Here is a 57,671-nt window from a genome sequence, read left to right on the forward strand (position 1 = left end):
ATTTGTTCGGCTATCAAGTCGAGGCCTGTAATCATCTCGGTGACGGGATGTTCTACTTGGATGCGGGTGTTCATTTCCATGAAGTAGAACTTGCCCGATTTGTCAAGCAGAAATTCGACAGTGCCGGCACCTGTGTAGTTGATGGATTTGGCGGCGGCAATGGCGGCGTGACCCATTTGATCTCGCAGTTTCTGGCTGAGGGCTGGGCTGGGGGCTTCTTCGAGGAGTTTCTGATGTCGGCGCTGAATCGAACAATCTCTCTCGCCGAGGTGGATGACGTTACCGTAGTTGTCGGCGAGGATTTGGATTTCGATATGCCGGGGTTTTTCGATGAATTTTTCCAGGTAAAGTCCGGGGTTGCCGAAGGCTGCATCGGCTTCGCCTTGGGCTGCTGAGAATAGTTTGGGGAGTTCCGAGGGTTCTCTAACTAGCCTCATCCCGCGGCCTCCACCGCCGGCGGTGGCTTTGATCATCACAGGATAGCCGATGTCGCGGGCGATCGACAAAGCTTCGCGATCGTCTGCCAGCAATCCCTCGCTACCGGGAACTGTGGGGACTTTCACCCGCTGCATAGTTTCTTTGGCGGTAGATTTGTCGCCCATCGCCCGCATCGCGGCAGCAGAAGGGCCGATGAAGGTAATTTGATGGTCGGCGCAGATTTCGGCAAATCGGGCATTTTCCGAGAGGAAGCCGTAGCCTGGGTGAATGGCTGCGGCGTTGCGCGTCAGGGCGGCCGCGATGATGTTGGGGATGTTTAAATAGCTTTTGCTGCTGGTGGGGGGGCCGATGCAAACGGCTTCGTCTGCCAACTGGACGTGCAGGGCGTGTTTATCTACGGTGGAGTGAACGGCGACCGTGGCAATCCCCATTTCCTCGCAGGTGCGCAGTATGCGGAGAGCTATTTCTCCCCGATTAGCGATTAAAATTTTCGAGAACCCCATCTTCGCTGCTTAATTCACTCAATATTCTGTACAATAATGCCTTTCGGTATGTTCTGGATAATCGTTTTCCAGAAATTGTTCACAAAAATTTATTTTACATTTGGCTGGTAGTGGTGCTATGATTGTAAATCGGCGGTGCAAAAGGGCAAGTCACAAGTTAAATGTCAGGAACCTCAACCTGTGAATCTTTAACTCGTAACGCAAAAATCCCGGAGATTGCCAGAAAGAGCGGATGTGGCGGAATTGGTATACGCGCACGCTTGAGGTGCGTGTGGCATTATGTCCTTGCGAGTTCGAGTCTCGCCATCCGCATTGAATATATAAAACAACTGTTGACAGTTTTGGCTGTTGGCAGTTGTTTTGTATTGAGTGGTTTTTCTAGAAAGTCGATCGAGTTTTAGATGGGATTCTCGAAAACTCGATCGAACTAAGCATTCTTTAACTGTCGATCGACAATTGTGTTTGAATTAAAAACATAGATACTTATCGTTTGTCAAGTAGAATGGGGTTAGTTAGGTTCCGCATCCGAGAGTTTGCTGACGAAAAAGGATGGACACTAAAGGATGTTGCCGATCGATCGGAGGTTCCGTACAGCACAGTCAGGCACTATGCTAGTTAGGAAGGATTAGCAACGGTTGATATCACATCAATTCAAAAGATAGCTCGCACCCTCAATGTTTTTATTGAAGAGTTGATGGATGTTGTCAAAGAGTAAACAGATTGATCGGTAAGTCGCGAGAATATGACTGCGAAAATGTAATTAACAAAGAAAGCAGAGGGCGATTACACATCCCGAGAGGGGAGTTGATTTTGGGGACTAGGTAAACTTGTCTGCTGAGGTGAGGATTTAGCCTTGAGGTGGCGTTTAGTGAAAAACCAAGCCAACCATCCCAAGCCTCCACCGCCTAAACAACTAAGTACAACGGCAATAATGAAGGGATGCGGGGGTAGCAGAGGATGTTGGGGAGAAGGGAAATCCCAAGGTTTTTCGATTAAGGGGTAGCCGGCTGCTAAGATTCCGGCAAAGCCGACTCCGACACCGATGCCGGTACCGACTGCTTGAATCGTGTTTTGTAAATTGCGCTCTTTTTCTTTTTCTTTTTCCTCATTATCCTGTAAAGTTTGTTGCCGTTGGCGATCGCACTTGGCTTGTTCTATTTCCACCAAACCCCGCAATGTATTGATAAATTCGCCGATCAAGTCTTTACCCGGCTGGATATAACTGAGGTAGGTTTCTATTTGGTCGAGATAGCGCTTGCAGGTATTTTCGCCAAACTCTCGCCAACTGGGAATATCGCCCGGTTGCCAGAATTTTTGTAAGTAAGTTTGATAGTTGAGCTGATTGGTTTTGATTGTGGTATAATGCCCTTGCAGATTTCGCAGTTGCCGTTGATACTGCATTGATAGTTCTGGCATTGATTCCAGAAGTTTTTGCAGTTCTTCTAATGGCTTATTTTGCGTGAATTCTTTAATCTTTGCTTCTATGTCACTATATGCTTTTCTGGCTTTACTGTAACTTTCTTGCGCTTGTTGGTAAACATATTCAATTTTGTGGCGAGTCAAGAGTGAGTTAAATAAATCGTCATAAACAGAGTTTACATCTGGAGATATCCCTTGATTGTCGATCCAAACTAAAATCCGATAGAGTTTTTTGGGTGGATTGGCTTGGCTAATTTCATATTCAAATAAGGGAACTTTGAGCAAGTTACCTTTATCGACTAATCCAAATGTAAAGTTAGTGTTTTTTAGCAGATTTCTCACTAATTCATCAGCTACGCCTTGACATTCTGTATCAGGTATTTCTGTTTCTCCGTAAAGCCAGATGGTTTCACCGAGAGTGTTTTCCGAACATTCTAAGAAAAGGCTGCTAGGTTCAAATAAATCGATTTCTGCTGCTGCGACATCTCGGTCATCATCGGCGGGAGATAAAGTTAGATCGAAAGCGTAGGTATCGTGCCATAGAAAGGGTTGCAGATTCCCGCTAATCGCTAATTGATTTTGGTGAATCGCAGTAAGTGCGATCGGCAGTTGTTCTTTGGTTAGCCATTGATTGATTAAATTTAAGCTTTTTGTCTGATGTTTGAAAGCCTGGGATTCTTCATCAAATTCGTAGCAAACTAATTTAGATTTTAAATGTTTGAGTTCAGTGAAAGGCAGTTTTTCACTTACTTTAATCAGATTTTTCCAAATAAAATCGGCTGTAGGTGAAACTCGATTTGGAGGTTCAGCTAAAGTCTGATTGAGATGGAAATAACAAACACTGATACTAAAATTTTTCATGGAGAAGACGGCGTATCTTGATTTGCTTCAGGAGGTTTTTCCGCAGCTATCGTCAGATTTTCTAGGGTTTCTTTCAAACTTTGACTTTGCTGTCCCGGTTTAGTGGGTGATTGCCCTTTATTGGGTAATTTAACTTCCTCTGATTTCATCACGTTAGCCTTGTATTCAAACTTAATTGCTGGCTTATCTTGCAGCCAATTTTCAATAAGTTCGACATTTTTGTCATCATTGTCTGTTAATTCAGCTTTGAGAGCAGCTAGGGCATATCTCAAGTTAAAATATAAATCTGATTGAATTAATTGCTGGAAAATTTCTATTTTGTTGCTGCTATTAGTCATGTTTTGATCTCCTTTGCCAGCCGCACAGAAGCCGGCCCAATGAAAGGGGTTTTGATAGATTTTAGCACAGACTCCTTGAGTTGCTTTGTCCTTTTCCAGGAGGCATTGTAAGGTTCCTCGCCAGTCAGTGTCTAGGAGGTGACATTGGTTTGTCCAGTCGAGGAACCCTTGGATGTCGGTGTTTCGCATCCAGATTTGGGCTTGGCTTAATGCTAGGGCGAATTTACCGGGTTGGTGGTAGAGGTTTTCGTAGGTTTTGATCAGTAAAATTGCTGTCGAAAGGGGGTGTACTGACCACAGGCTGACGTATAAACTGGGACTTCCAGCTAGTAGGAAACCGCTGGTGAGGCTGATGTATTCGTCGGTGTTGTCGAGTTGGACTTGTCCGGTTTCGCAGGCGGAAAGGGTGACGAGGCTGCATTCACTGAGGTTGAAATAGCGGATGATTTCTTCTAGGGTGAGAGTACCATCATATAGCTGTAAACCAGATTTTAGCGGTGCGTTGGGGTCGAAGAAACCGTGACAGGAAAAGAACAGATGATGGCTGTCGGCGACTTTTTCGGCTATTTCTAATTTTGACTCTGATTTTTCGCCTTTTTTGGCATCTTGTTTAGCAAAAATTTCTGGGCTGGGGAAAATGTTTTTGATGCTTTGTACTTCCATCTCCGCAGCCGTTAAGTCATTTGTGGGGTTTTGAATGGCGAATAACTTATCGAAGTTACGGCGTTTGTATTTTTGGACGTGGTGCAATAGCTGACAACTGGGGGCGTAGGAAACTCCATTATCGAAGCAGTCAACGAGACAGGGATTCAGGGGGCACTTTTGGTTGTTTGGGTGAAAGCGCTGCCAATTTTCCCTACTCACCGGAAGGGCGTGGAGAGGGAACAGGTGCAAGTAGCGGTGGGGAATCAGGATTAGTTTATCGCAGGTTGCGGGGATGTTTTTAACTATTTCATTAATGTGGAGAATTTGGGCTAGGTTTGCTAGTTTGGTTTCTAGGCTATTTTGCCATTCTTGACGGTTAATGTAATAATTTTCTAAATATTCAATTCCCCAATCAATTAGTTTTTCTAAATCTTGCGGTGATGATTGCCAAAATCCGATCCCCCCTGCCCCCGTTAATAAGGGGGGTTCTGAATTTCGATCGGGTTCGCTGTGAGATAACTGTGTAACTTCTAATTGATTCTCTCCCATTTTCAAGGGGGATTCCCATCTCTCTTCCTCCCCCCTTATTAAGGGGGGCTGGGCGGGATCGTTCGCGATGATGAAAGCACAAAAACTCTGGCGCAAAATGTACCATTCTACAAGGGCTGTTTTTTCATCGGCTAACTTCTGAATTTCACCAAATTTGAGAGGTGTATAGGGATATTTTGCAGCTAAATCTTGGCGCAGTTGGTTGATGAAGTCATAATTTTTTTCTTCAGATTGTTTTAACCGTTGATTTTCTTCGGCAATTCTCAGTCTTAACTGTTGCAACTCTTGGCGCACTTGGGGGGGGATTTCTCCTTTGGGATACAAATCTTTCACTGACAGCAACTCGATTAAGTTTTGCCCCTTGGAACGTTCGGCATATTCCACAGCTTCGGTGTAGCGTTGCAGTTCGATGCAAACTTCTACCATGCCCAGATATATTTGGTTGTATTCTTCGGCTAATTTCTGTTTGCTTTCATCCCCAGATTGAATCTCGCCCCGTAAAAAGTCTACTGTTTCAATCGCTGAGACATATTTATCATAAGCGAGTTGCCATTGCTGGTTACTTTGGTAAAGATTACCTAAATTAGATAAAATATCTGTATGTTCTTGTGGGAAAGCCTCGCGAGTTCTAATAGTTAAAGCATTGTGGAAACACTTTTTCGCCAGTTCGATATTCTCTGCTTTCTCTCCCCTGATTCTGTCACAGTAGGCAGAAGCCAGATTATTTTGCGTCTGGGCCCAATATTCGGGAAAAGCTTCGCGGGTGTGGAGGGACTATGCAGCAGTGTAAGATGCGATCGCCAGTTCGATATTCTCTGCTTTCTCTCCCCTAATTCTGTCACTGTAGGCTGCTGCCAGATTATGTTGGGTCTGGGCCCAATTTTCGGGAAAGGCATCGCGGGTGTAGACGGTTAATGCAGCAGTGCAAGATGCGATCGCCAGTTCGATATTCTGAGCTTTCTCTCCCCTGATTCTGTTACGGTAGGCTTCTCCCAGATTATTTTGCGTCGCTGCCCAATTTTCGGGAAAGGCATCGCGGGTGTAGACGGTTAATGCAGCAGTGTAAAATGCGATCGCCAGTTCGATATTCTGAGCTGTCTCTCCCCTGATTCTGTAAGTGTAGGCTGCTGCCAAATTATTTTGCGTCCTTGCCCAATATTCGGGAAAGGCATCGCGGGTGTAGACGGTTAATGCAGCAGTGCAAGATGCGATCGCCAGTTCGATATTCTGTGCTTTCTCTCCCCTGATTCTGTAAGTGTAGGCTGCTGCCAGATTATTTTGCGTCAGAGCCCAATTTTCGGGAAAGGCATCGCGGGTGTAGACGGTTAATGCAGCAGTGTAAGATGCGATCGCCATTTCGATATTCTCTGCTTTCTCTCCCCTAATTCTGTCACTGTAGGCAATTCCCAGATTATTTTGCGTCTGGGCCCAATCTTGGGGAAAGGCATCGCGGGTGCGAACGGACAATGCAGCAGTGTAAGATGCGAGCGCAACTTCGATATTCTCTGCTTTCTCTCCCCTAATTCTTTCACAGTAGGCAGAAGCCAGATTATTTTGCGTCCTTGCCCAATATTCGGGAAAAGCTTCCCGGGTGTAGACGGTTAATGCAGCAGTGTAAGATGCGATCGCACTTTCGATATTCTCTGCTTTATCTCCCCTGATTCTGCCCCTGTAGGCAGAAGCCAGATTATTTTGCGTCCTTGCCCAATCTTGGGGAAAGGCATCGCGGGTGTAGACGGTTAATGCAGCAGTGTAAGATGCGATCGCCAGTTCGATATTCTGTGCTTTCTCTCCCCTGATTCTGTAAGTGTAGGCTGCTGCCAGATTATTTTGCGTCAGAGCCCATTTTTCGGGAAAGGCTTCGCGGGTGCGGACGGACAATGCAGCAGTGTAAGATGCGATCGCCCGTTCGATATTCTGAGCTTTCTCTCCCCTGATTCTGTTACTGTAGGCATTTGCCAGATTATTTTGCGTCCTTGCCCAATTTTCGCTTCCCGGTTCCGAATTCTTTAAAAGTATTTGATAACCAGTAATTGCAATTTCAAGATTATTCGCTCTTTTCCCCAGCGGAAAGTCACTGATATGAATACTCAAGTTTCCCATGTCGCCGAGAATAGATTCAATTGCTTCGGGATGTTCGGCAATAAAATTCGGGACCACTAGCTGTAAAATCTCGGCAAAACGGTCATTGAGGAGATGTTGCCTCCCGGCCAGCATGGGGTAAATTATTTTAATATCGCCCTTGCTATCTTTTTCTGCTTGCAATAAGTCTCCGATAAACTTTGCATACTCTTGGGGATTTTTACCTTCAGAGTTATCGCTATCTCCCTCATCATTCATCCCCAAGAATTGCCCTAGCTGACTGGCCAATTTCCGTAAAAAATTCGCGTCATTTTCCTGTCCTTCCTCTGCCAGGTTTTCTGCTACTACCTTGCAAACTTGCAGAAACCCCGAATCTACCAATTCTAAGTTATCCTGTAAAATCTGCGGTTCCTCACCGTTGGGGCAATTCAGGAGTGTCTCAATCAATTGCTGATAAGCTTGGGCGCGGGTTTCTTCCATTGTGGGGAGTTGTCAGTAACACCGATGTTTATTTTACCATGATTCGATGAGTGGCCAGAAACCGGGTTTTTTCGAGAATATTTGGTTACAGGCGAAGAGATGGGAAAAAACCCGGTTTCTAAAGATTGTGAACCGCAGATGTCGGCGGATATACGCTGATGGACGCAGATGAATTTAGTCGATAGGGGCGGGTTTATGAGTTTGTTAGTTTTCGGCAATTATTGCGAGTAAAAACCGCCCCTACAGGAGAAATGGTAAAAAACCGGGTTTCTTCTAATTTTGCGCTAATTCTGGCGGCCGGCCCATTAAACCGGTCATCAAGCGCAAGGCTAAAAACCTCACAGGGGGAATTGTCCGCAAACACCACAATCCAAAGCGGCGAAATGCTACAATTGGCAGCCAAGTATTAGAAAATAATCTGTCTAGAAAATCAGTAAATCCTAACACGATTAAATTCTCTTTTTTGCGCCAGTTGTGATACCGTTTCAATACTCGCAAGTCGCCGATGTCTTCGCCTTTTTGGTGCGCTTGCTGCAAGATTTGGGCGATCGCCCCAGCGTCTCGAATGCCCATATTCAATCCCTGGCCGCCGACGGGATGGCAGCAGTGGGCGGCATCGCCAATTAGTGCTAATCTGGGCAAAACGTAGCGATCGCTCTGCATTAACTGCACCGGAAACAAAAAGCGATCGCTCTCCAATTCCAAACGCCCCAAAAGCCCGCCCGTGCGCTGTTCCAACAAAGTCAAAAACTCTGTTTCATCCATTTGTTGCAAAGCTTTTGCTTCCGCGTGGGGTGCTGTCCAAACTACTTGACAGCGGTTCCCAGGTAATGGTAAAACTCCCATCGGGCCGCTCGGCCAAAAGCGCTCAAAAGCGATATCGTTGTGCGGTTTTTCTGCTTTAATAGTGATGGCAACGCAGGATTGCCAGTATTTCCAGCCGCGAGTGCTGATGTTGGCTTCGGTGCGGATGCGCGATCGCGAACCGTCGGCGGCGACTAATAATTTGCTGCGAATTGTCCGAGTTTCGCCGTGTTGTTTGACTTCTATTTCGGCGCAATGAGTTAAATATTTTACCTCGACTACTTCCGCCGGACAAACCCAACTAAAATTCGGGTTTTTTGCCAAACATTCCTGCAAAGCTGACAGCATTACTCGGTGCTCGCCAACGTAACCTAAAGCTGCTTTTGGTACGGGCAATTTGCCAGTATTTCCCAAATCCGGGCGGTGGAATTCGACGACGCCCGGATAGTCGCCGTCGCAGAGGCTAATTTGCTCGAAGGTGGTGATTTGCGGCAAGATTTGTTGCCACACGCCGATACCTTCTAAGATCATTCCTGATAGCAGGGTGATTGCATAGGCTTGTTTTTTGGCTGCGGCGGCTGCGGGGAGTTGGGTTTCAATTATTGCTATTTTTAAGCCGGAATCTTTTAAGGCGCTGGCTAAGGTGGCCCCGACTATGCCACCTCCGACGATGGCTATGTCAAAGTCGAGTGTCTGTGTTTGGAGGGGGGCCGCTGTTGAAGAAAGTTGGTTTACAGGCATTTTCAAGGGATTTTGTCAAAGTTAATTGGATTGTTACTTTGTTATTGTAAAGAATTATTTCGATTTAGGGCGATCGAGCGATGGAGACGGGAGATGGGAGACGGGGAGACGTTGAGAAATTTATGATTAATGACAACCATCAACGATCAACTGCCCACTATCCACTGCCAACAGCCAACAGTCAACAGTCAACTGTCAACTGTCAACTGTCTAATGACTAATGACCATTTCCTTTGTGTTTTCGGTAGCCAGCGCTGATACTTCCTGGCAAATGGGAATCTCGATGACAAACTCTGCACCTTCCCCGGACGTGGAAATACACTGCAATTTGCCTCGGTGTTTTTCAACTATAATCTGATAGCTGATTGAGAGTCCCAAGCCTGTGCCTTTGCCGACGGGTTTAGTAGTAAAAAATGGGTCGAACAACTTGCCAATAACTTCTTGATTGATTCCCATTCCGTTATCTGCAATGCGAATTGTTACTGTGTCTGAATTGGCACTGGTGCTAATCCGAATTCTGTTGTGGCGAGAATATATTTCTTGTGAAGAATGAGTGCTGTTGTAGTCTTCGAGGGCGTCGATCGCATTTCCTAAAAGATTCATAAATACTTGATTGAGCTGACCTACATAGCACTCGACTTTTGGAAAATTGCCGTATTCTTTGATAATCTCAATAGCGGGACGAAGTACATTAGCTTTGATCCGGTGCTGCAAAATTAGCAAAGTGCTTTCGATTCCTTCATGAATGTCTACTCGCTTCATCTGCGATTCGTCGAGTCTGGAAAAGTTGCGTAAGGATACAACTAAGTCGCGGATGCGATCGGCTCCTACTTTCATTGATTCCAAAATCTTCGTAAAGTCTTCCATTAAGTAATCAACTTCAATATCTTCGGCTGCCTCTACAATTTCTGGGACGGGATTTGGGTATTTTTCCTGGTAAAGATGGAGCAAACCGAGCAAGTCTGTGGCGTATTGGCTGGCGTGCGTGATGTTGCCGTAGATGAAGTTAATCGGATTGTTAATTTCGTGGGCGACGCCGGCGACTAGCTGCCCGAGAGAAGAGATTTTTTCGGTTTGGATGAGTTGAGTTTGTGCTTGGTGCAACTCGTGGACAGCTTTTTCGAGCTCGGCTGCTTGCGATCGATACTGTCCCTCCGACTGCTTGAGTGCTTCCAAAACTTGGACTCGATCGCTAATGTCGGTGTGAGTTCCCACCCACTCGCGAACGCTACCGTCGGTTGCCAAAAGAGGGACACCCCGCACCCAGAAGTGTCTGTAGCTGCCGTCTGCGGCTCGCAAGCGGTGCTCGACTTCGTAGAGACTTTTTGTTTCTATTGCCCGCATCCAAGCTTGTATTGTGCGATCGCGGTCTTCTGGGTGTACTGCTTGTATCCAGTTGTCCTTCTTTTCAAAGCTGATGCCCGTATAAGCTATCCAGTCAGGCTGAGGCCTGTCGAAGATTCCGTTAGCGTCTGTCATCCAAACCATCTGTGCGGTTGCCATTGCCAGCGATCGATATCTTTCCTCACTCAGGCGCACAAATTCTTCGGCTTGCCGGCTGGCTGTCACGTCGCGCAAAATAGCTGTGAATATGATTTCGCCTGCCACATGGAGTTTGGAAATAGAAGCTTCGGCGGGAAATTCCGTACCGTCTCGGCGGCGGGCGAAAATTTCTTTCCGGTTGCTCATGTTTCGGGCTTGTTTAACGCCGCCGCCGAAATTACTGACGAGGACACTGTGAGGGGCAGCAAAAGCTTCGGGCAACAGCAGACTCAGGGATTGCCCGATCGCCTCAGCCGCCGTCCACCCAAAAATCCTTTCTGCACCTTGGTTGAACAAGATAATTTTTTGCTCAGCATCCACGGAAATAATCGCGTCGTCGGCAATTTCTACAATGCCGGCGAAACGAGCTTGAGACAGTTGCAGGGCTTTTTCAGCGTGTTTGCGATCGCTAATGTCGCGGGCGATCGTCGAAATGTATGTGAGTTTGTCGTCCGGTGCGGAGTGGGAGATGAGGACTTGGCTGACGGGAATTTCGAGTCCCGATGTTGACAGGAAGGTGGTTTCTCCGCTCCAAAAGCCTTCGGAAACAGCGGTGGCGATCGCTTGTTTCAAAGTGCTGTAGTCTGACGCTGCCGTGAATTCTAGAACTTGTCGCTTGGATATATCTTCGTTTTCGCCTATACCCACCATTTTTCTGCCGGCTTTGTTAATGTAAATGGCGCGTCCTTCGAGGTTGTAAGTACCTACAAAATCAGGGGTTGCTTCCAGAATTGCTGCCAGACTTCTGTTGGCGATTTCGGCTTTTTTGCTTTCAGTAATATCCCGCGCGATGGTAACTATACCGCTAATATTTCCTAGTCCGTCCCGGTAAGCACTTTTTGTAGAAAGAAATATCCTCAAATTTCCTTTTACTGGCAGCTCTTCTTCAATTACTTGCGTTGTGCCGGCTGCCATAATTGGGCGATCGGTTTTTCTAATTTTGCCTGCAATTTCCGGGTGAAACAACTCGCTGTCATCTCTGCCGATAATGTGGTCTACAGACTTGCCAATTATACTTGCTCCCGCAGCATTGAGCATCAGGTAACGGCCCTGAATATCTTTGACAAATAGGGCTGCTGGCGTACTATTGATGACGGCAAGCAACAGGTTGTAGTTTTTTTGAAGTTCCTGCTTAGTTGTTTTAGTGTCGAAAATTTGCTCCTGCAATTGGTCATTAGCGAGTTGCAGTTGGAGAGTCCGTTTCTCAACTTGAGTTTCTAATTCTGATTTAGCTTTCCTCAGTCCCAGTTCCGCGCGATAGCGCTTCCGGTCTGCGCTGCAAAGAGTTTTGGCGTTCTGCCAAATCAGAACTGTAAAAATAATCACGTTCAATACGCTTAACAGCGATATCCCTACCTCCGGTGTATAGGCTTGTAACCGCTCTCCCGATATGATGAAATAACCGACTAAAGGCGGGATAATGATTGCCCGTGGTAATAAGCGCCGCGCCATGATACCGCCCGCGCGATCGCTCGTCATTACCGCGATCAATCCTCGCTCTGGACTGGCAAATAAAATGCCGAAGCTCAGCAACATAAATCCTGCGGAAGTGTGCAAAGCCATTCCTGTATTATTGCCAATTTGGTAAAATAAAGCTTTGTCGTAGAGGTAGCCTATCAAACCCATATATGCAATTAAAAACACAGAACAGCCTAAGATTTGAATCCGCAGGTATTTAGGCCGACGTTCTGACCGCAGCAGCAGCGCTGTTCCCAGCAATAAAAAAGCACCAGCAGTATTCGGTGCCATGCGTCCTGGTGTTCCGGTGATTGTCAAGGTGTAACTTTCTTTAAATAACAGTTGGTCGATGCCTAAATCTAAATTAAAGCTATATTGAACTAGGGTTAATAGGCTAATTAATATAATTAAGAATGAGGAAATAAAAATTAATTTTTTGTATTTATTTTGACCCTTTCTTGCTGTTAATTTGGGGCGCCGGATCTGTTGGATGAATAGAGAAAAGCCACCCAAAATAAAGCAGACAGCAGTATTGGCTTTCATGGTAACGAGTCCGGGCAGAATGCTTTTTAACATTTGCAGATCGAATATCCAACCCAAAAGGACTGTACAGCCGATCGCCATTACTGCAATACTCGCTTTTTTGGAAAAAGACTGGACGGCAGCCATTCGGGTTGAGGGCGTTTGCCGTTGTTGTGCTCGTTCAAAAACTTCCAATTTCTCGATCCCTCAAATTATTTGGGTTTCTACGTATATAAGGTAACAATAAACACTCTAATGAGATTGTTGCCCGCTATACAAAGCTGCTTAAGATTTTCTCAAAGCTGCTTAAGCATAAAATATGAATTATTTTATCTAACTTTAGAGAGATAGTCAAATAAAGGTTGAAGGCTCTTATGTAGAAGGCATACGGCAGAATTAAATAATTTTTATTGGTGGTAAATTTAAAAAAAAATTCCTTGTTCCTTGTTCGCTGTCCCTTAGATCTTGGAAATTGACCCCCGATTCATCGGCCAGACAGAGTGTTTTTACTCAGTACATCGAGGAATAATGGTAGCGGATGAATCACTCTGCAACAAGATCGCTCACATTGTAAACCGGCTGTTGTGGCTGTGGGAAATGCGATCGGCAGAACATATAAGACTCGGCGGTTGAAACCGCTACTACAAAAACAAAGTCCCAGCAGAGAGGGACTAAAGAGGGGATATTAAAGTCGGATTTGGTAACTGTCAATTGTTAACAGTCAACAGTCAACTGACTCCCAAGTTTTGAAGTGCTTCCAAAGCTTCGGTTGCTGATGGGTAACGCTGGGGGAAAGCGTACAACACCATCTGGTCTAAAACGCGAGCCAACTTCGGGGTGACAGTTGCATTTTTCTGCCAGATGAGATTGCCTAAATTATCAACTCTGAGTTGTTTTGGGCGCATCCCTGTCAAGGCCTGAATCCCGATGAGCCCGACAGCATAGATATCGCTGCACAGTTTCGGGGAACCGATGGCTTGTTCGGGGGGAATGTAGTCTTGCTGAGTACCGCCGCGCGATTTCGTTTGACCGATGCTGTTTTGTGAAGTGTTGATTTCTTTAACTGCCCCAAAGTCGATTAATACAATCTTGCCATCTGATGTCCGCCTGATTAAGTTTTGAGGGTGAACGTCGCGGTGAATTACATCTAGTTTGTGAACGAATACAAGCACTTCCAAGATATCTTTCAATAAAGCAATAACCTGATGTTCTTCCCAGGGTTGACCTTCAATTAGTTCTTGATACAAGGGTTGCCCTTCGATGAATTGATAGACTAAATAAAAATATCCATCTTCTTCAAAGCGAGCTAACAATTCTGGTATCCGATCGTGTTGGCCCAATCGATATAAAAGCCGCGTTTCTCGATCGAATAGGTGGCAGGTTCTCTCACACTGGCTTTTCAGGCGCTTGACGAGGCACAAAGGTCGATCGGGCAAATTTTCATCTTCAGCCAGATAGGTATCGCTGTACTCGGTGCTGACCAAATGTTCTCTGATTCGGTAACGCATCCGCAGCAGCTTTTGCAACATGGGATCGAAAGAATTAGCTGGTTGTGTGCCTTTTTGTACAGCTCTCATGATGCAGTCCCAAAGATTTGCTCCGACGACTCTTTCTTCTTGTCCAATAATTTCTGCTTGCTTCAATACCTTGGTGAGATCTTTCCACAAGTTGTAACCGACATACCGCCCTAGGTAGCCCACTGTGTACCCGCGGGCGATCTGATCGTTTTGCTGAATTTCTTGATAGGTCAAACCCCCTACAACGCCTCGAATTATCGACTGTTGCAACCGACTTAGGTGTTTTTCTGTTTGTTCGTATACCAAATTGTCCAAAAACAATATTGCTTCTTCTACTGTCATAGTTTCATGTGTTATGTTACTTGTACACGCTCTGCACATCTTTTTTATAAAATAGCAACTTCCCAGGGATCAGCTACAGCTTTCCATTCACCAATTACCCAGTACCCATGGCATTGCGATCGGGCAAATGAAAACTGCTGTATTTAGCTTATATATGATTTAACTTTACTTTAATAGCTTGTCTACTTATTGAAATATAATTTTACAAATATGACTTTTATGACTTGAAGTTCTGAATTTTATGAATAGACATTATAAGGAGCTTGGGGTATTATTCTAATTAAGTTTTTAAGGGAAGTAGTTTTATGATGCTTTTTAAAATATACCCGTTATAATCGCCCCGCTGAATGGGTGATAATACCTTAGAAAGCGTTCCTGAGTCGATCGCCAATCCAACACCATGAATTCCAACGCTATCTGAAGGCTTGGTGAAAGATATAACGGCGGCTCAACTTCCAAAATGCAGGATACCCGATCAGAAATTTTCATTATTTTTGAGAGGTTTGTAGTGAGGGCGCAGAGTCTTCTTCAATAGAGATTAAGGGCTAAATTCATTACTACAAACAACGTCACATTTCAGAAAAATTACCAATTTTTTAACTTATGTTAGACATCTACACAAATCCTACCGATCGCCCTTTTGTCATTCAACAGCCAAACAGGATCGCCACATCAGCATTTCCGCTTAACAACGACTTGCCCAAGCTAGCGATCGATCCATTCAAGGTTTCTAGTTATAGTGCTGAATCTAGCTTTCCTAATGTCGCAGCATTCAGCACCGACCCACAGACACAAACTACGGATGTTATTGTACCTAATGCCAGCGCTGACTTCAGTTACTCTGTGAGCGATGCTCAACTCAAACCGCAGTCACAGTCAGCGAGCCCAAACAAAGATCCCCTAACGGGAACGAGATTTGCTTCTCAGTTGAATTTTTCCGATCCAGGTAACTCTTTTTTGACAGCTCATAATGTTGTTGGCGTTCAGAACGGTAGCATCAGTTTAACTGAGTTCGTGGGGACAGTGGATATCGACGATTTCTACCGATTCGATACCAACACTAATAGCAATTTTAGCCTGCGTCTCGACGGTTTGACGGCGGATGCTGACGTAGACCTAATTCAAGATAGAAACAGCAACGGTGTTTTTGATTTGGGTGAAAGTATTGGCTCCTCTTTTGAGAGTGGCACCACCCCGGATGTGATTAATTTATCCAATCTGGCTCCAGGGACATACTATGTCCAAGTCTCTAGCTACTCAGGCAACTTTACCACTTACAATCTGACTATTTCTGCAACACCTGTTCCTGTATTGCCAGATATTCTTACACCTAACGGTGTTTTTAATGGCAATTACGGCTACGGTTTAGTGAATGCAAATGCAGCAGTTACCCGCACCCTGAACCGCTCAACTCTCTTCCCTGATGTTCCTAATGTGAGCGAGAATAATTGGGGGCTAGACGCGATAAATGCGCCCGAAGTGTGGGTTCAGAACATTACAGGAAATGGGATTGTTGTAGCTGTCATCGATAGTGGTGTTGACTTCAACCATCCTGACTTGGATAATAATATTTGGCAGAACCCTGATGAAATTGCGGAAAATGGGATTGATGACGATCGCAACGGATTTATTGATGATATTCGGGGTTGGGATTTTGTGTATAACGACAACTACCCAATGGATTTGGATGTCTACGGTCACGGGACTCACGTAGCAGGTTTGATCGCGGCGGAACGAAATGATTTTGGTATCACAGGAGTTGCGCCCAATGCTAAGATTATGCCTATCAGAGTGATAGACAGCTTTCGTGACGCCTATAGGAATGATATTGCTGCTGGAATCCGCTATGCTGCTGATAATGGAGCCAATGTAATTAACCTCAGCTTGGGAAATGAGTTTTACCCTTCCAACGAGGAGAATAAGGCAATTGAGTATGCAAATAACAAAGGCTCTGTTGTGGTGATAGCAGCGGGAAATTCTGGTTTTAGCCAACCAGATTATCCAGCTCGTAATGCCGATCGCTGGGGAATTGCCGTGGGCAGTATTGATATAAACGGCAGGATGGCTGACACCTCGAACCGTGCGGGTTCCACAGCTTTGAATTACCTAGTCGCTCCAGGAGTAGACATCTATTCTACAACTCCCTATAGCACCTATGACACCCTAACTGGTACATCTATGGCAACGCCACACGTAGCGGGTGTAGCGGCTTTAGTTTTGAATGCCAATCCGACTTTAACTCCGGCTCAAGTTGAGTACATTTTGACGGCAACAGCTAATCGGAATGGGTTGACTGTATAGCATCTATCGGGTCAATGAGACAGGGGTGTAAACCCCTGCCACGGGATTACTACATTTTTGAAAAAATAAATCACCCCTGCTTAATTTTTAATCTTATTCACATAGCCCCACAAACTGTAATCGCGACTCAGCCAACCTCGGAAAAATGCCATCTGACTCGGATCTTCTTGCACCCTTTTGTAGCGGTAAATAATTCGTTCGTTAATCATTTGCAGCGCGGTATTTCTATTATTTGCCCCTTTCAGCGCTTCCTTGGTGCGCGAGTCAAAAACTCCCGTTTGCGGCAATCCTAATGCTTGCTGGAGAAAGGTAATAGAGTTATTAATACCGAAATTAACGGCGGTGTCAAACATGACGATCGCCAAAGTCGGCTGCATCGTGCCGGAGAGGCTCGAATCCCAGTAATATTGATAAATTTCTAGGAGCTCTGCTTCCGACATCTGCGTCACGTCGAGGGGCGGAAGCCCACGACTGTAGCGGTAGGCGTTGTATTCCGTTTGCAAGACACCCCGATAAGTTCTGCCGCCCTTATCGGCTGGATGATTACTAAATCCGCCCTCAAAATAGAGGGTGAAATAAAGAGCTGTTTGAAATAATTTCTGCCGAAAGCTGGCTGTCTGCTGCTGCTGTGCGAAAGTCTTTTGGGCAAAGGGTAAGGGAATTGCTAAGGTTAACAAGAGTATCCCCAGCAGGAGGTTTGGTTTCCACTTGATGTGATGTTGGCGCTGTGTCGCTTGCTTCTCGCTCATAAATTCTCTGTGACGATCGCCCGTAATTCCGTTAAAACTGCTACTCTTCAAAATAATATAGATTCAACCTTTAACTTGATAGCACAGATAGGCCGCCAAATGAAGTCCGATTTTCCCAACCAATCCGAAACACCCCAATTAGAAGATGCTGCATCGCTGACAGTCGTTGCAGAAACCTATTACTCTCAAGGCAATTTAGCAGCAGCCGTCGCTGCTTGCCGCCGAGCTCTGGAATTGCAACCGGATTGGGCGGCGGCTTACGTGACAATGGGCAATGTGCAGCAAGCAAGCGGCCAAATTGATGAAGCGATGCGGTTTTATTCCGAGGCGATCGCTCTGAATCCGGATTTTGCTGAGGCTTATGCTAATTTGGGGAGTATGCTCTACAAACAAGGGCATTTGGTAGAGGCTATTGTCAATTACGAAAAGGCGATCGAACTTAAACCGAATTTGGCTGCTGCTTACTGGAATTTGGCAGGGGCACTGAAGCAGCAGGGGCAGCAGGATGCAGCGGTAGCATACGAGCAAAAAGCTCTCGAACTCAATCCCCATCTTGCTCAGGTAGATTTTCACTTAAATTTAGGAGATAAATTAGCGCGGCAAGGGAAGTTAGATGAGGCGGTGGCTGCATGGCAACAGGCGATCGCATTCAAACCCGATTTAGCCGAAGCATACTGTCAAATTGGCCGAGTTTTGCGCCACCAGGGTCAATTTAAAGAGGCAATACCCAACCTTCAAAAAGCCCTAGAAATTAAACCAGATTTTATTTCTGCCCACCAACATTTGTGCGGCATCCTCAGAGATACTAGCAATTTAGCTGCCGCGCGGCAAGCCGTGCACCAATACAGCCAAATGTGCGCCGAAACCGATCCAATTATGACCGCGATTTACTTCATCAGCACCTATCAAGTGTCGGGATTAAATCAAATTGCAGGCGATCGATTTTTAGAACTAGAGTCGTACTTGCAGCAAAAATTAGAAACCGCTAGCCCGGTGGAAATTAAATCGCTTTATGCAAATTTGTTATTCAGCACGCCCTATTTGCGAGATGACTTGGCGGCCAACTCAAAACTTTACAGATTAATTAGCCAAAAGTATATCGACCAATGTATTAAACCTAATTTTTCTCAACCTGCAAATTACAGTTCCAAACCAAGTGTTCTATCCAGCAAGTTAAAAATCGGCTTTTTGTCCAATCACTTTAGCCGCCATTCTGTAGGTTGGTGCAGCGCTGACATCATTCGCGAATTGTCTGACATCACACCCCATGTGTATTTGTACGCTTCCGAAAGAATTGTTCCTGACGATCGCACTCAGCAATTTGAAAGTTGGGGCAAACTGACTTTTCCGACAACCTACCCGAACGGACTTGCCAATTCCGCAGAAATTATCGACAAAATTCAGCAAGATGAATTGGACGTTTTAGTTGATTTAGATTCTCTCAGCGTACCAGTTCACGCTGACATTCTCTACCAAAAACCCGCACCAGTTTGTGTTTCTTGGCTGGGATTTGACGCCCCTTACCTATCGCCGGAAAATTACTTTCTTACAGACTGGCACTCGCACCCTGCCGGGCGGGAAAAATATTATGACGAGCAGCTAATTAGGATGCCAGATTCCTTTGTAGCGGTCTCCGGTTTTCAGAGATATGGAGTCGATCCAGTTGCATTGAGAAGGTCAAATCGGATCGGTTTGGATCAGATAGTTTACCTGTGCGTCGCACCCGGCAGAAAATTTAATCACGAGTTGGTACAAGCCCAAGTTGCGATTCTCAAACAAGTGCCCAACAGTATTTTAATTCACAAAGCTTTAGGCGATGCTGCTGTGTTTGAGGCTGCATATCACCAAGCTTGCGAAGCTGAGAAAGTGAGCAAGCACCGAATTAAGTTTTTGCCAAGGTTTGCTACTGAGGAAGAACACAGAACTATCTATTTGCTGGCCGATGTTTTGTTAGATTCTTATCCTTACAACGGAGGAACTCACACTTTAGAAGCTTTGTGGTTTAATTTGCCAGTGGTGACTCGCACAGGAGAGCAATTTTTGTCGAGAATGGGTTATTCGTTTTTGCAGGCTTTGGGAATTGAAACTGGTGTGGCTTGGTCTTGGTCGGAATATGTGGAAGTTGGTGTAAAATTGGGTAAAGAACGTGAATTGAGAAATGCAATTAAAGGACTCTTGGTGAAATCTAAAGATCCAGCTAATTTGTCCCCGCTGTGGAATCCGAAAAAGTTTGCTGGTGATATGTATGCGGTGTTTGAAAAATTAGGTAAAATAGGATAAATGCTGACTGATGACTAATGACTTCAACACTGCCAACTATTAAGTTTTTAAAACAGCCGACTTCGGAAGCTTGGGTAGAACAGGCGATCGCCCATTTGGATCTAATCTTATTAGACCATTCTCACTGCGAACGGAAAGCGGCGGGAGTAGCGTTAAATTTAATGTTTCGCTACCCAGCAAGGAAAAAATTGGTGAGGATGCTAACGGCGATCGCCCGCGAAGAATTAGAGCATTTCGAGCAAGTCAACCAGCGGTTAGAGAAGCGCAGCATTGCTTTAGGCCCTTTGGCTGCACCTCCCTACGGGGCTGGTTTGTCCGCCCAAATTCGCAAGCAGGAACCCGAAAGACTTTTGGATTCTTTGTTGGTTTCTGGTTTGATAGAAGCGCGCAGTCACGAACGGTTGGGGCTGCTGGGCGATCGCTGTCCCGACGCAGAATTAGCTAAATTTTACCGCAGTTTGATGGCTTCGGAAGCGCGTCATTACGGTGTATATTGGATTTTGGCAACAACTTATTTCGAGCGGCATATTGTGATGCAGAGGTTGGAGGAATTATCATTAGTAGAGAGCGATTTGCTGGCAAGTCTTCATCCCGAACCGAGAATTCACAGTTAAAAATTAGGTGCATTTAAAGACGGTAAAATACAAAAAATAACTAATTTTACATTGGCTCAAGTCAAAAAATAAATATACGTTGCAACCACCCATGAAAACCCAACATCTGGATTTTTTAATTCGTTCCTGGGAAACGCGCGATCGCGCTGAGGCGTTCTATTTAATTAGGGATGTTCTAGCAGAGTACGGTTTAAAATGCGAACCTCACGGGGCAGATCGAGATGTCTATGATGTAGAACTACATTATCACAATCAAGGCGGCGAATTTTGGGTAGTTGAACGCCAGGATAAAATAGTCGGTACGGCGGCTTACTATCCGATTGACCGCGGTAAGAATGCTGTGGAAATTCGCAAAATGTATATTTTGCCAGCAGCAAGGGGACAGGGTTTGGGGAAATTTTTACTGCAAGAATTGGAAAGTAAAATTATCGCTCGCGGTTTTGATGAAATCTGGATAGAAACTGCTAGCATTCTCAAAGAAGCTGTGAAAATGTACGAAAGTAGCGGATATCTACCGACAACAGGTGTGGAGACGCCAAGGTGCGATCGGGTTTACGTAAAATCTGTCGGTATAAAAAAACTATGATTCCTAAAAATTACACCCTAAGTTTAATTTTTTTTCTGCCACAAAGGAATCTCAATTACAAATTCCGAACCTTCTCCTAATACAGAATGGCAAGAAAGGTTGCCGCCGTGTTTTTCTACTATAATAGAGTGCGAAATCGCCAATCCTAAGCCAGTGCCTTTGCCAATGGGTTTAGTAGTGAAAAACGGGTCAAACAAGCGCTTTTGCACATCTTCGCTCATCCCGGAGCCGCTGTCAGCTATCGATATGGCAACGCTGTTATTGTCGGTTACTTGGGTGCGAATCGTAATTGCGAGATTTTTGGCGGTTCTATTGGATGTCTTCATCTCCATTTCCAATGCGTCTAGCGCATTGCTCAACAAATTCATAAATACTTGATTTAACTGACCGGGATAACATTCAACTAAAGGCAAGTTACCGTATTCTTTAATCACATTAATTGTCGGGTGATCGGCTTTATGTTTCAGGCGGTTTTGCAAAATCAGCAGCGTGCTTTCGATGCCTTCGTGAATGTCAACTTGTTTCTTTTCGGCTTCGTCAAGTCTTGAGAAAGTCCGCAGGCTCAAAACTATGTCGCGGATGCGATCGGCTCCGACTTTCATAGATGCTAAAATTTTCGGTAAATCTTCAGTAAGATAATCAATTTCAAAATCTTCCCTTGCATCTACAATTCTTGTGCTAGGCTGTGGGTATTCCTTCTGGTAAAGTTTCAACATTTTTAGCAAGTTTTGAGTGTATTCGCTGGTGTAGCTGAGATTTCCGTAGATAAAATTAACCGGGTTGTTAATTTCGTGGGCGACACCTGCTACTAACTGGCCTAAACTAGACATTTTTTCACTTTGAATTAATTGAGTTTGGGTGCGTTGGAGTTCGTGTAAAGTTTGTTCTAGCTGTTGAGTTTGAGCTTGAGCTAATCGGGCCGCTGTGCGGGTTTGGGTGTAGAGTTCGGCGTGGTCGATCGCGATCGCAATTTGAGCGACCACCGCTTGCATCAGTTCGACTTCCGAGTCGCTCCAATTTCGCATTGACAAAACCTGATAGCAAGTAATCACCCCAATATCGCCGGAAGCAGTATGAATTGGCAACGACAGCACTGAGTTAAATTTTGAAGCCTGGAAAAGTGTGGGCAATTCTAGATCTTCAAAAGTGCTGACATCATCAATTCGCAGAATTTCTCGCCGCAAAATCTGTCGCACTGCGAGACTAGATTTGTCGTCTACAGGATAAGTACCGAGTATACTCGGCAAATCTGCATTCTTCGCTTCGTAAGTTATGTCCCAAACCGGAGGATTGCTGTTGGGGCGATACCAAGTGAAAATGCACCAATCTAGGTGCATCAAATTGCGAATTTCTTGAACGGCGGTTTCTACAATGGTGTCTAAATCTAAAGAAGTGCGGATTTGGTTGGCAATTTGATTGAGCAGTAGTTCTCGCTGAGCTTGCTGTCTGAGCGCTTGTTCCGATCGCACTAAAGTTTCTTCTGCAAGTTTGCGATCCGTTAAATCTTGGAGCACTGCTTGGATGATTTTTTCATTTCCAACCTCGATGATTGTCAGCACGACTTCTGCAGGAAAATCAGTACCGTCTAAGCGCTGATGAACCCAATCAAAACGGTGCTTTCCCCGCTCAAAAGCGATCGCTATCATTTCGTTAACCAAGCTCAAAGAATCTCTGCCGTTGGGTTGGAAAAGAGGCGAGAGTTTGCCGGGGTTTTGGCCGTACAACTGTTGCGGGGTAGTACAGCCGAATAGTTTTAGGGTGGCTGTGTTGGCATCGGTGATGGCATTGTCACGTAACATAAAAACGGGCAAACTGGTTAATTCGTAGAGCGATCGAAATTTCGCTTCCGACTGCTGCAAGGCTGCTTCTGTTTGCTTGCGATCGGTAATGTCGGCAACCATTGCCAAAGCGCCCACATAGCGTCCCTGTTTGTCTGCCAATGAATTAGTAGAAACCATCGCCCACAAGTCGCTGCCGTCTCGGCGACGGAACTTAAAATCGAGTTGTTCGCGAATTCCTTCACGGCGGCGTTCGAGACTGACTTGTGCGAGCGCCATGCCTTCTGTATCCATGAAAGCAAATAGCGACTCCCCGATCATTTCCTCTGGAGTGCAGCCGAGCATATCGGCCATTTTTTGGTTGACAAAAGTAGTTTTACCCTCCGTATCTATCATCCAAATTCCTTCGTCTGCTGTCTCGACAATGCACCTATATTTTTCCTCGCTTTCCCTGAGCGCTTCTTCTGCTAATTGGCGAGCAGTAATGTTTTGAGTCATTAGCAATCCGCCGATAATTTCTTGCCGTTCGTTTCTGACTGGCAAAGCATAACCGAGGTAAACGCGATCGCTATAAATAATTTCTGTAACAACTGTTTGTCCTGCCAGTGCCGCCCGATAAGTTGGCTCGATATCAGCGCAAACATCTGGCTCGAATACTTGCCAGATTGTCTTGCCTTCCATCAATTCTTTGGAAAGCCCCACTGCTGCTAATTCTGTACCTTCTACCAGGGTGTAGCGCATTTCTGGATCGAACAACATCACCGCACCGTTAGGAAAGTTGCTTGCCATAGTGCGGTAAAGCTCTTCGTTTTTTTGCAGCGCAGCTTCTGCTTGTTTGCGATCGCTAATGTCAATTATGACTGCACCGATGCCGAGAGCCTCGCCATCTTTGTCTAGCAAGGGAAAATAAGAGCCTGTCAGGTGTCGGACAAACCCAGGCTTTCTGGGATTGTCACCACTCATCTCGATATTAATTAAGGGTTGTTGCGTCCTCAAAATTTGTTCGTACAAAGGCTCTACAAGAGGAGCGATATTCGGCAATATTTCCCGTACAGTCTTGCCTATGTGTTCTTCAGGACTCAGGCAGTTTATTTCTGCTAGAAATTGATTGATTTGCACGTACCGCAGTTGGGAGTCAAAAATGCAAAGTCCTGCCGGTGCTTCCTTCAAAAAGGCATCAAATAATGCTTGTCTCTGTGCTAATTCTTGTTCTAAAGCTTTGCAAATACTGAGATCTGTTAAAGAGCAAATCATGCCCACAACTTCTCCCGTTTGGTCTTTCAATAGCGAAAGCATCAGGTGCGAGGAAAATTTTTCTCCTGATTTACGGCGTGTTATAACTTCTATTTCATGCTCGCCTTTTTCTTGTAGCGGTTTGATGACTTCCTCTAATAAAAATTCGTGCTCTTCTGGCGGGTAAATTAGAGAAATGTGCTGTCCGATAGCCTCAGTTTTTTCATAGCCGTATAACTTTTGGCAGGCTTGATTCCACATGGTGATCCAGCCGTCCATATCCGTAGAAATTACCGCTTCGTGAATTTGGTCGATAATTTGACTTTGGAGACGCAATTTTTCTTGAGCCTGTTCCAGTTCGGAAATTTTTTCTTCGAGTAGTTTCTGAGTTTTTTCCAGTTCCGCAGTCTGCTTGGTCAGCAATTTTTCTAGATGTGAATTGCTCTGCGGCGGCGCTGATTCCAGCGGTTCGCTATTTTCATGCTGAGAACTAAAAATTTCTTCAGCGCTTAGCCAAATCGCGCACTCTCCCCCTGTTTCAATTGCCCGCTCGGAAACTCGCACGGGTACGAGATGGTTATTTTTATGTTTGTATGCTGCTTCGCACAGGTGCGTATGGCTATTTTTTACTTGACATTCTAGATATTTTTCTGGGGGCGCGCACTGTGTTTGCTGAATTTCCCAGTAGTTGAGGTGGAGAGTTTCTGCAACTGTGCGGCCGATAATATTTGCAAAAGCTGGATTTACGTCGAGAAAAGTCCCGTCTGTCCGGCACAAGGCTAGCCCGATCGGGCTGAGTTGTAACAATTTGCGGTGGGAGCGATCGCGCTTGGCTTTTCCTAACTGGCTTTGCATCTGACCTAGCTGGACTTGATTTATTTAATTATATCTTTTTACGTTGTTTATTGCTGTGATTTTTATCCTTCATTAAGCAAGAGAGAAGAAGGAATTTCGGCAACGGATTGTATAACGGATGTAACGGATGGATGCTGAGGTTCGAGGGAAGAAGGAAGAGGTTGGATGTTGGAGGTTCGAGGGAAGTTCGGCAACTAGCCCTGTACTGGATTTAACGGATGGATGTTGAGGAAAAAGACAGGATGGGGAAACAAAAATGAGTAAGAATCAACGGGGAGGAGGAAAGAGGGAATGAGAAGAAACCAGAAAAATCACAAAAGAAGAAGTACAAAACTGGTACAAAGACCATTAATTTATACATGGTATCTGCCCTTCTTCCTTCTTCCTTCTTCCTTCTTCCTTCTTCCTTCTTCCTTCTTCCTTCTTCCTTCTTCCTTCTTCTTTCTATTAATCGCGGGCAATACCTTCGGATCTGGCGGCCAACTGCACTGCACCGGCGACAGCAATGGCAACTCTTTCATCAAAAACAGACGGTATAATGTGCTCTTTGTCAAGCTGGGAAGGACTGACTAAAGAGGCGATCGCGTAAGCTGCTTCCAAATACATACTGGGCGTAATCGTGGTTGCTTTGCAGTCCAAAGCACCTCGAAATATCCCCGGAAATGCCAAAACATTGTTAATTTGATTTGGGTAATCGCTGCGTCCGGTTGCGATAATTGCCGCATCTTCCATAATTAATTCGGGCTGAATTTCGGGAATGGGATTTGCCATGGCAAAAACAATGGGATTCTCGGCCATGGAACGCACCATGGATCGGGTGACTACGCCTGGGGCGCTGACGCCTAAAAATACATCGGCACCGGCGATCGCATCTTCCAAAGTACCGCTCGAAGCGACGGCAAATTCTAGTTTTTCTGGGTTCATATCCGTGCGGTCTTCGGAGAGAACGCCTTTAGAGTCGCACATGATGATGTTTTGGGCCCCTGCTTTACGCAGCAAGCGGGCGATCGCGACTCCGGCCGCACCGGCTCCGTTAATCACGATACACACTTCTGCGATTGTTTTTTTGACGAGTTTCAAGGCATTAATTAATGCTGCCAAACTGACAATTGCAGTGCCGTGCTGATCGTCATGAAAAATGGGAATATCTAAGCTTTCTCGCAATCTTGCTTCGATTTCAAAGCAGCGGGGAGAAGAAATATCTTCGAGGTTAACGCCACCAAAAACCGGGGCGATATTCTGCACTGTGCGAATAATTTCCTCGGTATCTTGGGTGTTCAAACAGATAGGAAAGGCGTCAATACCTGCAAATTCTTTAAATAGCATGGCTTTGCCTTCCATGACTGGCAGTGCGGCGGCAGCGCCGAGGTTTCCCAGTCCCAAAACTGCGCTACCGTCGGTAACAATGGCAACAGTATTTTGTTTGATTGTGAGGTTATAAACTTGTTGCGGGTCATTGGCGATCGCCGTGCAGATGCGGCCGACTCCAGGGGTGTATGCCATTGCCAAATCTGATTGGCGTTTGAGGGAAATTTTGCTAACTACGCTGATTTTTCCGCCGCGGTGCAAGTTGAAAGTGCGATCGTACACGTCGATCACTCTGATATCTGGCAGTCCTTTCACTGCTTGCACTATTTCTTCATTGTGCTCGATGCTGGAGGCATCGACTGTTATATCACGAATGGTAGTGGCGCGGGTTTGCTCGATCAAGTCGATTTGGCCGAAGTTGCCGCCGACAGATGCGATCGCGCTGGTGACTCTTGCCAGCATTCCCGGCTGGTTCGGCAGAGCAACCCGAATTGTTAAACTAAAGCTGGGGTTCGGTGTCAGTTTTACCATGATGCCTTGATTTCAGATTTAAGAATTTCAATCTTAGATTTTATCCCCAATGTTAGGCATAAAATTTAATAATTCAAATTTTCAACTGAAATTTTTAACAAATTCTATGAGGCTGTGATACGATCGCTCTGCACTGCCAGGGTTTTCGCTGGAAAACAGCTCTTTTTTTGAGTACAGCTTTGCTCTGTTTCTAGCTAATGACTCTCCCACAAACAGCCTATTTTCTGTCAATTTCCCAGGGAAGCGCGAATATGAACCACGGGGGTAGAAACCGGGTTTCTGAGGTCAATCTGCGGAACTCTTATCTATTTTTGAGAATATTTCTGCTTATTCTGAACATCAGCAGATATTTAGCAAAAATCTATTTTCCAGCGATACCGCCTAATTCCTGCTGCTGTCTTTTGAAGGGAGACACCCAGGAGAATTGATGCGACTTTTTGGTTGCCTTTATTGGGAATGTAAAAAGTAGATGCACGGCTGTTTGAGCCGGCAGGTAAAAATCTGAGCGACTGACAAGCGGGCCTTTGATATATATTTTGTCTGCTTGTTTAACACTTGCCAAAGGATTGCGAGTGCAACCTTGCAAAGGCTCTAAATTACCTGCACGCTTTGCCAGATAATTCCAGGGACTGTAACTAACAGACAATCTACCCCGCGCCACCACGGGCACAGGTTCAGTCGAACCTTGTGGAGTTGCTGGTTGTTAACTGTCAATTTTACCGATCGGCCGCAGCATCGGCCCATATAATTGTAAAGAATTTGCAAGCCAGACAATCTGGGGGAACTTTTTCTAAGTCTTGCAGATCTATCGGTTGCTCTGCTTCGCTGCCGGGGGGAACTATGCACAGAGCAACTTGTCCGACTCCAGCCATGAGTTCGGCAACTCGCTCCAAAATACTGTCCATTTTTTCCATTAGTTGCTCTGCTGCATCCAGACTCGGCGCAATGATGAAAAAGGTTTTGACTCCATCGGGACAGGGGGCGAAGCCGAGGGTACACTCTCGTAATAGTGCTTGGGTGGAGAGACTGAAACCGTCGTAGAAGCGAGCGATTACTGCTTGATAAAAGGCGATTGTCAGAGAGCGATCGCCAAAAATAGGTTCAGATAACATAACTACTTCCTTTCGTAGGATTTTTGGGTGCATTGAAAAAATTTTAACATACCTTAATGTAAGCGATTTAACTAAATGATCTAGCGATCGAGATCATTGACTAGATGTGATAATTTTTAATTTGTGTAGCGATCGCAACTGTGATAAAATGTACTCTGTGCTATTACGGTCAGCGATTTTGATCGCATCACCAGCTCAAAGCTAAGTACAAAATTTCCTAGTAAGTAACGAGAGGGCTAAAGGGGCAGAGGAAGAGAACCAGAGGGAAATTACTTAAGTAGTAAGAGTATTATTGGCAAAAAGTGCTTAATCTAGAGTTTAAAATAAACATCCAATCAAAATATTCAAGATGAACTCGATCGCCCAACAGTTAAAAGCAAAATTTGAAAAAGCATTCACCGCTGCATTCGGCGAAAGTTATGCAGGCGCAGATCCGATGCTAGCCGCCGCCAGCAATCCCAACTTTGGGGACTTTCAGTGCAACGCGGCGATGAGTTTGGGGAAAAAGTTGGGAAAGCCCCCACGGGCGATCGCCTCGACAATTATCGAAAACCTAGATATTACTGACATCTGCGAAACCCCAGAAATCGCCGGGCCCGGTTTTATCAATTTGAAGCTGAAACCGGCTTATTTGGAAGGGCAAATTAGTGCGATCGCCGGCGACTCGCGTTTGGGGATTGAACCGGCGAAAACGCCTCAGACAATCGCGATCGACTTTTCCAGTCCGAATATAGCCAAAGAAATGCACGTCGGACATTTGCGATCGACAATCATCGGAGATGCGATCGCCCGCATCCTCGAATTTCAAGGCCACGACGTACTCAGAATCAACCACATCGGCGACTGGGGCACCCAATTCGGAATGCTGATCGCATACTTGCGCGAAGTTCACCCCGAAGCCCTCACAACCGCTGACGCCCTAGACTTAGGCGATTTAGTCGCATTTTACCGCCAAGCAAAACAGCGCTTTGACACAGACGAAACCTTCAAAGAAACCGCCCGTCAAGAAGTAGTAAAACTGCAAGCAGGCGCCGAAGACACCCGCCGCGCTTGGAAATTGCTGTGCGATCAATCGCGCCGCGAATTTCAAGTAATATACGATTTGCTCGATATCAAATTAACCGAACGCGGCGAATCGTTTTACAATCCATTATTGCCCGCTGTAGTCGAAGATTTAAGCAACTTAGGTTTGCTAGTAGAAAGTGACGGCGCGAAATGCGTTTTTGTAGACGGTTTCACAAATAAAGAAGGCGAACCACTCCCGCTAATCGTGCAGAAAACCGACGGCGGCTACAACTACGCCACAACAGATTTAGCAGCAGTGCGCTACCGCATCCACAAAGACAATGCAAAGCGCTTAATTTACGTCACCGATTCGGGACAAGCAAACCATTTTGCCCAAGTATTTGCAGTAGCGAGAAAAGCAGGTTGGATTCCTGAAGATGTCGAAATTGTCCACATTCCCTTCGGTTTGGTATTGGGAGAAGACGGCAAAAAACTCAAAACTCGTTCTGGCGAAACAGTGCGGTTGCAAGATTTGTTAGATGAGGCGATCGTCCGCACGCGCCAAGATTTGGAAGAGAGATTAAAAGCCGAGGAAAGACAGGAAACAGAGGAATTCATTGCTAACGTATCTCGAACAATTGGTTTGAGTGCGGTTAAGTATGCCGATTTAAGTCAAAATCGCGCCAGCAACTATGTATTTAGTTACGACAAAATGCTCGCATTGCAAGGAAATACCGCTCCTTATATGCTGTATGCTTACGTGCGCGTGCAGGGAATTCGCCGCAAAGGTGAGATTAATTTTGATAACTTAGATGCTGGTGCGAAAGTGATTTTGCAGTCTGATGCCGAGTTGGTATTGGCAAAGCATTTATTGCAGTTGAATGAAGTTGTGAATGCTGTGGGTGGCGATTTGTTGCCGAATCGAATTTGTCAGTATTTGTTTGAATTGAGTCAAAAGTTCAATCAATTTTTTGAGCAATGTCCGGTTTTGAAAGCTGAGGAACCGTTGCGGACTTCGCGGTTGATTTTGTGCGATTTGACGGCGAGGACTTTGAAGTTGGGTTTGGAGTTATTGGGGATTAAAGTCTTGGAGAGGATGTGATATAAAGTTTGTAGCTGTAGGGTGCGTGAGAGCAATAAATATTTGAATCTAGATGATAAGACTGTTTGCACTCACTCACCTCCGCAAGATTTTCCTCTACTTCTAACACTTGTGTTGTAATTTTTTAGAGGGAATTGTGACTAAGTTTATTTTAGCGTGTGAAGAAGTGCGATCGCCCCTTCCTGCGTCAAATTTCAGGCTAATGGGAGTATTTTCGATGTTGCTAAAGAGAGTATGTTATACTTTTGGGTGGAAAGTATTGAAATTGATACTAGATAGCCCTAATGCCTGAAAACATTAAGCCGATTCAAAAGATTCTCTTTGGTAGTCCAGGGACGGGAAAAAGCTACCAGATTCGGGAAATTGCTAGAGATAAATTAGGAATCCCTTTCGATGACACTAACCACACTGTTAAGACAGTGTTTCATCCAGAGTACACCTATGCTGATTTTATGGGGAAATTGTTGCCCCTCACCCAAGGCAACTCGATTATTTATAAATTTTATCCAGGGCATTTTATCCGCATCTTGGGAATGGCCTACCAAGGTTTAATTGAGGGGAATAACGATCATTACCTGCTGGTAATTGATGAATTAAATCGAGGCAATGCTGCTGCTATTTTTGGAACAGTATTTCAGTTACTAGATCGCGAAAGTGATGGCTGGTCGAGTTATGAAGTCGATATTTCTGACATGGAGTTAGTTGGCTTACTGGAAGCAATGAATCAGGAGCCAAGCATTGACAATAATGGAGTAATTTATGTCAAAGATGGAACTGCTAAAAAACCGTATAAGTATTTTTTTGAAGAAAAAAAACAGAAGTGGGAAGTATATACATCATCTGATGGCAGCAAAGTATGTAGCCTTCTACAGCAACGTCGAATTAATATTCCACCTAACTTGTCTATTCTCGCGACAATTAACACTTCGGATGAATCCATTTACTACCTGGACAGCGCCTTTAAGCGGCGGTGGGGCTGGGAATACGTTAAGGCCCCAGTAGGAAAATTTAACCAAGAATCTATTCCAGAAGAATTGCGAGATGTGAAGTTAGTCAGGGATGGTAAAGAAATAGGATGGTGGTCAGACTATTCATACTATATTGTTGGAATAAACGAATTGATTAAATCTAATTATCAGGTGATTCGGCGGATTGAAGATAAACAAATTGGTTGGTGGTTCATAAAACCAGAAAACGGTCAAGTGGAGCTTAGTGAAGTAAAAGATAAATTGATGTTTTATCTTTGGGATAGTGTATTTGCAAGAGATAAACGGCCATTAGAACAGTTTTTATCGACTCCAAATAAGCAGGTAAAATTAACAGCCTATTCAGATTTTCTAGGTTTGGTGGAAGAATTTACCCAAAAAGTATGTGAACTAGGTTTCAGCTCTTATGTCAGCATGCCCTCTGAATTTTGATATCAGCTATTTACTCAAATTTCAGCACAGTAAGTACGGAAGAACAAAAGAGTATTGTTAGGATTTGCCAATTATGATTAACTTCAATTCCTTAAAGTTAATAGTACCCGATAATTACTCGTTTGTTGGCATTCAAAAGCAAGATGACGAACTGTACTTTTATCTACCTAAAGGATTTGATGATAGACTCTCTGAGCTTGACACATTTGTAGGTAAACGAGATTTGTTTTTCCTACTCTATAAAATTTTCGGCACTTTTAAAGAAATCTGTATTCAGAAAGGTTATATAGATGATATTGGTGAGTTGGGCACCCAGGATCGTGATGGTGTAATTAACAGTCATCGGGGTTCTGAAATTCAAGATGAGGAAGACGATTCAGAAAATATATTTTACTCGAAGCTGGACATTATTACTCACTTTTTGAAGGCTTATGAGGAACCCAAAATTTTAGCCCTTGTTTATCGATTGGGCAAAAGTAACAAGTTTGATGTCAGCCAGATTCATAAATACTTACACCAAGCTGTGTATTTACCTAATCATGCAGCTTATGTCGATGAAATGCTACTCCCACGACGAGTAATGCAGTTTGAATCTACTGATATTGTCACGATGTATTGCTATCTATTTTGCGAGATTAAGCAGCACCTTGGAGAGGTAGTAAATGCTGAAATTACAGCATTAGCTGAGCGATTTCGTCAGCACCATCTCGGAACTCAAGACAGTCTTTTTGATGAACATAGTTATGAGCAGGTTTTAGATATACTCAAGGATGCCTTAGAAACAATTGACCATAACACACCCATAAAAGATGCTGATTGTTGGCAGTATTACGAAGCAATCAAGTTATTTCTTTATGGCAATTGGCATCAAGCAGAAAATGGTGAAATTTGGGGAATTAAAAATTTTCATAGTGTTTGGGAGTCGATGTGTTTGACCTATATAGTACAAAGAACTGATCCCTCATTGCTACTTTACTTGGATGAGCGCTATCTAAGTTCTCGAACAGTGGAAAGAGCCAAATCATCGGCTAAGCTCATTAACTTATCAAACGCTTTCAATATCAATGGTTCTTCAATGATTCCAGATGCGATTGTCTTTGAATCGATTACCCATAAAATTAAGGATAAGAAGAATTATAAAGTGTCTGCTAATTATTGGGATGATTATGGCTATAAAACGAGCATTGATGGTATTTATATTAATCGCCATGTGAGAGTTGGTTATATTAATCAAACAACTGATAATCATACTCTCAACAAGTTACGTGAATTATATAATATTGATAAAAACTCAGGAGATGTGATTATTAATGCTCCGTTACCCCAAAATTTTTACTCATTTTGGGAAATCGATTTTCCGCTTGATTCAGAATCTCTCCATAAGATGTATTACTTCAATCATTTCTTTTATTTGTCCATAAATAAACAGATTATGGACTGGGATAGATTTAATAAAGAAATTCTTCAACCTTTGGGTATATTTTCTCGTCTTTCCTATCAAGGTACCAGAGCACAGCTTTTCCATGATTCACTTTTTCGGAATAAAGATGTTGAGTGGATGAGAGAAAAGTTTAATGATTTCATTCGACAATTTTTAAATCAATATGAATGTTTTTGGGAAATAATCGACATCAAATACTTAGACACTAAATACTTCCGAAATCCCAACAAAATTGAAGAAATTAAACGTAGAAGTATCCGTAAACAGTTTGTCTATGAGCATTTGCTTCAAAAGACTTTAGAGAAGAGAAAGGATCAATACAGTAATTTGAGTATTCGGAGTAGCTTTTGGCTCCCTAGCTACCTACCTGATGATTCAGAATTGTTACAAGATGACTCGACTTTCATGGATGGCTACATTAAATTAAAAAATGTGAATTTTAAGTTATTGGCTGAAACCTATTTCGCTTAAAGCCTTTCAGCTAAAATACAGCTTACACCACATTCATCTAAATATGATCGAGTACATTCAAATCGAGCATTTACGGCTTTTTGTTAACAACCAAGGTATCCAAGATGCCTTTAAACATTGTTACCACAATTTGGCGATCGTTATCTCTCACAAATATATCGTAATTGGGACTTGAGTTAATTTCAATTAACCAATATGCTCCGTTTTTATCTAGTGCTATGTCAAGCCCCGCATAATTAATCGCAATTTCTGCAAAAACAGGTTTAACAAAATCTTCAATCTCAGACATGAGATAGGGGTTAATTATATGTTGGGCTTTTGCACCTTCCCAGTGCAGCGGGCTTAAATTGCCCGCAAATTTAGCCTGAGATTTGTCTTTCTCGTACAGCAAAACTAGCTTTTCTTTGCAGAATACAGCCCGATATTCGTGGGCAATTTCGATATATTCTTGAGCTAGCGCCACATAGTCATAATCTTTGCTGTTGACGTTAAATATAATTTCTAGCGCTTCTTTAATTTGCTCTCGAGTTTTACACAAAAAAACATTGTTGCCACCAGCACCGCGATTTCTTTTGAGAATCACCGGAAAAGCGAATTTTTTGTTTACTTCTAAAACTATTGATTCAATATCGGGGAAACCCAAATACTTTTTATACTTCTCCTCGCAGTGAGGCGAGACAAAACCGAGAGTTCTGGGAGTATTTATTTTGCCGTTTAATAGTTGATAGGTATATTCTTTATCTTTAAAAATCTCTGCTACTGACGCGCTGTTAAATGGCGTCATGTAATTGACAAAATAATATTCTTCGCCGCCCTGTTTGATTCTAATCAAGTTTTGGGAAGGATGCAGGATTTCGTAAGGGATCTTTAATTCCTCACAAGCTGCCAGCAGGATTTCAATATTGGTTAGCATAAAATGTAACTTAATTAGAAAGTAATTTTAAAGATTTGAGATTAGAGAATCGCTTCCCAATCTCAAATCTCAAATTCGTTAGCGCAGCCCTCGAAGAGGATCGCACTTTTACCCGAACAACCGCTGCTGCCCGTTTGCGGCATCTTTCCCGGCATAAATCTCGCGCGTTCCCTTGGGAATGTAAATCCAATCGAATTCTTGCAAGCGGTTTGTCAAATTGGAAATGCTCACTCCCAACTCATCTCTCATTTTGTATAAATGCGACCACTTTGTTAAATCGCGTCCCTGTCTTTTTTCCTCCAAAATACACCGAGGCATCAACAGACAGCTTGCAAAATATTGCGCTTGCCATTCGATCGACAAAACCTTATTATCCGCACTCGCACCCCGACAAACAAACGGTTCCTCGACATCCTGGGCGGTTTTTTCTTGATTGCCCAAGTTTAATTCCAACTGTTCCACAGTGCCGTCTGCTTCGTCTTGATTGACGTGTAGCACCCAGTGGCCGATTTCGTGGGCGATCGTCGATTCGATGAAACCCGGCGGTTTTTCGAGAATCTGTTCGTTGATTTCGATTAACCGCTGCTGCGGCAAAATCCTCGCCGCGATCGCACCTTCTTCATCCGGCTCAATGCACTCCCAAACTACGCCTAAATCCAGAAAATCAGCAACCGTTGTCGCATCAAAAGGCCATCTCGGAGCAAAATTTTGCGTTTTCTGCATCTGCATCAAGATGTCATTTGCCAAACGCTCGATCGTTTCTTTGGGATAGAAGCAATACGGCTTAAAAATACTCACTATGAGGGGCCTCTCTTACGCTTCAAAAGACTGTTTGAGCCAATCTGGATTTTCTTGCATCCGGCGGAAAAGAGCCTGCATTTCCTTCGGATTCTGCTTCAGCAGCGCTTCGTACTGCTGCGGCAGTCTCCCCGCCAGGAAAATCAATTCCTCTTCGTTTATGTCTAGATTCCGCGCTAATGCTCGGATTACGTCCTCTTTTGGCGCATAATCCGCTCGATCGTTCTCCAACTTCGACAAATAAGTAAAATCCACACTTAGCATAGCAGCTAGCTCACGTTGTGAGTAAGCTTTGTCCTTGCGAGCTTGACGGATCAGTCTTCCAAATGTTTGTTCCACGGTTTTTCGCCTCCTGACAAGCATTCTAGCCTGTTTTGATGAAAAGTTCAACAAAATACTTGACGGGAAAATCAACCCGCGCTACCATGAGGTTAGTTGACGGTTTAATCAACTCCATAAGCCTGACTGGTAGGGTTAAGGGTGCAAATTAGCCTGGCTCACACGCTACATATAGCGTCATCAACTTTAGAGGAGTGAGAAGCGCTGGGCGTCAAAACGCTTGTACGCAGCAAATAAGGAGGAGCAGATAGCAAATGCTGAGAACCTGGACAGACACGCATTACAAGCTCGAAGACGATGACTGGCTATACATCGCCACCCACGAAGAACAAAGCTCAGCCTCACTGGTTTGTCCCGGCTACGCGCGGGATGGCGAAGGCTTCAGCATCCACTTCACCCCAGCGCACCTAGAAACGTTAGAGCATTTGCTCGCTGCGCTGCGGATTATCAAAGCTCAACAAGAGGCGGTGCTTGAGTATACCTATCCCGAACCAAAAGCGACAACACATCTCATTAGGTAATGGAAGGAAGAAGGAAGAGGGAAGAGGGAAGAGGGAAGAAAAATAACTCCATTTTTGTGAGTTCCAATTCCCAATTACCGATTCCTAATTGTCAGAACATAAATCAATAACTAAGGAAAAACGAACAATGACTACTAAAACACAAGAAAGACCTACATTTTCAGTATTTGGTGCCAAACCGAGTAATGCTTTGCTAGTACCCGAAATTCCGATCGCAGTGCGTAACAATTGCCAAAGTGGCCAATGGGCGATCGGCGACAGCGACTACGGTTCCAAGTGCTCCATGACAATCCTCAAATTCTCCAAATTCTTTGGTTCCCTCGGCCAAACTTCCCACACACTGTGGGGTCAACTCTGGTTCGTCGCAGAAAGTGGCGAACTGCCGCAAGGAGTTGTCATGGTGACATACATCAAAAACCGCAGTTTGAACGATTTTAACCGTTTGGTAGCATCAGTTCAATCTCGCGGCGTAGAGCCAGCAACCGGAATTTTTGTTCCCGAATTTGTCAAGCATTCCGGCCAGAAACCAGACGACAGCGGAGTAGTAAAACCGATTAACTACTACAGCTTGAAATGGTCTTGGATGGAGCGTAAAGACTGGGGAGTAATCGACCAAGCCGCAGCAGTTTTGTCAGATTCTAGCAATCAATCGCGGATGATTGACTTAGAAGGAACAAGGGCTATGGTGTGTTTAGATAACCTGCCGGCGCAGCAAGTTGCCTGCTTGATGGCCGCTCACGCTAGCGGTGAAAGCGATGCTATTGCTTTGAATTCCAACGGTAGTATGTCGCTACCGCCAGCGGAAGACAAATCTACTGCTGACTTGTTCTAATTTTGTTGTAAAGGCGCGATTAAATCGCGCCTTTACCATAACTGTTACAACGCATAGTGAAATGAAGAAATTAACGAATCTAAAAACCCAACCAAACCTCCAAGAAAGCCGTTTGAAAGAGAATCTTGAGCTGCTAGACCAAATTCGGGCAGACGCAGTTAATGACATCGAAAGTCTCACCGAAGACTTCCAACACATGACTTTAGTTGCCGAATCTGTCCAGCGGAATTACCGAGCTTTGTTAGCCGAAAATCAATTGCTAAAAGGCACACTCTTAAGTATAATTGATGAGTGCGGCTGCAGGCAAGGAAATCGGTGCGATCGCTGCTGGAAAATTCTCAAAATTCTAGGTATTGCCAATCCCGAAGAAAAACCCGACGCAGTTAGAAAGTACCGTTCCATTCTCAGCCAACTCCGCAACTTAGAATAACTGAGAAAGTCTCACTTAAAAGTGTCAAAAAGTTATAATCAGGAGAAGCAAACATTATGACAATAGCCACTGCCAAGGATAGCAAAGCCCAAATTTTGCAAAACTTTCAGCAGATTTTAGCCGACAAAAAAAAGATCGAATCTAAAGTCGAAACCAAAGAACAGTCAGCCGAAAAAGCCAAAAACAAACAACTCCTCGAAGTCGCCTCCACCTACACAATTGACAGCATCGTCAAAGGCTTAGCAGACTTACAATTAGATTTCGGCAGCACCATCAGCGGACTTTCCGAAAAACTGAAGGCGGAATCTTCCAAATTAGACGAATTAAAACGCGCGATCGAAATTGAAGCGGCACAATTGCAAGAGTTGCAGCAAATCAGAGTTGTAGCAGATGCCCTCCACATTTTAACTCAAGAGCACCGAGAAAAATTGACCCTGCTGGAACAAAACGCTGCTAACCAACGCGAACTTATCGAAAAAGACACCACCCAAAAACGCAAAATTTGGGAAAAAGAACAGCAAGAATTTGATGCAGCAGTTCAAGAAGAAACTGCACTCATAACTAAAAAGCGTCAGGAAGAAACAGCCGATTACCAATATGAATTAGAACGCACCCGCAAAATCGAAACCGACGAATACGAAGAAACGAAGCGTAAACTAGAACGGCATTTGCAAGAATCCACCCGCGAAAAAGAAAAAAATTGGGTGGAACGGGAAAAAGTCCTCAGCGACAATCAAGCGGAGTTTGAAGAGAATCAAACAAAAGCCGCCGGATTTGAAGAAGAACTCAAACAGGCTTATGTCAAAGCCAAAGAAGAAGCAATTCAAGAAGTTTCCCGCGAAGCTAAAGTTAAGGCAGATTTAGTGGATAAAGAATGGGAAGGAAGCAAGCAGGGATATGAATTGAAAGTCATATCTCTACAGCAGACAATTGGACGCCAAACCGAACAAATCGCCGAAATTTCCGCGCAACTGCAAGCCACGATGAAGCAAGCGCAAGATTTGGCAATGAAAGCTTTTGCCAGCAAATCTTAAAACCCAGTAAGGTTTGTAATGTGTACCTTACGAAAGAATGAGATAAATTCCCAACTATTAAGGAATGAAAAGTCATGAACAAAAAACTTACCGACAAAAGTACCAAGGCTGAAATTTTAGAAGCGTACAAGGAAGCAGCGCAAGAAAAAGCGCAGTTAGAATTGCAAATCCAACAGCTAAACGCTTCCCAAAAGCAAACAGCAGTCCCCGAAAAACCTATTGTGGAGGCACCAAAACCAATGGCTTTAACTCAAAATCCACCCAAAATGCAGTCCACAATTGATAATTTGATTTTGCTGCAATTTGGCTTTGGCGGCGCAGTCAGCGAGTTGTCTGAGAAATTAACTTCGGAAGCTGCTAAAGTCGAAGAATTGCGGCGCACTGTGGGCGAGGAAATTCAACAACTGCAAGAGTTGCACAGTTTAGAAGATGTTGCAGAAGATACGCTGGACAATTTAATCCAACAATACGAAGAAAGCGCCAAAACATTTAGTGCAGAACTCAGCGAACAGCGCGAAACTGTTGAACAGGAATTGTTGGAACGCCGACAAGGTTGGGACAAAGAGCAGGAATTGCAAAAGTTGGCAGTTAAAGAACGTAAGGAGAATGAGCAAAAAAATCGCGATCGGGATGAAGAGTTGTATGATTATGATTTGAATCTTCAGCGAAATCTGGACATCGAAGAATACAAACAGCGCCAGAAAAGGCTGTATCAAGAAATCGAAGAGTTTCGGCAAGAACAGGAGAAACAGTGGGCGGAACGCGAAAATTCAATTTCGGAACAGGAAAAACTTTATGCTGAAGTGAAGGCGAAGGTAGAAGCTTTCCCGAAAGAACTGGAAGCTAATATCAAGAACGGGAAAGATAACGGTCGCAATATTGGTAATTACCAAGCTAAAGTTAAGGCTGATTTGTTGGCTAAAGATGTTGAAGGGCAAAAGCAAAATTATGAACTGCAAATTCAAGGGATGTTGCAGACAATTCAAAATCAAGATGAGCGCATTGCTAGCTTGTCGAAACAATTGGATTCTGCTTTGAAACAGGTTCAAGATTTGGCGGTGAAGGCGATTGAGGGATCATCGAATTTGAGCTCTTTCCAAGCAGTGAGGGAAATTGCGATCGAACAAGCGAAGACTCAACAGAAAAATAAGTAGATCAGACGCGGCGGTTGAAAGAGGCTGTTGGCGAATTTAAAAATGGTTTTACCCCTCACCCCTAAAAATAATGGCTCTGGACTAAAGACTTAATTAACCATATAGCTATTAAGTAGTCAGAGCGAAACCCAATGCTTTATTCCATATGTGAGGGGTAACACCCTTGGCGAATTCGCCAAGGGTCTCTTTCAATGGCCGAATCCCTCGCCCGTCGTTAATCAAGGTTAATATAGGATTTGAGGGCGATCGATACTACAATGCCATTAAACGCTGCATCGCTTCTGTCTGAAATGCTACACGAGTTGGAAATAATGACAGATCCGTGGCAAGATTAAGGGAATGTTAAGTTATGCGACGCTTTCGCAAACAAGATTTCCCGCTGAAACTGTCCCCTTAACCCACCTTCCCCATTAGGAACCCACCCATCTATGATTCCCAACCATTCCTTCGCGGCTGACGAGCATTCTAGCAAACCCGACAAGCCCGAGGAAGCTTGTGGCGTTTTCGGTATCTACGCACCGGGTGAAGATGTCGCCAAGTTGACCTACTTCGGTTTGTATGCCCTGCAGCACCGGGGTCAGGAATCAGCAGGAATTGCTACCTTTGACGGTGAAAAAGTCCACCTGCACAAAGATATGGGACTGGTTTCCCAAGTCTTCAACGAATCGAGTTTAGGTCACTTGCCTGGTAACTTAGCTGTAGGCCACACTCGCTACTCTACTACGGGCTCGTCGCGCGTGGTCAACGCTCAGCCTGTGGTTGTCAAAACTCGTTTGGGAAGTCTGGCACTAGCACATAACGGTAATCTTGTCAATACCAAAGAATTGCGGGAAGAGTTGCTTTCTCGGAAGTGCGAATTTGTCAGCACGACGGATTCAGAGGCGATCGCAGTGGCGATCGGTTCCGAGGTAGACAAGGGTAAAGACTGGCTCGAAGCAGCGATCAGCGCCTTTGCTATGTGCCAAGGAGCCTTTAGTTTGACGATCGCCACCCCCAAAGGCGTGATGGGAGTCCGCGACCCGCACGGCGTCCGACCGTTGGTAATTGGCATCCTCCCCACAACTCCGGTACGGTACGTTTTAGCATCGGAAACTTGTGGTTTGGATATTATCGGTGCTGAATTTTTGCGGGACGTAGAACCGGGAGAATTAGTTTGGATTACAGAGGAAGGTATGGCTTCCTTCCACTGGAGTCAGCAACAAAAGCGCAAACTTTGCATCTTTGAAATGATCTATTTTGCTCGACCCGATAGCCAGATGGAAGGTGAAAGTTTGTACAGCTACCGCCTGCGGATCGGGCGTTTGTTAGCAGCAGAATCTCCGGCTGATGCGGATATAGTGATCGGCGTTCCCGATTCTGGAATCCCGGCGGCGATCGGTTTCTCTCAAACTTCCGGCATTCCTTACGCCGAAGGATTGATTAAAAATCGCTACGTCGGGCGCACTTTTATTCAACCGACTCAGACAATGCGGGAGTCAGGAATCCGCATGAAACTCAACCCTCTTAAAGATGTGTTGGAAGGAAAGCGGGTAATCATTATCGATGATTCGATCGTGCGCGGCACAACCAGCCGCAAAATCGTCAAAGCATTGCGGGATGCGGGTGCAACCGCCGTTCACATGAGAATTTCCTCACCGCCAGTGACTCATCCTTGTTTCTACGGGATAGACACCGACAATCAAGATCAGTTGATTGCTGCTACTAAGTCAGTTGCAGAAATCGGTGCCCAAATTGGGGTTGATTCTTTGGCTTTCTTGAGTTGGGATGGAATGCTGAGGGCGACTAACGAAGACCCGATGAGTTTTTGTTCGGCGTGTTTCACCGGTGATTATCCGATCGACGTTCCAGAAATGGTAAAACGGTCTAAGCTCATATTAGAAAAAGCTGGAACCTAGAAAATCAAAAATAGAGAAAGCGATCGCCCGTAACTTTCGGCAATTTATGGATTTTCCAGTTTTTCTGGTAAGTCATTGCCAGAATGTGTGTAGAAATGTTACATTAACTTAGTTTTAGCAATTCTTGCAGAATTTGTGAACTGTAGTGAACAGTCGGTTGGGTAGAACTTGCGTGAAACCCAAAACTCTGATTGGAAATTGGAGATTGGTCCTTAAATCTAAAATCGCCAATCTAAAATCGATGGGCTTTTCCCTACACACTCGTTCACAATTTTTGCTCGAAACGCTGTATGCTACCTGCAGACTGGAGGTAGTTCCTCCAGATGTCCACTCTCAGATGGAAGTCGCATTTCGCACCAACAACGGGCACATGAGATTTTTTCAGATAACAGGGTCGATCGCACTAATTTTTCCCATACAACTATTCCACAAGCCAACTTGCTTGAGAATCGCGGACGGGCTATTCATGCGAACTAAAGAACTTTAGAAACCCTTGCAGATTAAAAATATGGCTCCTTGCAGGTTGAATGTTACCTCACCTGCACAGAGATACAAGCCCCCGACTCATGTCGGGTAGAGCCAAAAAATTTAGATCTTAGTTAAGTTCCCAAATTAATCTGTGGAGTGAATCTAAAATCTAAAATCTAAAATCTAAAATCTATTGACTGTTACAAGAAGGCGGAATGCGGTTTCTCAAGTCAGCTTAAATCGGAAACTTCGTGCAATCAAATACTGTTCTCAATCCAGCGAGCAATCAAGGCTCATCGTCTCGTACAACAGAGTTACCTTTTACTCTTCAAGATATCAAGGCAGCCATTCCAGCCCACTGTTTTGAGCCCTCGGCATGGAAATCTCTGGCTTATTTCTTTTTAGATATTGGCATCATCGCAGGTTTGTATGCGATCGCCTACACCGTCGATTCCTGGCTCTTTTACCCAATCTTTTGGTTGATGCAGGGAACCATGTTTTGGGCATTGTTTGTAGTGGGCCACGACTGCGGACACGGTTCATTTTCTAAGAGCAAATGGCTCAACAACCTGATCGGACACCTCTCCCACGCTCCAATTCTGGTGCCCTTCCACGGTTGGCGGATTAGTCACAGAACCCACCACGCAAATACAGGCAGCTTAGATAACGATGAAAGCTGGTATCCGGTATCGGAGAGCAAATACAATCAAATGCCTTGGTACGAAAAGCTGGGACGCTTTTATTTGATGTTATTTGCCTATCCAATTTATCTATTTCGCCGATCGCCCGATCGAACTGGTTCTCACTTCATGCCCGGTAGCCCGCTTTTCCGTCCCTCCGAAAAATGGGATGTGTTGACGAGTTCCGCATCCTTGGTACTGATGGTAGGCTTTTTAGGCGCGCTAACCTATCAGTTTGGTTGGCTGTTTTTACTTAAGTTCTACTTGGTTCCCTATGTAGTGTTCGTGATGTGGCTGGATTTGGTAACATTCCTCCACCACACAGAAGCCGATATTCCTTGGTATCGCGGTAATGATTGGTATTTCTTGAAAGGTGCATTGTCTACGATCGATCGCGACTACGGAATCATCAATTCCATCCATCACGATATCGGCACCCACGTAGCGCACCACATTTTCTCGACAATGCCGCACTATCATTTGAAGGAAGCAACGGAAGCAATTAAACCAGTGTTGGGCGATTATTATCGCAAGTCAACCGAGCCAATTTGGAAGAGTTTTATTCGCTCTTACTGGGATTGTCATTTTGTCTCCGATATCGGTTCTGGAGTTTACTACGAATCACCTAACAGTCGGCGATCGAATTGAGGCGCGCAAGTTAACTTAAAACTCTTTCGAATCAAAAACCCGGTTTTCTTGCAAAACCGGGTTTCTTGTATTTACAGCAGATTGCAAGAACGATATTCACCAACAATTTCGACGCCATCTTTTTTGAGCTGCGAGTTTGGTAAATCCGCCACGGGTGGAGCTTTTGACTCTTGTTGTCACCCCGTCAGCCCTGTCTGGGTTTCCGGCGGGGTTGTCATCTCGCCTGGTGGGATGGGCCAAAGAACCCGTTTCAGCTAGAATAAATGCAAGATATCACAAGACTAATTTAGAGGTGCTGTAAGGCGATGACTGTGGAAGAAGCACTGAGAATTTTAGATACAGCGATCGCGCCAACTTCCCTCAGCAACATCCAAGAGCTCGTATTTCGTAAATCTTGGGAAGGGCTATCTTATTTAGATATTGCTGATAGCGCTGGCTATGACGCTAGTTATATCAAAGATGTGGGTTACAAGTTATGGCAACTACTCACTAATGCACTTGGAGAAAAGGTTACTAAAAGCAATCTTCAAGCAGTTATAGGGCGGCGATCGCGTCAGGTATCCGTAGAATCATCCAGCACACAGATACAAAAAATACCGCCGCTGCAACAGCAAATTCAACAACAAGAATTTTCTACACACCGCCACTGGGGAGAAATCGTTGATGTCTCGACATTCTACGGTCGAAATCAGGAATTAGCAAGACTGCAGCAATGGATTGTTAGCGACTCCTGCCGTTTGGTTGCCTTAGTAGGAATGGGGGGAATTGGCAAAACCTCATTGGCTGCAAAAGTAGCGATCGCACTTCAAAACAACTTTGACTTCCTGATTTGGCAATCCTTACGCAATGCGCCACCAATTGAGGATGTATTGTTAAATTTGATTCAAATTATTTCCGAGCAACAAGAAACGGCAATCCCGACATCGTTGGCGGATCAAATCTCTCAACTGATGGGATATTTACGTTCTTCGCACTGTCTTTTGATCCTCGATAATATTGAGACAATTATAGGCAGTAACGATGACGCAACATTCCCTGGTCGAATAGAACAATATCAAGAAGGTTACGAGGGATATGGGGAACTTCTCAGACGAATTGGCAGCGAATACCATTCCAGTTGTCTTGTTTTAACAAGTCGGGAAAAACCCACAACTTTGATGCCGTTGGAAGGCGAAACCTCACCTGTGCGAACCTTACCCTTAATCGGGTTAGGTTCCCTGGAAGTGCAAGAAATTTTTCAAGCCAATGGCTGTTTTTCCGAAACAGAAACCGATTGGATAAATTTAACTCAACATTATTGCGGTAATCCCCTGGCGCTCAAAATTGTCTCGACAACCGTGCGAGATTTATTTGATGGCAATATTACCAACTTTCTGGAGCATGGAGCCCTCGCTTTCGGAGATATAAATATTCTGCTAGATGGGCAATTTAATCGTTTGTCAGACTTGGAAAAGCAGATCGTGTATTGGCTGGCGATCGAGCGAGAATGGATAACGCTTGCCGAGTTGCGGGCGGATTTTGTTTCCATCCCTTCACAATCTAAACTGCTGGATGCTTTGTTATCCCTGAGAGGGCGATCGCTGATTGAAAATAATGCCGGAAAATTCACCTTACAACCTGTGGTGATGGAGTATATTACCGAACAGTTAATCGAGAGATTTAAGCGGGAAATTCAGTCGCAAAATCTAGATTTATTCGTTACCCATGCCCTGATTAAAGCCGAGGCTAAAGATTACATCCGGGAAAGCCAAATTCGCTTGATTTTAGCACCCCTGGCTGAGCGACTAATGGGCGAATACCGCTCTAATAAAGAGGTTGAATATCAACTTAATGAGGTTTTGTTTCGGCTGCGTTCGCAATTCCCTAACTCAGTTGGGTATGCTGGGGGAAATATGATTAATCTGTTGCGCCAACTGAAAATAGAGTTAAGTGGCTATGATTTCTCGTACTTGAGTATCTGGCAAGCTTATCTGATTGGTACGAACTTGCATCGAGTTAACTTTGCCAATTCCGATCTGTCTAAATCAGTCTTTACCAGTAATTCAAATGGGGCTATGTCTGTTGCCTTTAGCTTTGATGGAAAATTGTTGGCAGTCGGCAATGCGGATGGTAAGATTCGAGTTTGCCGAACCCAAGATTATCGAGATTTTCTCACCTGTGAAGGACACACCAGTTGGATTGCTCGTGTTGCTTTCAGTCCCAACAATCAAACTTTAGCAAGTGCCTCTTTTGACCATACCGTCAAGTTATGGGATTTGGCTACGGGTGAGTGTATTCAAACATTAACAGAGCATACCGGATGGGCGGATTCTGTTGTATTTAGTCCCGACGGTCGAACCTTAGCTAGTGGTAGTTGGGACTGCACAATTAAGTTGTGGGATGTGGCAACGGGTGAATGTTTAAAGACGCTTCAGGGACATACCAATTTTGTAACGTCGGTGATTTTTAGTCCCGACGGTCAACTTTTGGCGACTTGTAGTTACGACCAAACTATAAAATTGTGGCTGCTTGAAACAGGGGAAATTATTAACACATTGCAAGGGCATACACACATCATTCGGTCGATTGCTTTTAGTCCAGATAATCAAACTTTGGTCAGCGGCAGTTGGGATGGTACTGTTCGCTTGTGGGAGATTTCTACAGGACAATGTTTAAAGATTCTGCGGGGACATACCGATCCTGTTGCAGGAGTGGCATTTAGTCCCGATGGTTGTGCGATCGCTAGTGCCAGTTATGATTGCACGGTTCGACTCTGGGATGTTGGGACAGGCCAGTGTTTCAAAATTATGCAGAAACACTGCGGTTGGATCTGGTCGATCGCATTTCACCCCCAAGGTCATACTCTGGCAAGTGGTAGCTTAGATTGCACCGTCACCCTCTGGAATCGGGAAACAGGAGAATCATTCAGGACGCTGCATGGCTACAGCGCTGGGATTAAATCGCTTGCCTTTAGTCCAAATGGGCAGTTCTTAGCCAGCGGTAGCGATGACACAACACTCAAATTATGGGATGTCCAATCTGGTGAGTGTAGCAAAACACTGCAAGGACATACAAATTGGGTTTGGTGCGTTGCCTTCAGTCCAGATGGTCAAACCCTTGCTAGCAGCAGTAATCGTGGCATTATCTGCTTGTGGGATGTCGCTACAGGTCAATTGCTGCGGATCGTGCAGGGGAGTACAAGCATTCCGAATGTCGTGTTTGCCATTCGCTTCAGTCCAGACGGTCGCACATTGGCAAGTAGCGATAATGCTCATACTCTCCGATTATGGAACGTTCAGACTGGTGAATGCTGCCAAATTCTGTCAGATAATTGTCGTGCTTGGTCAATTGCTTTCAGTCCAGATGGCACAATTTTAGCCAGTGGCAGCGACGATCGACTGGTGAGATTGTGGGATGTGCGTTCTGGGGAATGTTTCAAAACCCTTTCAGGTCATACCAGTTTGCTGTTTTCGGTTGCTTTTAGCCCAGATGGAAAGATTTTGGCAAGTAGCGGTGACGATAAAACGATAAAACTGTGGGAAGTTGAGTCGGGAAAATGTCTGAAAACCTTGCCAGGTCACGCAGCTTTAATTTGGTGTCTGCGGTTTAGTTTAGATGGTCGCATTTTGGTCAGCGGCAGTCACGATAAAACAATCAAGTTGTGGGATGTGCGTTCTGGAGAATGTGTTAAAACCATCCAGAACTATACATCTGAAGTTTGGGCGATCGCAATTTCTCCCGATGGTAAAACCCTAGCCAGTGGCAGCGCTGATGGAACTATTAATCTGTGGGAGATGGAGACGGGAGAATCTGTCGGAAATCTGCGATCGCCTAGGCTTTACGAAGGCATGAATATTGCAGGTGTCACGGGTCTAACCGATGCTCAAATATCAACACTTAAGGCGCTCGGAGCAGTGGAGATTGGGCATAGTCATTAGTCATATCATGTGCGCCTAATTAATGTCCCACTGCTGCTAAGGATTTTGGCATCGATCGCTTAGAAACCGCAGAGATCGATGGTAGTTTCACCCGATCGGACTCTCCAATCGCCCGGTCAGTCCATGTGCCCGATCGAATCGCCTCCCATAACGCGATCGTTGCCGGTTCTGGTTCGGTGGCTAATTCTTGTTCTAAAGCCTGACAGCAGCGATCGTATTGCTTCAAAGCAGCCGTGCGCCGCCCGCACTGTGCCAAAATCCGCATCAAAGATTGATGGGCTGATTCATTCCAGGGTTCGAGTTGCAACTGCCGTTGCACGTAATGTTGTGCTTTTTGATAGTTATGGTGGTGTTCGTAGTGTGTGACAAGTGCTGCACAAGCGTTGACAACAAATTCATGGAAGCGTTGGCGATTCAGCATCACCCACGCTTCAAAGGCTTCGCTATCTGGGAGTTGAATCCGATCTAGAAACGCTCCCCGATACAAAGCAACTGCTTGTTCTAAATCAGACACGCATTCTGGGTCAAGTTCAGCATCCGAATGGGAATGTTGACTGTGGCGATCGAGCAATTGAGTCAATATAGCGACATCAAACGTATGCTCGATCGTAGGATTAAACTGAATCGTGTTGCGCGTGGTGAGAAATAGCGGTGAGTCAACCGTCGAATCTCCTAGCAGATGACGGAGCGTGCATAAGGCTTTGCGAAGATTGCTGCGAGCGTTTGACTCGCACTGATCTGACCACAACAGCGCAGCCAGACGATCGCGGTGATGGGGATAGTTTGATTCGATCGCTAAATAGGCAAACAGCGCCCGCACTTTTTCATAGGGGAAATTCAGGATTGGCTGCCCATTCACCATTACCTGCATCGGTCCGAGCAATGCTAACGCTAAACAAGTCATAATATTGTGCCTCCTACAAAAACTTAATTGAGTGAGTAGTTTGTGATTTGGGTCAATTCCCAGAACTTAAATTGTGCATTTGAGTCAGTTCTCTTTGCTTGAAATACCAATTCTAAAAACTCTTGCTACAATCTGCATCCTGGGCTTTCTTTAAGGCAATCAACCTACTATTTTTACGGCGTTGCATGAGTTTTGGAAAATAGTATTAGTATCAGGGGGTTTGTTTGACCTCATAAACCCAAGTTAAACCAATGCACTGACAATGCCAGCCAGAAAAAGCCTGAAAAAGTCGTATGTATTCATTCAGGATCTGAGAAAGTACCAACAGGGGCTCTTCTGTTTCATTCTGTGTAGGGGCCGCGCCCCCGTGCCGGTCCCGGGGCTGGTGAAACGCCGATTAAATTGTCTGTGGGGGGGTAGGCACTCTTGGCACTACAAGAGTCAAAATTGCGGTTTTTCCGAGAATGAAACAGAAGAGCCCACGGGGGTTATCGACCAAAAGTTACACCGTGGACTTCGATCTAGTTCTAATTTACTGATGAGTAGATTTGAGTAGGTTTTTATAAGCGGTACTGAGGAAAAAGATGATATTTATAAAATTGCTGAGTTTGGCAATTAGAGCCAAAACAGTAAAGCCAGAAGTTTTTACCAATTCACGATAAATTCACGCTGCTGTGGACGATGGTTAGACGATGCCTTGTTAGGGTCTACACATGACTGGATTAACAAGAAACAGGAGCAATATTATGTCTATTACTGGTACTGAAGGAAACGATTTTCTGCTGGGAACGTCTGGACCAGAATCCATTTTCGCTAAAGGAGGGAATGATACCCTCTCTGGACTGAATGGTGATGATAACCTGTCGGGCGGTCTTGGCAATGATACTCTGTTGGGCGGTCGTGGCAACGATATACTCGATGGAGGTCCGGGTAATGACTTTTTGCAAGGGACGACTGGAGAAGTAATCAATGGAGAAAAAGACCGTCTTGTGGGTCGGGACGGCGGAGCAGATCGGTTTATATTGGGCGACAGTTCTGGTGTCTTCTACCGTGGCTTCGATAGTTTCGCGACGATTCGAGATTTCAATCATTTCGATGGCGACAAAATCGTTCTGAAGGGTAAAGCATCTGATTACAAACTGCAAACAGTGAATGCCGTTGATATGACGATTCGCTCGGCCAGCGACAACAACCTGATTGCCGTCCTCGAAAACCCCAAAAATTTCTCCTTGGGCGTTGATGTCACATTTGTTTGAACGGAATTAAGTCATTCTTGCTTAAATATCAAAGTCTTTAACTAGACAAGCAAAGCTCGCACAGGCGGGCTTTTTTTTTTGACATATGGGGGGCAGCGCCTTTGACACGGAGATTCTATTAAACGGAAACCGGATTGCTGTTGTTCAAGACACGATCAATGTGCCTAATTCCTCTTTTATTAGCGTTTATGATTCCGATTGAAATAAAGCATCCGTACTCTTTTGAGTCGTGTATGCGTTACGCCATTAACGCACCCACATAAACGCGTTTTGTAGGGGCAATCCCCCGTGGTTGCCCCTATTTCTAGGATGGTTGCATCATTCCTGACCGATTACCAATTACCAATTATTACTTGAAATTATTAACTTTTCAGGCTAATAGCAGTTGTAATTGTCCAAGCATCCACCAACAGCAGCAGCAGCGTACAGAAGAGCAAAATAAGATACATCCAAGGCTGCGAAAAAGAGCGAACATCTCTAGTATCAATACCTGTTTTTGCTTCGACCAAACCGACTAATTTACCAAACCCAGCCACTCGCATTGGCAGCAAATAACCTTCTCCCGAATGACTCAAAAAATAGTAAACTAAACCTCCTTGACCAGTCGATCGAGGTTTGAGAGCTTTTACCTCAGTCCAAGGTAGCGACCAACCCTTGCGAAAAAAACCCGGAAACCACTTGGGATATGTGACTTCAATCCCTTCCTCGCTCAAAATTACCCTTTCACTGAGCACGCCGTACAGGCCCACAGCGCCGACAACAATTCCCGCCCAGAGTGTGGTGGGGGGAACGGGTGCTTTAGTTACTTCCGACAAAAAGGGCAAGGGAATTGTCAGGGCTGTGTACAAGCTCAACAGCGTGATTCTAATCAGGGGAGAAAGCCGGAATATCGCCGGCTCAAATACTGGGGCAGAAGATGGGGAAGAGGCGATCGGTTGTGCTGACATGGCTGAAATTTGAGAAGCTGTTTAATGATATTTTTGCACAGATTTCTGGGGGGTGAACCAAACTCCTAGAAATATCCAAAACAGACTAATATCTATCCTGTTGCATCGGTACGAGATGCCCCTAGGACTTACGCAAAAAACGTACTTATATGATTGCGAGTTCTTTGCGTTGCAGCGCAACCCTTGATGTATGGCAACTTGCGTAAGTCATGTTATCTTGGATTCACTCACAGAATTTTGATAAAAATTAGGAAAGCTGCCAAATGTTAGAAAAGCTTTTAGGTAAAAGACATTGGTCCAGAATTGCCAAGCGGTATGGTTGGCAGTGTATTATCTTCAGTCTGTCTTTAATTCTAATTGTTGGCGGATACAGATTGTCCGAGGCTGTCGGACAGCCAACACCGACAGCAAACTACCAAATTTTTACTGAATGGTGTGCCAATAAAGCTCATTTAAATGCAGAGGCTAGACGCACTATTGATGCGTTGTTGAAGCAAGCTGAAACCCAGGAGTGCGAACTAGCTAACCAGAAGCTTTCAAGTCTAGGTGAACTCAATCTCGGCTTCAATAAAATATCAGACATTACACCCCTGACATCTCTCACTAACCTAACTAAACTACTCCTCGTCGCCAATGAAATATTAGACGTTACACCCCTGACATCTCTCACGAACCTAACTGAACTCGACCTCAGTGGTAATCAAATATCAGACATTGCACCGGTGAAATCTTTGACTAACCTAACTAAGCTCAACCTCCACTTCAATGAAATATCAGACATTACACCACTGATATCTCTAACTAATCTAACCGATATCCTCCTCAGCGCCAATGAAATATCAGACATTACACCACTGATATCTCTAACTAAACTAACTAAGCTCCATCTTAGCTTTAATCCCATATCAGACATAACACCCCTGACATCTCTGACTCAGTTAACCAAACTTGACTTCAGCAACGATCCAATATCAGACATTACACCTCTGACATCTCTCACTAACCTAACCGATCTCAATTTCGTTAACAATCAAATATCAGACATTACACCCCTGACATCTCTCTCTAACCTAACCGATCTCAATCTTTACGGAAATCAAATATCAGACATTACACCCCTGACATCTCTCACTAACCTAACCGATCTCAATCTTTACGGAAATCAAATATCAGACATTACACCTCTGACATCTCTTGCTCACTTAACTAAGCTCAATCTTAACGAAAATCCAATATCAGACATTACACCCCTGACATCCATCACTAAACTAACTAAGCTCTATCTCGGCTTCAATAAAATATCAGACATTACACACCTGACATCTCTCACTAACCTAACCGATCTCAATCTTTGGGGGAATCAAATATCAGATATTACACCCCTGACATATCTTGCCAACTTAACTGAACTCAACCTGGAATCCAATAAAATATCAGACATTACGCCCCTGACTTCTCTGACCAACCTAACTAGGCTCGACCTCGTTGCCAATAAAATATCAGACATTACACCCCTAAAATCTCTCACTAAGCTAACTAATCTCAATCTCGCCAGAAATCAAATATCAGACTCTACACCCCTGACATCTCTCACTCAACTAACTCAACTCAATCTTTACGGCAATAAAATATCAGACATTACACCCCTGACATCTCTCACTAACCTAACTAATCTCTGGCTCGGCGACAATCCGATAGCAAAAAAAGATTGCCCCCTCAAGCCCGAGTCTATTTGTCAGTTTGATGATTAAACAATAGTGCATGAGCAATGCAACTTTTAATTTTTATGTACTTCAATAAACTCAAAATCGCTAGATAATTTTTGCAATTTTGAGTTTCGATCTAAAATTCTATTCAGAAACTTTGATTTTTAAGTGTTGAGTTTTAACCGCTTTGCTGAAGTTGGAATTTTGAGCGCGGAGTTATCAATTCACTGACAATTTATAACTCAAAACTCACAACTCCGATTAATCGACGGCGGTTAGTGCCGGTACAGTCAAAGGTTCTGAGATTTCTCGGGATTTGGGGCGGCCGGCCATTGCTGTTCGATCGCCCTGAACTGCCTCTGGCGATCTGCTAGGATTGACGTTTGAGTAGGGGCCTTCGTTAATCTGCAAGCGATCGCAAGGAATTTTATCCGACAAAATTGCACTAGCCATCATCCCGGTGTGAATTTCCAATGCTGCAGCCGGCATCGCTTCAAACACTAAGCGCTGTCCGGGAAACACCACTCGTTCAAAGTACCAGTTAGGAATGTTGGCGATTCGAGCAATCTGAATCTGACTGGTGGCGTTGACGTAGCAGCACAGAATCTTGCTGTCGGTGTCTGATGGTACGGGGTCAAGAATTTGAGCCATAACTGCTGAGGGAGCCTTGCCTAAAAGTTTTAGTTATCTTCTCAGGCTAACACTAGGCGATCCCAGCCTACTGTAAAGCCGACTACCAACTCCCTAACACATTAGAGACCGATCGCGCGAAAATTTGTATTTAGCCGGATAAATACGTGATTTTTGGCTGTCTGCTGAGATTTTCGGTCAAAATACGCTGTATTTACTTAAAAAGTAGCTTTTTCCTACTGCTGTTGCCGATCGACACCAACAAGCTCGGCCTTGAGCCCAATAGAAAAATTTAAGAATATTTAATATCAAATTGCGAAAATTAGACATATTGTAAAGTTATATTAAAAGAATATTAACATAGCTGAAAAAGTTCCACTTTAGGATATGGCAATCATGGAAAACCGAGAAAACCGAGTCCTGTACGTTCGCCTCCCTTGCAATCCTATTTTCCCGATCGGAGTTGTGTATCTTTCGGATCACGTACACAAGCTGTTTCCCGATGTCGAACAGCGCATTTTTGATTTAGGTGCCGTACCCCCCCTAGATTTCGCTAAAGCTTTAGATGCCAGCATAGACGAGTTTAAGCCGACTCTGCTGGTTTTCTCTTGGCGGGACATTCAAATTTATGCGCCCGTGGGCGGCAGGGGCGGCAATCCGCTGCAAAATGCCTTCGAGTTTTACTACGCCAAAAATCCGCTGATCAAGTTCCGGGGAGCACTCGGAGGACTGCGTTTAGCCGCGTCTTACTATACCGAACTCTGGCGCAATTTGGGACTGATTAAGCGCGGATTGAAGCGGGCCCGGAAATACCGCCCCGAAGCTCGTGCAGTGGTCGGCGGTGGTGCTGTGAGCGTGTTTTACGAGCAGTTGGGACGCAGTTTGCCGGCCGGAACAGTGGTTTCGGTGGGGGAAGGCGAAGCATTGCTGGAGAAGTTGATTAAGGGCGAAGATTTGGCCGAGGAAAGATGTTATGTGGTGGGAGAAACCGTCCCGCGCGCGAAGCTAATTCACGAAAAGCCAGCCAACATCGAGAAAACTGCTTGCGATTATAACTACATCGAAACCATTTGGCCGGAATTTTCCTATTATCTACAAGATATGGACTTCTACGTCGGAGTCCAAACCAAACGCGGCTGTCCTCATAATTGCTGTTACTGCATTTATACGGTGATTGAAGGAAAACAAGTGCGGATCAATCCGGCGGATGAGGTGGTAGCGGAGATGCGGCAATTGTACGATCGAGGTATCCGCAATTTCTGGTTTACCGACGCTCAATTTATCCCGGCACGCAAATTCATCGATGATGCAGTTGAATTATTGCAAAAAATCATCGCCGCCGGCATGACTGACATACACTGGGCTGCTTACATCCGTGCGGACAATCTCACACCCGAGTTGTGCGATTTGATGGTAAAAACGGGGATGAATTACTTTGAAATCGGCATCACCAGCGGTTCCCAGGAACTGGTTCGGAAAATGCGGATGGGCTACAACTTGCGAGTAGTTTTAGAGAATTGCCGCGATTTAAAAGCAGCAGGTTACAACGATGTGGTTTCAGTTAATTACTCGTTTAACGTCATTGACGAAACCTTTGAAACTATCCGGCAAACTATTGCTTATCACCGAGAATTAGAGCGGATTTTTGGAGCAGATAAAGTAGAACCCGCGATTTTCTTTATCGGATTGCAGCCGCACACAATTTTGGAAGAATACGCATTTAAAAAGGAGATTCTGCAACCTGGTTACGATCCCATGAGTTTGATGCCTTGGACAGCGCGCAAGCTGCTGTGGAATCCCGAGCCTTTGGGTTCGTTTTTCGGGCAAATTTGTTTAGAAGCTTGGCAGCGAAATTCCAATGATTTCGGGCGCGAAGTGATGGCTATTTTGGAGGAAAAACTCGGCTGTGCGGATTTGGAAGAGGCATTAACCGCGCCTGTGGAAATCAAAGACAAACAGTTGGCAGCAGTTAATTAATTACCAGGTTGGTAGTCAGGACGACGGTTATTTAAGAAATGGGAAATGGGAGGAATAATGTATCTTCTGTTTCCCTTTTTATTGACTAAATAGCTAAGCGCCAATAAACAATTACTGTGTAACTGAGTTAGTTCGCGATCGCCTGGGAGGCGAGAAACCCGGTTTCTAGGAAAATCAAAGGTTTAGTAACGAAAAATATATGAAGAAACCCGGTTTCTCAGATCGGCGCGAACAAGTCATAAAATCTTAAAAATGTCATAAATGCAAGAGATTGCTTTCCTTCGATCGCATTGACATACTTATGTATTTTTACTGGTGTAGGGTGCACAGCTCGCACCTTACTTAAACCGAAAGTGTACCGTGTTCCTGCACCTTTTACCTCTGATATTAAATATTATTAATATCCAGCAAAGATCGCTTAAGATGTAATTATATAGTTAAAACCAGGAGTTACAAGATGTTTGATAAATATAGAGTTAAGGGCATTAAAGGAGTAGTTATTGTTATGGCAGGCATGAGTGCGATTCCCTACCCATCGGGAACCCCTACGGGGAAAGGGATAGCTTCGCTTCACGGCTTTTTGACAGCCTCAGCAGAAGCCACTCCACTAAATCAACCCATTGGCCAAGTTCGGGCGATCGCACCCAACACTTTGGGCAACAATCAACCGCTGCAAATTGCTCAAGTTGAGGGATGTCCGAGAGCCGAAATGGTGCAATTTTTCGCAACGCCCAACTTTTCTATATACATTTGCAAAACCCAGGAAGGCGATATTTTTTACCGCGGCCTCAGCAAAATAAATGGCACCCAAATCAATGTAATGCAAGTAACTACAGGTGACGACGGAACTTATGAAGCGACTAACGGCAACATTATCTATTCGATCAACCCGCAACGCCTGCAAGTCCGGCAGAATGGTAAGGTAATCTTGACTGAAGCTGTCATCAAGTAACACTAACTGTTAGTTAATGATAAATTCACTAAATTTAGGGCGGATTTTATTTAAGTTAAAAATTCCCTAGCTGCCCAAACATATTGATTCCTTAATAATCAAAAATAATCAGTGGTAACGCTTATAAAATTGACTAACTTTTGTTTAAATACCTCTGAATTAGGACGATCGCCACAATATCGTCCACCGGCCGCGGCGGAGTCCGCATCCCTTGGGGAATTAAGCGAGAAAGTCCCGTCGGAGGGTACATTTCCCAGTAGCGTTCCTTGGCTTCCAAACTGCTAAACCTCTCGTCAACCCGAACAATTTCGATCTCCGGCGACAAACTCTGCGTCAGTTTTTGTTTCCAACTCTTAGAAGTCGTTTGATCTCCGAGTACCAATAACTCAATGGGAAACTGTTCGCACAAAAATTGAATAGTAGATATCGCTGCTTCCGACAGCACAACTTGATGGTAGCAGACCTTCTTATCTCTACCCATTACAGCTATGCCGCATTTGTCTTTACCTGGATCGAAACCTAAAATCATATTTATGAGTCCTTTGTTAATAAGTTTGTAGTTGCGCTTGAGCGCCGGCCAACTCAATCGCCAACCTATATCTAATCTGATACTTGCATTTCTGAATGTCTCAAAATCTTTGCGGGCGATCGTACTTATTTTACTTGACTTTTTTGTGGGATTGACATATTATATCATCATGGGAATCCGTGCGACCATATAATGCCTAAGATCGGGAACCGGGTTTTTGCCACAATCTTTACTTCCCCGTTTTAATTTATCGAAAAAACCCGGTTTCTTTCACCCCGCGCACAAATCAGAAACCGGGTTTTTGCCACAATCTTGGCTTCCCCGTTTTAATTTATCGAAAAAACCCGGTTTCTTTCACCCCCGCGCACAAATCAGAAACCGGGTTTTCGATTCGATCGGCAAATTGCAGGTGGCGGCGCACCCTAATATCTGGAATCGCGTGCTCTCGATGAGTTCCCCCCCAAAAAATTTAAAGCGCGCTGACGCACGCCAGAAGGAAAAGAGGAAATAGTGCAAAGGGAAAAAGGGAAATAGGAAAAAGGGCAAAGAAGAGTCATCGTAGGGAAGGCGGGGAAGCAGGAAACAGCAGCAAAGCAGCAACGCGAAAACCCTTGGACTTGGCCAAGGGGCCCGGACAAATGAAGTAGCGGTTGGCAGCACGGCAAAAGACCGCAGGGTTGCCGCACGAACCTCCACGATGCACTCGGAAAGGAATATATCCGCTTGTTTCGCAAACGCTGCCGTCAGAGGGTGCGCCATTGTAGTTATCACAGTAGCGATCTTGACACCATTCCCAAACATTCCCGTGCATATCGTACAAACCAAACGCATTTGGGGGAAAACTTCCCACCACAGTAGTTTCGCTGCGGTTAAGTCCTTTATATTTAACTAAATCGGGAGTAATAGTTTCCCCAAAGTAAAAAGCTGTTGTCGTACCTGCCCGACAAGCATATTCCCACTCTGCCTCACTCGGCAAACGATAGATTTTTCCAGTTTTCTCAGACAACTTGTGACAGAAATATACCGCATCATCCCAATTTACTCGTTCTACAGGCCGTTTCGCACCCTTAAAATACGATGGGTTATTTCCCATTACAGCTTGCCATTGTTCTTGAGTGATGGGATATTTTCCTGCATAAAAAGTCGGTACAGTTACTTGATGCTGCGGACTTTCGTTATCGTACCTACCTGCCTCTGTTTCTGGCGATCCCATCATAAATGTGCCGCCGGGAATGTAAACCATTTCGAGTACAATTCCATTACCTAAGTCTTCTCTGAAGTAATGAGCCCATGACTTTCTCCGACTGTTTTCTTTTCCATACGCATCGACTGTAATGACCTCAAATTCAAATATAGGGAAATAGTTTTGTAACTGTCGTTGAATCTTTTCCTCATTTCTATCTTTCAGCAGCGAACAAGCAGCAAATTTCACCTGCATCGATTCATCGTGCAAAGCTTTAATTATCAAATCTAAACCTACTTCTCCATATTTGAGTGCTTCGGAAAGAGCGGCGATTCTCGCTTCGACAATGGGTGAGGCCAAGCGGCTTTTAACACCGGGTATGCCTCCGAGTACCGCAGCATTGACAGGAATTGAATTTTGTCCTCCCAGGACGGCATCGTATTCTCTGGGTTCATTTTGATTGTCTGACATTACACCGCACGCTCCTGCATTTTAACAGTTGACAGTTGGCAGTTGGCAGTTGGCAGTTGGCAGTTGATGATTGCATAGTACCGGAATCGAACCATTTATGCTTGACTGGTATTGGCTCTATTTAGGAAGTTATTTATGTCCGCGCTTGATGTGGCGGTTGCTATATATGGGCGCACGGATTCCCAGGATTTAATGATATGTTAAGGGCGCGAAAAAGTCAAGCAAAATTGTGCTTCGATCGCGCACAATTTTTGCTCGAATTCGATATATCGATCGCACTTATTATTTAATTTTCAAATCTCCTCCGCCCGGTGGTTGTTCTCCGGTGCGGAACACAACGGCTCCGTTTTCAAGAGCAACTAAATCTATTTTAAGCGGGCCGGCGATGTAAGTGACATCTGCCGCGATCGCCTGAACGTCCAGCGGTTTCTCGTACTGCTGCAATCGCTCGATAAAACCAGC

Annotated in this window: 41 protein-coding genes and 1 tRNA gene (2 of these 42 only partly in view); 20 read left to right on the plus strand and 22 right to left on the minus strand. The window is 44.6% G+C overall.

Features of this window, described 5'->3' with window-relative positions:
* Positions 1–941, minus strand: partial view of an acetyl-CoA carboxylase biotin carboxylase subunit gene (gene accC / locus QUA27_RS07840; protein ID WP_333067322.1) — the 5' portion only. 415 nt of this gene lie to the left of the window's left edge; only the first 941 of its 1,356 coding nucleotides appear in the window; the start codon lies at positions 939–941; the stop codon falls past the left edge of the window.
* Between the two features lie 228 nt (positions 942–1,169).
* Between accC and QUA27_RS07845 the strand changes: the two genes are divergently transcribed.
* Positions 1,170–1,253 (plus strand) — tRNA-Leu (locus QUA27_RS07845).
* A gap of 471 nt (positions 1,254–1,724) precedes the next feature.
* Here the strand turns inward: QUA27_RS07845 and QUA27_RS07855 are convergent.
* The 7 genes from QUA27_RS07855 to QUA27_RS07885 form a co-directional block, all read right to left on the minus strand.
* Positions 1,725–3,221, minus strand: a complete 1,497-nt coding sequence (locus QUA27_RS07855; protein ID WP_333067324.1) for a hypothetical protein — start codon at positions 3,219–3,221, stop codon at positions 1,725–1,727.
* The gene (locus tag QUA27_RS07860) at positions 3,218–5,179 is read right to left on the minus strand and encodes a CHAT domain-containing protein (RefSeq protein WP_333067325.1); all 1,962 of its coding nucleotides are present in this window, start codon (positions 5,177–5,179) and stop codon (positions 3,218–3,220) included. The genes QUA27_RS07855 and QUA27_RS07860 overlap by 4 nt, the downstream gene beginning before the upstream one ends.
* Positions 5,180–5,527: 348 nt before the next feature.
* The gene (locus tag QUA27_RS07865) at positions 5,528–7,315 is read right to left on the minus strand and encodes a tetratricopeptide repeat protein (RefSeq protein ID WP_333067326.1); all 1,788 of its coding nucleotides are present in this window, start codon (positions 7,313–7,315) and stop codon (positions 5,528–5,530) included.
* Between the two features lie 273 nt (positions 7,316–7,588).
* Positions 7,589–8,860 (minus strand): FAD-dependent hydroxylase, encoded by a 1,272-nt coding sequence (locus QUA27_RS07870; RefSeq protein ID WP_333067414.1) that lies wholly within the window; start codon positions 8,858–8,860, stop codon positions 7,589–7,591.
* Between the two features lie 210 nt (positions 8,861–9,070).
* Positions 9,071–12,577, minus strand: a complete 3,507-nt coding sequence (locus QUA27_RS07875; RefSeq protein ID WP_333067327.1) for a PAS domain-containing sensor histidine kinase — start codon at positions 12,575–12,577, stop codon at positions 9,071–9,073.
* 533 nt (positions 12,578–13,110) lie between these two features.
* A complete protein-coding gene (locus QUA27_RS07880) occupies positions 13,111–14,241 on the minus strand; it encodes a protein kinase domain-containing protein (protein WP_333067328.1) in 1,131 nt (376 codons plus the stop codon).
* Positions 14,242–14,556: 315 nt separating this feature from the next.
* Positions 14,557–14,730, minus strand: coding sequence for a hypothetical protein (locus tag QUA27_RS07885; RefSeq protein ID WP_333067329.1), 174 nt, complete (start codon positions 14,728–14,730; stop codon positions 14,557–14,559).
* A gap of 114 nt (positions 14,731–14,844) precedes the next feature.
* On the opposite strand from QUA27_RS07885, the gene QUA27_RS07890 reads away from it, so the two are divergent.
* The gene (locus QUA27_RS07890; RefSeq protein WP_333067330.1) at positions 14,845–16,542 is read left to right on the plus strand and encodes a S8 family serine peptidase; all 1,698 of its coding nucleotides are present in this window, start codon (positions 14,845–14,847) and stop codon (positions 16,540–16,542) included.
* Positions 16,543–16,622: 80 nt separating this feature from the next.
* Here the strand turns inward: QUA27_RS07890 and QUA27_RS07895 are convergent, their stop codons facing one another.
* Positions 16,623–17,291, minus strand: a complete 669-nt coding sequence (locus tag QUA27_RS07895; RefSeq protein WP_333067415.1) for a glycoside hydrolase family 108 protein — start codon at positions 17,289–17,291, stop codon at positions 16,623–16,625.
* Positions 17,292–17,390: 99 nt separating this feature from the next.
* Here QUA27_RS07895 and QUA27_RS07900 point away from each other — a divergent pair, with 99 nt between their 5' ends.
* The 3 genes from QUA27_RS07900 (at position 17,391) to QUA27_RS07910 (ending at position 20,771) form a co-directional block, all read left to right on the plus strand.
* The gene (locus QUA27_RS07900; protein ID WP_333067331.1) at positions 17,391–19,571 is read left to right on the plus strand and encodes a tetratricopeptide repeat protein; all 2,181 of its coding nucleotides are present in this window, start codon (positions 17,391–17,393) and stop codon (positions 19,569–19,571) included.
* A gap of 17 nt (positions 19,572–19,588) precedes the next feature.
* Entirely contained in the window at positions 19,589–20,185 is a 597-nt protein-coding gene (locus QUA27_RS07905; RefSeq protein ID WP_333067332.1) for a MiaE family protein, read from the plus strand.
* Positions 20,186–20,276: 91 nt separating this feature from the next.
* The gene (locus QUA27_RS07910) at positions 20,277–20,771 is read left to right on the plus strand and encodes a GNAT family N-acetyltransferase (protein ID WP_333067333.1); all 495 of its coding nucleotides are present in this window, start codon (positions 20,277–20,279) and stop codon (positions 20,769–20,771) included.
* Positions 20,772–20,794: 23 nt separating this feature from the next.
* On the opposite strand, the gene QUA27_RS07915 is transcribed toward QUA27_RS07910, so the two are convergent.
* From QUA27_RS07915 to QUA27_RS07930, 4 genes are all read right to left on the minus strand, one after another.
* Positions 20,795–24,637 (minus strand): PAS domain S-box protein, encoded by a 3,843-nt coding sequence (locus QUA27_RS07915; protein WP_333067334.1) that lies wholly within the window; start codon positions 24,635–24,637, stop codon positions 20,795–20,797.
* A gap of 447 nt (positions 24,638–25,084) precedes the next feature.
* Complete coding sequence (locus tag QUA27_RS07920) at positions 25,085–26,476, minus strand: malic enzyme-like NAD(P)-binding protein (RefSeq protein ID WP_333067335.1); 1,392 nt, start codon at positions 26,474–26,476, stop codon at positions 25,085–25,087.
* Between the two features lie 361 nt (positions 26,477–26,837).
* Complete coding sequence (locus QUA27_RS07925; RefSeq protein ID WP_333067336.1) at positions 26,838–27,146, minus strand: hypothetical protein; 309 nt, start codon at positions 27,144–27,146, stop codon at positions 26,838–26,840.
* Between the two features lie 46 nt (positions 27,147–27,192).
* Positions 27,193–27,588, minus strand: coding sequence for a hypothetical protein (locus tag QUA27_RS07930; RefSeq protein WP_333067338.1), 396 nt, complete (start codon positions 27,586–27,588; stop codon positions 27,193–27,195).
* 349 nt (positions 27,589–27,937) lie between these two features.
* Between QUA27_RS07930 and argS the strand changes: the two genes are divergently transcribed.
* The 3 genes from argS (at position 27,938) to QUA27_RS07945 (ending at position 33,025) form a co-directional block, all read left to right on the plus strand.
* The gene (argS, locus tag QUA27_RS07935) at positions 27,938–29,695 is read left to right on the plus strand and encodes an arginine--tRNA ligase (protein WP_333067340.1); all 1,758 of its coding nucleotides are present in this window, start codon (positions 27,938–27,940) and stop codon (positions 29,693–29,695) included.
* Between the two features lie 284 nt (positions 29,696–29,979).
* Complete coding sequence (locus QUA27_RS07940) at positions 29,980–31,113, plus strand: restriction endonuclease (protein WP_333067341.1); 1,134 nt, start codon at positions 29,980–29,982, stop codon at positions 31,111–31,113.
* Between the two features lie 73 nt (positions 31,114–31,186).
* Positions 31,187–33,025 (plus strand): hypothetical protein, encoded by a 1,839-nt coding sequence (locus QUA27_RS07945; protein ID WP_333067342.1) that lies wholly within the window; start codon positions 31,187–31,189, stop codon positions 33,023–33,025.
* A 70-nt stretch (positions 33,026–33,095) separates the two neighbouring features.
* On the opposite strand, the gene QUA27_RS07950 is transcribed toward QUA27_RS07945, so the two are convergent.
* From QUA27_RS07950 to QUA27_RS07960, 3 genes are all read right to left on the minus strand, one after another.
* The gene (locus QUA27_RS07950) at positions 33,096–33,938 is read right to left on the minus strand and encodes an ATP-grasp domain-containing protein (RefSeq protein WP_333067343.1); all 843 of its coding nucleotides are present in this window, start codon (positions 33,936–33,938) and stop codon (positions 33,096–33,098) included.
* A 108-nt stretch (positions 33,939–34,046) separates the two neighbouring features.
* Entirely contained in the window at positions 34,047–34,736 is a 690-nt protein-coding gene (locus QUA27_RS07955; protein ID WP_333067344.1) for an ImmA/IrrE family metallo-endopeptidase, read from the minus strand.
* 15 nt (positions 34,737–34,751) lie between these two features.
* Positions 34,752–35,075, minus strand: a complete 324-nt coding sequence (locus tag QUA27_RS07960) for a helix-turn-helix domain-containing protein (protein WP_172189318.1) — start codon at positions 35,073–35,075, stop codon at positions 34,752–34,754.
* Positions 35,076–35,329: 254 nt separating this feature from the next.
* Between QUA27_RS07960 and QUA27_RS07965 the strand changes: the two genes are divergently transcribed.
* The 8 genes from QUA27_RS07965 (at position 35,330) to QUA27_RS08000 (ending at position 46,654) form a co-directional block, all read left to right on the plus strand.
* Positions 35,330–35,596 carry a hypothetical protein gene (locus QUA27_RS07965; protein WP_190662273.1) on the plus strand — a complete coding sequence of 89 codons (267 nt, stop codon included), beginning with the start codon at positions 35,330–35,332 and terminating at the stop codon, positions 35,594–35,596.
* Between the two features lie 127 nt (positions 35,597–35,723).
* The gene (locus QUA27_RS07970) at positions 35,724–36,428 is read left to right on the plus strand and encodes a hypothetical protein (protein ID WP_333067345.1); all 705 of its coding nucleotides are present in this window, start codon (positions 35,724–35,726) and stop codon (positions 36,426–36,428) included.
* Positions 36,429–36,489: 61 nt separating this feature from the next.
* Complete coding sequence (locus QUA27_RS07975; RefSeq protein ID WP_333067346.1) at positions 36,490–36,858, plus strand: hypothetical protein; 369 nt, start codon at positions 36,490–36,492, stop codon at positions 36,856–36,858.
* Between the two features lie 56 nt (positions 36,859–36,914).
* Positions 36,915–37,892, plus strand: a complete 978-nt coding sequence (locus QUA27_RS07980; RefSeq protein WP_333067347.1) for a coiled-coil domain-containing protein — start codon at positions 36,915–36,917, stop codon at positions 37,890–37,892.
* A gap of 74 nt (positions 37,893–37,966) precedes the next feature.
* Entirely contained in the window at positions 37,967–39,046 is a 1,080-nt protein-coding gene (locus tag QUA27_RS07985; protein WP_333067348.1) for a coiled-coil domain-containing protein, read from the plus strand.
* 428 nt (positions 39,047–39,474) lie between these two features.
* Positions 39,475–40,941, plus strand: coding sequence for an amidophosphoribosyltransferase (gene purF / locus QUA27_RS07990; RefSeq protein ID WP_333067349.1), 1,467 nt, complete (start codon positions 39,475–39,477; stop codon positions 40,939–40,941).
* A gap of 719 nt (positions 40,942–41,660) precedes the next feature.
* The gene (locus tag QUA27_RS07995; RefSeq protein WP_333067351.1) at positions 41,661–42,737 is read left to right on the plus strand and encodes a DUF3474 domain-containing protein; all 1,077 of its coding nucleotides are present in this window, start codon (positions 41,661–41,663) and stop codon (positions 42,735–42,737) included.
* A gap of 305 nt (positions 42,738–43,042) precedes the next feature.
* A complete protein-coding gene (locus tag QUA27_RS08000) occupies positions 43,043–46,654 on the plus strand; it encodes a WD40 repeat domain-containing protein (protein ID WP_333067352.1) in 3,612 nt (1,203 codons plus the stop codon).
* Positions 46,655–46,673: 19 nt separating this feature from the next.
* Here QUA27_RS08000 and QUA27_RS08005 read toward each other — a convergent pair whose 3' ends face one another.
* Complete coding sequence (locus tag QUA27_RS08005) at positions 46,674–47,558, minus strand: AfsR/SARP family transcriptional regulator (RefSeq protein ID WP_333067353.1); 885 nt, start codon at positions 47,556–47,558, stop codon at positions 46,674–46,676.
* Between the two features lie 746 nt (positions 47,559–48,304).
* On the opposite strand from QUA27_RS08005, the gene QUA27_RS08010 reads away from it, so the two are divergent.
* Positions 48,305–48,814 (plus strand): calcium-binding protein, encoded by a 510-nt coding sequence (locus QUA27_RS08010; RefSeq protein ID WP_333067354.1) that lies wholly within the window; start codon positions 48,305–48,307, stop codon positions 48,812–48,814.
* A gap of 362 nt (positions 48,815–49,176) precedes the next feature.
* Here QUA27_RS08010 and QUA27_RS08015 read toward each other — a convergent pair whose 3' ends face one another.
* On the minus strand, positions 49,177–49,761 hold the full coding sequence (locus QUA27_RS08015; RefSeq protein WP_333067355.1) for a hypothetical protein: 585 nt from the start codon (positions 49,759–49,761) through the stop codon (positions 49,177–49,179).
* A gap of 263 nt (positions 49,762–50,024) precedes the next feature.
* Here QUA27_RS08015 and QUA27_RS08020 point away from each other — a divergent pair, with 263 nt between their 5' ends.
* Positions 50,025–51,512: a leucine-rich repeat domain-containing protein gene (locus tag QUA27_RS08020; RefSeq protein WP_333067356.1), complete on the plus strand. Its 1,488-nt coding sequence runs from the start codon at positions 50,025–50,027 to the stop codon at positions 51,510–51,512.
* 216 nt (positions 51,513–51,728) lie between these two features.
* Here QUA27_RS08020 and QUA27_RS08025 read toward each other — a convergent pair whose 3' ends face one another.
* A complete protein-coding gene (locus tag QUA27_RS08025; protein ID WP_333067357.1) occupies positions 51,729–52,118 on the minus strand; it encodes a DUF1830 domain-containing protein in 390 nt (129 codons plus the stop codon).
* Positions 52,119–52,493: 375 nt separating this feature from the next.
* Between QUA27_RS08025 and QUA27_RS08030 the strand changes: the two genes are divergently transcribed.
* Together QUA27_RS08030 and QUA27_RS08035 are read left to right on the plus strand one after the other, a co-directional pair.
* Positions 52,494–54,074, plus strand: coding sequence for a photosystem II high light acclimation radical SAM protein (locus QUA27_RS08030; RefSeq protein ID WP_333067358.1), 1,581 nt, complete (start codon positions 52,494–52,496; stop codon positions 54,072–54,074).
* Positions 54,075–54,531: 457 nt separating this feature from the next.
* Positions 54,532–55,026: a hypothetical protein gene (locus tag QUA27_RS08035; RefSeq protein WP_333067359.1), complete on the plus strand. Its 495-nt coding sequence runs from the start codon at positions 54,532–54,534 to the stop codon at positions 55,024–55,026.
* Between the two features lie 133 nt (positions 55,027–55,159).
* On the opposite strand, the gene QUA27_RS08040 is transcribed toward QUA27_RS08035, so the two are convergent.
* From QUA27_RS08040 to QUA27_RS08050, 3 genes are all read right to left on the minus strand, one after another.
* Entirely contained in the window at positions 55,160–55,555 is a 396-nt protein-coding gene (locus tag QUA27_RS08040; RefSeq protein ID WP_333067360.1) for a pre-16S rRNA-processing nuclease YqgF, read from the minus strand.
* Positions 55,556–56,108: 553 nt separating this feature from the next.
* The gene (locus QUA27_RS08045) at positions 56,109–57,209 is read right to left on the minus strand and encodes a formylglycine-generating enzyme family protein (protein WP_333067361.1); all 1,101 of its coding nucleotides are present in this window, start codon (positions 57,207–57,209) and stop codon (positions 56,109–56,111) included.
* A 282-nt stretch (positions 57,210–57,491) separates the two neighbouring features.
* Positions 57,492–57,671: the 3' portion of a DUF3084 domain-containing protein gene (locus tag QUA27_RS08050; protein ID WP_333067362.1), read on the minus strand. The gene runs 1,500 nt beyond the window's last position; the window shows 180 of its 1,680 coding nt (coding positions 1,501–1,680); its start codon lies off the right edge, out of view — the gene reads right to left on this strand; it ends in the stop codon at positions 57,492–57,494.

It is taken from the genome of Microcoleus harperi Pol14_C6, assembly GCF_036701295.1.
GTDB lineage: Bacteria > Cyanobacteriota > Cyanobacteriia > Cyanobacteriales > Microcoleaceae > Microcoleus.

What these genes read in the sequence shown, in the direction of transcription:
- QUA27_RS07855 (WP_333067324.1), bottom strand. Translation starts at nt 3,221, where the DNA reads ATGAAAAATTTTAGTATCAGTGTTTGTTATTTCCATCTCAATCAGACT.
- QUA27_RS07860 (WP_333067325.1), bottom strand. Translation starts at nt 5,179, where the DNA reads ATGGTAGAAGTTTGCATCGAACTGCAACGCTACACCGAAGCTGTGGAA.
- QUA27_RS07865 (WP_333067326.1), bottom strand. Translation starts at nt 7,315, where the DNA reads ATGGAAGAAACCCGCGCCCAAGCTTATCAGCAATTGATTGAGACACTC.
- QUA27_RS07870 (WP_333067414.1), bottom strand. Translation starts at nt 8,860, where the DNA reads ATGCCTGTAAACCAACTTTCTTCAACAGCGGCCCCCCTCCAAACACAG.
- QUA27_RS07880 (WP_333067328.1), bottom strand. Translation starts at nt 14,241, where the DNA reads ATGACAGTAGAAGAAGCAATATTGTTTTTGGACAATTTGGTATACGAA.
- QUA27_RS07885 (WP_333067329.1), bottom strand. Translation starts at nt 14,730, where the DNA reads ATGAAAATTTCTGATCGGGTATCCTGCATTTTGGAAGTTGAGCCGCCG.
- QUA27_RS07890 (WP_333067330.1), top strand. Translation starts at nt 14,845, where the DNA reads ATGTTAGACATCTACACAAATCCTACCGATCGCCCTTTTGTCATTCAA.
- QUA27_RS07895 (WP_333067415.1), bottom strand. Translation starts at nt 17,291, where the DNA reads ATGAGCGAGAAGCAAGCGACACAGCGCCAACATCACATCAAGTGGAAA.
- QUA27_RS07900 (WP_333067331.1), top strand. Translation starts at nt 17,391, where the DNA reads ATGAAGTCCGATTTTCCCAACCAATCCGAAACACCCCAATTAGAAGAT.
- QUA27_RS07905 (WP_333067332.1), top strand. Translation starts at nt 19,589, where the DNA reads ATGACTTCAACACTGCCAACTATTAAGTTTTTAAAACAGCCGACTTCG.
- QUA27_RS07910 (WP_333067333.1), top strand. Translation starts at nt 20,277, where the DNA reads ATGAAAACCCAACATCTGGATTTTTTAATTCGTTCCTGGGAAACGCGC.
- QUA27_RS07915 (WP_333067334.1), bottom strand. Translation starts at nt 24,637, where the DNA reads ATGCAAAGCCAGTTAGGAAAAGCCAAGCGCGATCGCTCCCACCGCAAA.
- QUA27_RS07920 (WP_333067335.1), bottom strand. Translation starts at nt 26,476, where the DNA reads ATGGTAAAACTGACACCGAACCCCAGCTTTAGTTTAACAATTCGGGTT.
- QUA27_RS07930 (WP_333067338.1), bottom strand. Translation starts at nt 27,588, where the DNA reads ATGTTATCTGAACCTATTTTTGGCGATCGCTCTCTGACAATCGCCTTT.
- argS (WP_333067340.1), top strand. Translation starts at nt 27,938, where the DNA reads ATGAACTCGATCGCCCAACAGTTAAAAGCAAAATTTGAAAAAGCATTC.
- QUA27_RS07940 (WP_333067341.1), top strand. Translation starts at nt 29,980, where the DNA reads ATGCCTGAAAACATTAAGCCGATTCAAAAGATTCTCTTTGGTAGTCCA.
- QUA27_RS07945 (WP_333067342.1), top strand. Translation starts at nt 31,187, where the DNA reads ATGATTAACTTCAATTCCTTAAAGTTAATAGTACCCGATAATTACTCG.
- QUA27_RS07950 (WP_333067343.1), bottom strand. Translation starts at nt 33,938, where the DNA reads ATGCTAACCAATATTGAAATCCTGCTGGCAGCTTGTGAGGAATTAAAG.
- QUA27_RS07965 (WP_190662273.1), top strand. Translation starts at nt 35,330, where the DNA reads ATGCTGAGAACCTGGACAGACACGCATTACAAGCTCGAAGACGATGAC.
- QUA27_RS07970 (WP_333067345.1), top strand. Translation starts at nt 35,724, where the DNA reads ATGACTACTAAAACACAAGAAAGACCTACATTTTCAGTATTTGGTGCC.
- QUA27_RS07975 (WP_333067346.1), top strand. Translation starts at nt 36,490, where the DNA reads ATGAAGAAATTAACGAATCTAAAAACCCAACCAAACCTCCAAGAAAGC.
- QUA27_RS07980 (WP_333067347.1), top strand. Translation starts at nt 36,915, where the DNA reads ATGACAATAGCCACTGCCAAGGATAGCAAAGCCCAAATTTTGCAAAAC.
- QUA27_RS07985 (WP_333067348.1), top strand. Translation starts at nt 37,967, where the DNA reads ATGAACAAAAAACTTACCGACAAAAGTACCAAGGCTGAAATTTTAGAA.
- purF (WP_333067349.1), top strand. Translation starts at nt 39,475, where the DNA reads ATGATTCCCAACCATTCCTTCGCGGCTGACGAGCATTCTAGCAAACCC.
- QUA27_RS08000 (WP_333067352.1), top strand. Translation starts at nt 43,043, where the DNA reads ATGACTGTGGAAGAAGCACTGAGAATTTTAGATACAGCGATCGCGCCA.
- QUA27_RS08005 (WP_333067353.1), bottom strand. Translation starts at nt 47,558, where the DNA reads ATGACTTGTTTAGCGTTAGCATTGCTCGGACCGATGCAGGTAATGGTG.
- QUA27_RS08010 (WP_333067354.1), top strand. Translation starts at nt 48,305, where the DNA reads ATGTCTATTACTGGTACTGAAGGAAACGATTTTCTGCTGGGAACGTCT.
- QUA27_RS08015 (WP_333067355.1), bottom strand. Translation starts at nt 49,761, where the DNA reads ATGTCAGCACAACCGATCGCCTCTTCCCCATCTTCTGCCCCAGTATTT.
- QUA27_RS08020 (WP_333067356.1), top strand. Translation starts at nt 50,025, where the DNA reads ATGTTAGAAAAGCTTTTAGGTAAAAGACATTGGTCCAGAATTGCCAAG.
- QUA27_RS08025 (WP_333067357.1), bottom strand. Translation starts at nt 52,118, where the DNA reads ATGGCTCAAATTCTTGACCCCGTACCATCAGACACCGACAGCAAGATT.
- QUA27_RS08030 (WP_333067358.1), top strand. Translation starts at nt 52,494, where the DNA reads ATGGAAAACCGAGAAAACCGAGTCCTGTACGTTCGCCTCCCTTGCAAT.
- QUA27_RS08035 (WP_333067359.1), top strand. Translation starts at nt 54,532, where the DNA reads ATGTTTGATAAATATAGAGTTAAGGGCATTAAAGGAGTAGTTATTGTT.
- QUA27_RS08040 (WP_333067360.1), bottom strand. Translation starts at nt 55,555, where the DNA reads ATGATTTTAGGTTTCGATCCAGGTAAAGACAAATGCGGCATAGCTGTA.
- QUA27_RS08045 (WP_333067361.1), bottom strand. Translation starts at nt 57,209, where the DNA reads ATGTCAGACAATCAAAATGAACCCAGAGAATACGATGCCGTCCTGGGA.